At 65.0% G+C, this 57,065-nt stretch carries 52 protein-coding genes (2 of these 52 running past the window's edge); 44 read left to right on the top strand and 8 right to left on the bottom strand.

What is annotated here, in order from left to right; translation table 11 throughout:
• From bchC to ACTZWT_RS02990, 15 genes are all read left to right on the top strand, one after another.
• Positions 1-239, top strand: partial view of a chlorophyll synthesis pathway protein BchC gene (gene bchC, locus ACTZWT_RS03060; protein WP_444768237.1) — the 3' portion only. It extends 700 nt beyond the left edge of the window; the window shows 239 of its 939 coding nt (coding positions 701-939); the start codon falls outside the window, past its left edge; its stop codon occupies positions 237-239.
• The gene (locus ACTZWT_RS03055; protein WP_444768236.1) at positions 239-1,237 is read left to right on the top strand and encodes a chlorophyllide a reductase iron protein subunit X; all 999 of its coding nucleotides are present in this window, start codon (positions 239-241) and stop codon (positions 1,235-1,237) included. Before bchC ends, ACTZWT_RS03055 begins: the two co-directional genes overlap by 1 nt.
• 25 nt (positions 1,238-1,262) lie before the next feature.
• Positions 1,263-2,885 (top strand): chlorophyllide a reductase subunit Y, encoded by a 1,623-nt coding sequence (gene bchY, locus ACTZWT_RS03050; protein WP_444768235.1) that lies wholly within the window; start codon positions 1,263-1,265, stop codon positions 2,883-2,885.
• Positions 2,885-4,336, top strand: a complete 1,452-nt coding sequence (gene bchZ / locus ACTZWT_RS03045) for a chlorophyllide a reductase subunit Z (protein WP_444768234.1) — start codon at positions 2,885-2,887, stop codon at positions 4,334-4,336. The genes bchY and bchZ overlap by 1 nt, the downstream gene beginning before the upstream one ends.
• 77 nt (positions 4,337-4,413) lie before the next feature.
• Entirely contained in the window at positions 4,414-4,638 is a 225-nt protein-coding gene (locus ACTZWT_RS03040; RefSeq protein ID WP_444768233.1) for a hypothetical protein, read from the top strand.
• Positions 4,639-4,792: 154 nt separating this feature from the next.
• Complete coding sequence (gene pufB, locus ACTZWT_RS03035) at positions 4,793-4,996, top strand: light-harvesting antenna LH1, beta subunit (protein ID WP_444768232.1); 204 nt, start codon at positions 4,793-4,795, stop codon at positions 4,994-4,996.
• A gap of 12 nt (positions 4,997-5,008) precedes the next feature.
• Positions 5,009-5,188, top strand: a complete 180-nt coding sequence (gene pufA / locus ACTZWT_RS03030; RefSeq protein WP_444768231.1) for a light-harvesting antenna LH1, alpha subunit — start codon at positions 5,009-5,011, stop codon at positions 5,186-5,188.
• A gap of 131 nt (positions 5,189-5,319) precedes the next feature.
• Positions 5,320-6,153, top strand: coding sequence for a photosynthetic reaction center subunit L (pufL, locus tag ACTZWT_RS03025; protein WP_444768230.1), 834 nt, complete (start codon positions 5,320-5,322; stop codon positions 6,151-6,153).
• Between the two features lie 27 nt (positions 6,154-6,180).
• Positions 6,181-7,104: a photosynthetic reaction center subunit M gene (pufM, locus tag ACTZWT_RS03020; RefSeq protein WP_444768229.1), complete on the top strand. Its 924-nt coding sequence runs from the start codon at positions 6,181-6,183 to the stop codon at positions 7,102-7,104.
• Positions 7,105-7,408: 304 nt separating this feature from the next.
• Positions 7,409-8,842: a transcriptional regulator PpsR gene (gene ppsR, locus ACTZWT_RS03015; protein WP_444768228.1), complete on the top strand. Its 1,434-nt coding sequence runs from the start codon at positions 7,409-7,411 to the stop codon at positions 8,840-8,842.
• 30 nt (positions 8,843-8,872) lie between these two features.
• Positions 8,873-9,766: a chlorophyll synthase ChlG gene (chlG, locus tag ACTZWT_RS03010; protein WP_444768227.1), complete on the top strand. Its 894-nt coding sequence runs from the start codon at positions 8,873-8,875 to the stop codon at positions 9,764-9,766.
• Between the two features lie 2 nt (positions 9,767-9,768).
• Entirely contained in the window at positions 9,769-11,112 is a 1,344-nt protein-coding gene (locus ACTZWT_RS03005) for a BCD family MFS transporter (protein WP_444768458.1), read from the top strand.
• A gap of 1 nt (position 11,113) precedes the next feature.
• Positions 11,114-12,316, top strand: a complete 1,203-nt coding sequence (locus ACTZWT_RS03000; RefSeq protein ID WP_444768226.1) for a geranylgeranyl diphosphate reductase — start codon at positions 11,114-11,116, stop codon at positions 12,314-12,316.
• An 18-nt stretch (positions 12,317-12,334) separates the two neighbouring features.
• Positions 12,335-12,802: a TspO/MBR family protein gene (locus ACTZWT_RS02995; protein ID WP_444768225.1), complete on the top strand. Its 468-nt coding sequence runs from the start codon at positions 12,335-12,337 to the stop codon at positions 12,800-12,802.
• Positions 12,803-12,843: 41 nt separating this feature from the next.
• The gene (locus ACTZWT_RS02990) at positions 12,844-13,119 is read left to right on the top strand and encodes a hypothetical protein (RefSeq protein WP_444768224.1); all 276 of its coding nucleotides are present in this window, start codon (positions 12,844-12,846) and stop codon (positions 13,117-13,119) included.
• Positions 13,120-13,245: 126 nt separating this feature from the next.
• On the opposite strand, the gene ACTZWT_RS02985 is transcribed toward ACTZWT_RS02990, so the two are convergent.
• Positions 13,246-13,665, bottom strand: a complete 420-nt coding sequence (locus ACTZWT_RS02985) for a c-type cytochrome (protein ID WP_444768223.1) — start codon at positions 13,663-13,665, stop codon at positions 13,246-13,248.
• 315 nt (positions 13,666-13,980) lie between these two features.
• On the opposite strand from ACTZWT_RS02985, the gene ppsR (ACTZWT_RS02980) reads away from it, so the two are divergent.
• Together ppsR (ACTZWT_RS02980) and ACTZWT_RS02975 are read left to right on the top strand one after the other, a co-directional pair.
• Positions 13,981-15,342: a transcriptional regulator PpsR gene (gene ppsR, locus ACTZWT_RS02980; RefSeq protein ID WP_444768222.1), complete on the top strand. Its 1,362-nt coding sequence runs from the start codon at positions 13,981-13,983 to the stop codon at positions 15,340-15,342.
• Positions 15,343-17,541 (top strand): GAF domain-containing protein, encoded by a 2,199-nt coding sequence (locus ACTZWT_RS02975; protein ID WP_444768221.1) that lies wholly within the window; start codon positions 15,343-15,345, stop codon positions 17,539-17,541. It abuts the gene before it with no gap.
• Positions 17,542-17,550: 9 nt separating this feature from the next.
• On the opposite strand, the gene ACTZWT_RS02970 is transcribed toward ACTZWT_RS02975, so the two are convergent.
• Positions 17,551-18,246 carry a biliverdin-producing heme oxygenase gene (locus ACTZWT_RS02970; protein ID WP_444768220.1) on the bottom strand — a complete coding sequence of 232 codons (696 nt, stop codon included), beginning with the start codon at positions 18,244-18,246 and terminating at the stop codon, positions 17,551-17,553.
• 65 nt (positions 18,247-18,311) lie between these two features.
• Positions 18,312-19,196 carry a cobalamin B12-binding domain-containing protein gene (locus tag ACTZWT_RS02965; RefSeq protein WP_444768219.1) on the bottom strand — a complete coding sequence of 295 codons (885 nt, stop codon included), beginning with the start codon at positions 19,194-19,196 and terminating at the stop codon, positions 18,312-18,314.
• 180 nt (positions 19,197-19,376) lie between these two features.
• On the opposite strand from ACTZWT_RS02965, the gene bchF reads away from it, so the two are divergent.
• The 14 genes from bchF to hemA are packed head-to-tail and all read left to right on the top strand — an operon-like array spanning position 19,377 to position 35,343.
• Complete coding sequence (gene bchF / locus ACTZWT_RS02960) at positions 19,377-20,021, top strand: 2-vinyl bacteriochlorophyllide hydratase (RefSeq protein WP_444768457.1); 645 nt, start codon at positions 19,377-19,379, stop codon at positions 20,019-20,021.
• Positions 20,018-21,304 (top strand): ferredoxin:protochlorophyllide reductase (ATP-dependent) subunit N, encoded by a 1,287-nt coding sequence (locus ACTZWT_RS02955; protein ID WP_444768218.1) that lies wholly within the window; start codon positions 20,018-20,020, stop codon positions 21,302-21,304. Before bchF ends, ACTZWT_RS02955 begins: the two co-directional genes overlap by 4 nt.
• A gap of 2 nt (positions 21,305-21,306) precedes the next feature.
• Entirely contained in the window at positions 21,307-22,920 is a 1,614-nt protein-coding gene (gene bchB / locus ACTZWT_RS02950) for a ferredoxin:protochlorophyllide reductase (ATP-dependent) subunit B (protein WP_444768217.1), read from the top strand.
• On the top strand, positions 22,895-26,641 hold the full coding sequence (locus ACTZWT_RS02945) for a magnesium chelatase subunit H (protein ID WP_444768216.1): 3,747 nt from the start codon (positions 22,895-22,897) through the stop codon (positions 26,639-26,641). The genes bchB and ACTZWT_RS02945 overlap by 26 nt, the downstream gene beginning before the upstream one ends.
• On the top strand, positions 26,638-27,576 hold the full coding sequence (gene bchL / locus ACTZWT_RS02940; RefSeq protein WP_444768215.1) for a ferredoxin:protochlorophyllide reductase (ATP-dependent) iron-sulfur ATP-binding protein: 939 nt from the start codon (positions 26,638-26,640) through the stop codon (positions 27,574-27,576). Before ACTZWT_RS02945 ends, bchL begins: the two co-directional genes overlap by 4 nt.
• Positions 27,576-28,277 carry a magnesium protoporphyrin IX methyltransferase gene (gene bchM, locus ACTZWT_RS02935; RefSeq protein ID WP_444768214.1) on the top strand — a complete coding sequence of 234 codons (702 nt, stop codon included), beginning with the start codon at positions 27,576-27,578 and terminating at the stop codon, positions 28,275-28,277. Before bchL ends, bchM begins: the two co-directional genes overlap by 1 nt.
• Positions 28,274-29,707 (top strand): BCD family MFS transporter, encoded by a 1,434-nt coding sequence (locus tag ACTZWT_RS02930; protein WP_444768213.1) that lies wholly within the window; start codon positions 28,274-28,276, stop codon positions 29,705-29,707. Before bchM ends, ACTZWT_RS02930 begins: the two co-directional genes overlap by 4 nt.
• A gap of 22 nt (positions 29,708-29,729) precedes the next feature.
• Positions 29,730-30,494, top strand: coding sequence for a photosynthetic reaction center subunit H (gene puhA, locus ACTZWT_RS02925; RefSeq protein ID WP_444768212.1), 765 nt, complete (start codon positions 29,730-29,732; stop codon positions 30,492-30,494).
• Positions 30,491-31,153, top strand: a complete 663-nt coding sequence (gene puhB, locus ACTZWT_RS02920) for a photosynthetic complex putative assembly protein PuhB (protein WP_444768211.1) — start codon at positions 30,491-30,493, stop codon at positions 31,151-31,153. The genes puhA and puhB overlap by 4 nt, the downstream gene beginning before the upstream one ends.
• Before the next feature lie 13 nt (positions 31,154-31,166).
• Positions 31,167-31,658 carry a photosynthetic complex assembly protein PuhC gene (puhC, locus tag ACTZWT_RS02915; protein ID WP_444768210.1) on the top strand — a complete coding sequence of 164 codons (492 nt, stop codon included), beginning with the start codon at positions 31,167-31,169 and terminating at the stop codon, positions 31,656-31,658.
• Positions 31,655-31,960, top strand: a complete 306-nt coding sequence (locus tag ACTZWT_RS02910) for a hypothetical protein (RefSeq protein ID WP_444768209.1) — start codon at positions 31,655-31,657, stop codon at positions 31,958-31,960. The genes puhC and ACTZWT_RS02910 overlap by 4 nt, the downstream gene beginning before the upstream one ends.
• Positions 31,957-33,054 carry a magnesium-protoporphyrin IX monomethyl ester (oxidative) cyclase gene (gene acsF, locus ACTZWT_RS02905; protein ID WP_444768208.1) on the top strand — a complete coding sequence of 366 codons (1,098 nt, stop codon included), beginning with the start codon at positions 31,957-31,959 and terminating at the stop codon, positions 33,052-33,054. Before ACTZWT_RS02910 ends, acsF begins: the two co-directional genes overlap by 4 nt.
• Positions 33,055-33,064: 10 nt before the next feature.
• Positions 33,065-34,135: a putative photosynthetic complex assembly protein PuhE gene (gene puhE / locus ACTZWT_RS02900; protein WP_444768207.1), complete on the top strand. Its 1,071-nt coding sequence runs from the start codon at positions 33,065-33,067 to the stop codon at positions 34,133-34,135.
• The gene (gene hemA, locus ACTZWT_RS02895) at positions 34,132-35,343 is read left to right on the top strand and encodes a 5-aminolevulinate synthase (RefSeq protein ID WP_444768206.1); all 1,212 of its coding nucleotides are present in this window, start codon (positions 34,132-34,134) and stop codon (positions 35,341-35,343) included. Before puhE ends, hemA begins: the two co-directional genes overlap by 4 nt.
• 132 nt (positions 35,344-35,475) lie before the next feature.
• On the opposite strand, the gene ACTZWT_RS02890 is transcribed toward hemA, so the two are convergent.
• Positions 35,476-36,444 carry a LysR family transcriptional regulator gene (locus tag ACTZWT_RS02890; RefSeq protein ID WP_444768205.1) on the bottom strand — a complete coding sequence of 323 codons (969 nt, stop codon included), beginning with the start codon at positions 36,442-36,444 and terminating at the stop codon, positions 35,476-35,478.
• A gap of 381 nt (positions 36,445-36,825) precedes the next feature.
• Between ACTZWT_RS02890 and ACTZWT_RS02885 the strand changes: the two genes are divergently transcribed.
• Genes ACTZWT_RS02885 through cbbX form a run of 3 tightly spaced genes read left to right on the top strand, consistent with a single transcriptional unit; the run spans position 36,826 to position 39,635 of the window.
• Positions 36,826-38,283 carry a form I ribulose bisphosphate carboxylase large subunit gene (locus ACTZWT_RS02885; RefSeq protein WP_444768204.1) on the top strand — a complete coding sequence of 486 codons (1,458 nt, stop codon included), beginning with the start codon at positions 36,826-36,828 and terminating at the stop codon, positions 38,281-38,283.
• A 12-nt stretch (positions 38,284-38,295) separates the two neighbouring features.
• Positions 38,296-38,718, top strand: coding sequence for a ribulose bisphosphate carboxylase small subunit (locus tag ACTZWT_RS02880; RefSeq protein ID WP_444768203.1), 423 nt, complete (start codon positions 38,296-38,298; stop codon positions 38,716-38,718).
• A 2-nt stretch (positions 38,719-38,720) separates the two neighbouring features.
• Positions 38,721-39,635: a CbbX protein gene (gene cbbX / locus ACTZWT_RS02875; protein WP_322513993.1), complete on the top strand. Its 915-nt coding sequence runs from the start codon at positions 38,721-38,723 to the stop codon at positions 39,633-39,635.
• 348 nt (positions 39,636-39,983) lie between these two features.
• On the opposite strand, the gene ACTZWT_RS02870 is transcribed toward cbbX, so the two are convergent.
• Positions 39,984-40,955 carry a LysR family transcriptional regulator gene (locus ACTZWT_RS02870; RefSeq protein ID WP_444768202.1) on the bottom strand — a complete coding sequence of 324 codons (972 nt, stop codon included), beginning with the start codon at positions 40,953-40,955 and terminating at the stop codon, positions 39,984-39,986.
• A 136-nt stretch (positions 40,956-41,091) separates the two neighbouring features.
• Between ACTZWT_RS02870 and ACTZWT_RS02865 the strand changes: the two genes are divergently transcribed.
• The 5 genes from ACTZWT_RS02865 (at position 41,092) to ACTZWT_RS02845 (ending at position 46,965) form a co-directional block, all read left to right on the top strand.
• Positions 41,092-42,135 (top strand): carbon-nitrogen hydrolase family protein, encoded by a 1,044-nt coding sequence (locus ACTZWT_RS02865; RefSeq protein ID WP_444768201.1) that lies wholly within the window; start codon positions 41,092-41,094, stop codon positions 42,133-42,135.
• A 73-nt stretch (positions 42,136-42,208) separates the two neighbouring features.
• A complete protein-coding gene (locus ACTZWT_RS02860; protein WP_444768200.1) occupies positions 42,209-43,525 on the top strand; it encodes an ABC transporter substrate-binding protein in 1,317 nt (438 codons plus the stop codon).
• An 11-nt stretch (positions 43,526-43,536) separates the two neighbouring features.
• Positions 43,537-44,412, top strand: a complete 876-nt coding sequence (locus ACTZWT_RS02855; RefSeq protein ID WP_444768199.1) for a branched-chain amino acid ABC transporter permease — start codon at positions 43,537-43,539, stop codon at positions 44,410-44,412.
• The gene (locus ACTZWT_RS02850) at positions 44,412-46,274 is read left to right on the top strand and encodes a branched-chain amino acid ABC transporter ATP-binding protein/permease (RefSeq protein ID WP_444768198.1); all 1,863 of its coding nucleotides are present in this window, start codon (positions 44,412-44,414) and stop codon (positions 46,272-46,274) included. Before ACTZWT_RS02855 ends, ACTZWT_RS02850 begins: the two co-directional genes overlap by 1 nt.
• Entirely contained in the window at positions 46,261-46,965 is a 705-nt protein-coding gene (locus ACTZWT_RS02845) for an ABC transporter ATP-binding protein (protein WP_444768197.1), read from the top strand. The genes ACTZWT_RS02850 and ACTZWT_RS02845 overlap by 14 nt, the downstream gene beginning before the upstream one ends.
• Positions 46,966-46,996: 31 nt before the next feature.
• On the opposite strand, the gene ACTZWT_RS02840 is transcribed toward ACTZWT_RS02845, so the two are convergent.
• The 3 genes from ACTZWT_RS02840 to ACTZWT_RS02830 are packed head-to-tail and all read right to left on the bottom strand — an operon-like array spanning position 46,997 to position 51,236.
• Complete coding sequence (locus tag ACTZWT_RS02840) at positions 46,997-47,779, bottom strand: alpha/beta fold hydrolase (protein WP_444768196.1); 783 nt, start codon at positions 47,777-47,779, stop codon at positions 46,997-46,999.
• Between the two features lie 3 nt (positions 47,780-47,782).
• Positions 47,783-49,078 (bottom strand): O-acetylhomoserine aminocarboxypropyltransferase, encoded by a 1,296-nt coding sequence (locus ACTZWT_RS02835; protein WP_444768195.1) that lies wholly within the window; start codon positions 49,076-49,078, stop codon positions 47,783-47,785.
• A 49-nt stretch (positions 49,079-49,127) separates the two neighbouring features.
• Positions 49,128-51,236, bottom strand: a complete 2,109-nt coding sequence (locus ACTZWT_RS02830; protein ID WP_444768194.1) for a S9 family peptidase — start codon at positions 51,234-51,236, stop codon at positions 49,128-49,130.
• A gap of 128 nt (positions 51,237-51,364) precedes the next feature.
• On the opposite strand from ACTZWT_RS02830, the gene ACTZWT_RS02825 reads away from it, so the two are divergent.
• From ACTZWT_RS02825 to ACTZWT_RS02805, 5 genes are all read left to right on the top strand, one after another.
• Positions 51,365-52,240, top strand: coding sequence for a dihydrodipicolinate synthase family protein (locus ACTZWT_RS02825; protein WP_444768193.1), 876 nt, complete (start codon positions 51,365-51,367; stop codon positions 52,238-52,240).
• A gap of 411 nt (positions 52,241-52,651) precedes the next feature.
• Positions 52,652-54,982, top strand: a complete 2,331-nt coding sequence (locus ACTZWT_RS02820) for a xanthine dehydrogenase family protein molybdopterin-binding subunit (protein WP_444768192.1) — start codon at positions 52,652-52,654, stop codon at positions 54,980-54,982.
• Between the two features lie 197 nt (positions 54,983-55,179).
• Positions 55,180-55,794 carry a LemA family protein gene (locus tag ACTZWT_RS02815; RefSeq protein ID WP_444768191.1) on the top strand — a complete coding sequence of 205 codons (615 nt, stop codon included), beginning with the start codon at positions 55,180-55,182 and terminating at the stop codon, positions 55,792-55,794.
• A 30-nt stretch (positions 55,795-55,824) separates the two neighbouring features.
• Positions 55,825-56,727 carry a TPM domain-containing protein gene (locus ACTZWT_RS02810; RefSeq protein ID WP_444768190.1) on the top strand — a complete coding sequence of 301 codons (903 nt, stop codon included), beginning with the start codon at positions 55,825-55,827 and terminating at the stop codon, positions 56,725-56,727.
• A gap of 14 nt (positions 56,728-56,741) precedes the next feature.
• On the top strand, positions 56,742-57,065 hold the 5' portion of the coding sequence (locus tag ACTZWT_RS02805; protein ID WP_444768456.1) for a TPM domain-containing protein. 174 nt of this gene lie beyond the right edge of the window; the window shows 324 of its 498 coding nt (coding positions 1-324); the start codon lies at positions 56,742-56,744; its stop codon lies beyond the right edge, outside the window.

Below are 57,065 nucleotides of genomic sequence, written 5' to 3'. Positions count from 1 at the left end.
GCGAGCCGCTGTCGTTCGCGTTTCCCCCGGCTTTCATGCGCGAAGCCCGGATCCGGATCGCGGCAGAATGGCAACCGGCGGACATCGGCGCGACCAAGGCGCTGATCGATTCCGGCAAGCTCTCGCTCGACGGACTGATTACTCACCATCAGGAAGCGGCTTCCGCGCCTGATGCCTACCGCATCGCCTTCGAAGATCCCGCCTGCCTCAAGATGGTTTTGAACTGGAGATTGAGCTGATGAACGTCGTTCCGCAGATCAACCTGCAAGACGCACAACTCCGGACCGAGGCGTCGATCGAGCCCGACGCCCCGGTGACGACTCCCGTTACCAAGGAAACCCAGATCATCGCGATCTACGGCAAGGGCGGCATCGGCAAGAGCTTCACGCTCGCCAACCTGTCCTACATGATGGCGCAGCAGGGCAAGAAAGTGTTGCTGATCGGCTGCGATCCGAAGAGCGACACCACGTCTCTGCTGTTCGGCGGCAAGGCCTGCCCGACCATCATCGAGACCTCGTCGAAAAAGAAGCTCGCCGGCGAGGAAGTGAAGATCGGCGACGTCTGCTTCAAGCGAGACGGCGTGTTTGCGATGGAGCTCGGCGGCCCGGAAGTCGGGCGCGGCTGCGGCGGTCGCGGAATCATCCACGGCTTCGAGCTGCTCGAGAAGCTCGGCTTCCACGAGTGGGGCTTCGACTACGTGCTGCTCGACTTCCTTGGCGACGTGGTGTGCGGCGGCTTCGGCCTGCCGATCGCGCGCGACATGTGCCAGAAGGTGATCGTGGTTGGCTCCAACGACCTGCAGTCACTCTACGTCGCCAACAATGTCTGCTCCGCGGTGGAATATTTCCGCAAGCTCGGTGGCAATGTCGGCGTCGCCGGCATGGTGATCAACAAGGATGACGGCACCGGCGAGGCCCAGGCCTTCGCCAACGCGGCCGGCATTCCGGTGCTGTCGGCGATCCCGGCCGACGACGACATCCGCAAGAAGAGCGCCAATTACGAGATCATCGGCAAGCCCGATGGCGAGTGGGGCTCGCTGTTCGCGACGCTGGCCGCCAACGTTGCGACTGCGCCGCCGGTTCGTCCGACCCCGCTCAGCCAGGATGGTCTGCTCGGCCTGTTCACCAGCGACATCACCGGTCGGGACGTCGTGCTTCAGCCCGCCACGATCGAAGACATGTGCGGCGCCTCGGTGCTGAACAAGCCGTCGCTCGAAGTGATCTACGACGCGGTGTGAGGCACAGCGTGTTCGGGAGTTCGTCATGAACGTCATGCCCCGCTATTCCGGTCCGATCGGAGAATCGATCGTCAGCGATCCCGCTGATATCGACGTCGCAGCGGATGCTGCCGGCGCTGCCCCTGTTGCCGACGCGGCGAAGCCCGCGATCAACGCGGCGGCGACCAAGGCCGACGGCCTCGGCTGCCATGCCGGCGCCGCCGAGATGAAGGCGGCGGCCGAAGCCGCGGGCAAGAGCGAGATTCTCGATCGCTACGCCGAGGACTATCCGAAGGGGCCGCACGATCAGCCGCAGAGCATGTGCCCGGCATTCGGCAGCCTGCGCGTCGGCCTGCGGATGCGGCGCACCGCGACGATTCTGTCCGGCTCGGCCTGCTGCGTCTACGGCCTGACCTTCACGTCGCATTTCTACGGCGCGCGCCGCACCGTCGGCTACGTGCCGTTCAATTCCGAGACGCTGGTCACCGGCAAGCTGTTCGAGGACATCCGCGAAGCCGTGTTCAAGCTCGCCGATCCCGAGCATTACGACACCATCATCATCACCAATCTCTGCGTGCCGACCGCCTCCGGCGTGCCGCTCGATCTGCTGCCCAACGAGATCAACGGCGTCCGCATCATCGGCATCGACGTTCCCGGTTTCGGCGTGCCGACCCACGCGGAAGCCAAGGATGTGTTGTCCGCGGCGATGCTGGAATACGCCCGCAAGGAAGCGGAGCAGGGTCCTGTGCAGGCGCCGCGCGGCGGCCGCAGCGAGCGGCCGACGGTGACGCTGCTCGGCGAAATGTTTCCAGCCGATCCGGTCGGCATCAACATGATGCTGGAGCCGCTCGGCCTTGCCGCCGGACCGGTGGTGCCGACCCGCGAATGGCGTGAACTGTATGCCGCGCTGGACTGCCAGGTGGTTGCCGCCATTCATCCGTTCTACACCGCCTGCATCCGCCAGTTCGATCTCGCCGGCCGCAAGACCGTGGGCTCCGCGCCGGTCGGCCACGACGGCACCGAGGCCTGGCTGGAAGCGATCGGCACCGCCTGCAACGTCGAGCGCGCCAAGATCGACGCCGCCAAGAACCGCTTCCTGCCCGCCATCAAGGCGGCGCTGGCCGCCAAGCCGATCGACGCGCGCATCACCGTCTCGGGCTACGAGGGCTCCGAGCTGCTGGTTGCGCGGCTGCTGATCGAGAGCGGCGCGCGGGTGCCTTATGTCGGCACCGCAGCTCCGCGCACGCAATGGTCGGAGCCGGATCGCGAATGGCTCGAGGCCAAGGGCGTCAGGGTTCAGTACCGGGCGTCGCTGCAGCACGACTATGCGGCGATCGACGAATTCAAGCCGGATCTGGCGATCGGCACCACACCGGTGGTGCAGAAGGCCAAGACCATGGCGATCCCGGCCTTGTACTTCACCAACCTGATCTCGGCGCGGCCGCTGTTCGGCGTCGCCGGCGCCGGCTCGCTGGCGCAGGTGGTCAATGCCGCGCTCGCCAATCAGGCGCGCTTCGATGAGATGAAGGAATTCTTCGGCGAGGTCGGGCAGGGCTATGCGGCGGGGGTCTGGGAAGACACGCCGAAAGACAACCCCGCGTTCCGCGAGAAATACAGGAAGCAGATCGAGGCCGCAGCCAAGAAGCGCAAGGCGGAGGAGATGATCTGATGCTTGTCCTCGATCATGATCGCGCCGGCGGCTATTGGGGCGCCGTCTATGCCTTCACCGCGGTGAAGGGCCTGCAGGTGATCATCGACGGCCCGGTCGGCTGCGAGAACCTGCCGGTGACCTCGGTGCTGCATTACACCGACGCGCTGCCGCCGCACGAACTGCCGATCGTCGTCACCGGTCTCGGTGAAGACGAACTCGGCAAGCTCGGCACCGAAGGCGCCATGAAGCGCGCGCATCGCACGCTCGACCCGTTCATGCCCGCGGTGGTTGTGACCGGTTCGATCGCCGAGATGATAGGCGGCGGCGTGACGCCGGAAGGCACCGGCATCAAGCGCTTCCTGCCGCGCACGATCGACGAGGACCAGTGGCAGAGCGCCGATCGCGCGATCTCCTGGCTGTGGAAAGAATACGGCCCGAAGAAAATTCCGGAGCGCAAGCCGCTGTCGCCCGACGTCAAGCCGCGGGTCAACATCATCGGCCCGATCTACGGCACCTTCAACATGCCGTCCGACCTCGCGGAAATCCGCCGCCTGATCGAAGGCATCGGCGCCGACGTCAACATGGTGTTTCCGCTCGGAACGCACCTGTCCGACATTCCGAAACTGGTGAATGCCGACGTCAACGTCTGTATGTATCGCGAATTCGGCCGGCTGTTGTGCGAGGCGCTCGAGCGGCCCTATCTGCAGGCGCCGATCGGGCTGCATTCGACCACGCGCTTCCTGCGCAAGCTCGGCGAATTGCTCGGGCTCGATCCGGAGCCGTTCATCGAGCGCGAAAAGAACACCACGATCAAGCCGCTGTGGGACCTTTGGCGCTCGGTGACCCAGGATTTCTTCGGCACCGCCAGCTTCGCGATCGTCGCGACCGATACTTACACCCGCGGCGTGCAGAACTTTCTCGAAACCGAGATGGGACTGCCCTGCACCTTCGCTGTGTCGCGCAGGGCCGGCGTCAAGCCGGACAACGACGCGGTCCGCACCGCGATTCGGCAGACGCCGCCGCTGATCATGTTCGGCAGCTACAACGAAAGAATGTATCTGGCCGAATCCGGCTCGCGCGCGATCTACATCCCGGCGTCTTTCCCCGGAGCGGTGATTCGCCGCCACCTCGGTACGCCGTTCATGGGCTACTCCGGCGCGACCTATCTGGTGCAGGAAGTCTGCAACGCGCTGTTCGACGCGCTGTTCAACATCCTGCCGCTCGGCAGCGATCTCGATCGGGTCGATCCGACCCCGGCGCGCCGTCACGAAGAGCTGCTCTGGAGCGACGAGGCCAAGGCGCTGCTCGACGAGGTTCTCGAAGCTCATCCGGTGCTGGTGCGAATCTCAGCGGCGAAGCGCTTGCGCGATGCCGCCGAGAACAGCGCGCGCCGCGCCGGCCAAGAGCGTGTGACCGAAGAATTCGTCTCGAAAGCGCGTGCTGCTCTGATGGACGGCCAGACTGTGTAACGATGATTTGAGCTAGAACAATGCGCATCACAATGTCGCGACCAAATATGCGCAATCCAAGACTGAGGAGATGAACGATGTCCGACTACGTCCACACCGGCAGTCGCTCGAGGTTGCTCCAGGATAACGCCGCGATCGAATGCCGGCTGATGTTCGGCGGCTGCTACGTCTTGTTTCTGATCCGCGCGATTGTGACGCGCGCGATGCCGTGGCGCAGGAAGTCGGGACAGCATGAATCGGTTTTCGGTGAAGCCCACAGCGCCGCGAGTGTGATGGTCACCTCGTCGTTCATGGGAATGTAATTCGAATTTCGTCCGGCTTGCCGGACGGAACACTGCCGTCTCGGAAACGAAACGGTAACTCGCTGTCGTTTCGGAAACGATACGGCAATCGTTGGCCGCCCGCGATTTTGGGCGGCGTGTCGGCCGATAAGGCCATCACTAGGAGGTGTACCAAATGAGTGACGGTTCCATCTCGGGACTTTCCGAAGCGGAAGCCAAGGAATTCCACTCGATCTTCGTGACCAGCTTCTTCCTCTTCATTGTGGTCGCTGTTGTCGCTCACATCCTCGCCTGGATGTGGCGTCCGTGGCTCGCCCCGGTGGGCGGCTACAAGACTGCGCTCGATAGCGTCCAGCAACTCGCTTCGTATCTGTGCTAAGGGGAGACTACTATGTGGCGAATTTGGCTTCTTTTTGATCCGCGTCGCGCGCTGGTCCTGCTGTTCGTGTTCCTGTTCGGCCTGGGCATCATCATCCACTTCATCCTGCTGAGCACCGACCGGTTCAACTGGCTGGACGGCCCGAAGAAGACGGCTGAGATCTCTCAGACCTACACCAGCATGCCCGTCTAACGGCGTGATGAACTGCTTACCGGAACGGACGGGAAACGGAGCGAACTGCCGGGCTCGTCCGCTTCCGGGAAGCTATTTGAACTGGATCACTACGATGGATTATCCCTGGCGCGCTCGCGGAGGAACGATCGATGGCAATGCTCAGCTTTGAGAAAAAATACCGCGTTCGTGGCGGAACGCTAATCGGGGGCGACCTGTTCGATTTTTGGGTTGGCCCGTTCTATGTCGGGTTCTTCGGTGTCGCGACGGTTTTCTGCGCGCTCATGGGGACCGCGTTGATCATCTGGAATACTGCGATGGGCCCGACCTGGGTTCTTTGGCAGATCAGCGTCAACCCGCCGGATGCCAAATACGGCCTCGGCTTTGCGCCGCTCACTGAAGGCGGCATCTGGCAATGGGTCACGATCTTCGCAACCGGCGCGTTCGTCGCGTGGGCCCTGCGTGAAGTTGAAATCTGCCGCAAGCTCGGCATCGGCTATCATGTGCCGTTCGCTTTCAGCTTCGCGATCTTTGCATATCTCTCTCTTGTGGTGATCCGCCCGGTTCTGATGGGCTCCTGGAGCTACGGCTTTCCCTACGGCATCTTCACGCATCTCGATTGGGTGTCGAACACGGGCTACGCCTACGGCCAGTTCCACTACAATCCCGCACACATGATCGCGATCACCTTCTTCTTCACGACATGTCTGGCGCTGGCGCTGCATGGCGGCCTTGTTCTGTCGGCCCTGAATCCGGACCGTGGCGAGCCCGTCAAGTCGCCCGAGCACGAGAACACCATCTTCCGCGACCTCGTCGGCTATTCGATCGGTACCATCGGCATTCACCGCCTCGGCCTCTTCCTGGCGCTGGCGGCTGTGTTCTTCAGCGCGGTCTGCATGATCATCAGCGGCCCGGTGCTCGCCGAAGGTGGTTCGTGGCCGGATTGGTGGAACTGGTGGCGCACCCTGCCGATCTGGAATTCGTAATTCAACCGGTCACAAGAGAGTCTTGTCATGGCCCAATATCAGAACATCTTCACACAGGTCCAGGTTGAAGGACCTGCCTATGCGGGGGTGCCGCTAAGACCCGGCAGCTCCCCCCGCGAGACCAAGACCACCTTCAACTACTGGCTTGGTAAGCTCGGCGATGCGCAGGTGGGCCCGATCTATCTCGGGTTCACCGGGATCTGCTCGGTCCTGTGCGGCTTCGTCGCGATCGAGATCATCGGCCTCAACATGCTGGCGTCGGTGAACTGGAGTCCGATCGAGTTCCTGCGCCAGTTCTGCTGGCTCGCGCTCGAGCCGCCGAAGCCGGAATACGGTCTGTCGATCCCGCCGCTCAAGGAAGGTGGCTGGTGGCTGATGGCCGGCTTCTTCCTGACGGTGTCCATCTCGCTGTGGTGGGTTCGCACCTATCGCCGCGCACGGGCACTGGGCATGGGCACGCATGTGTCGTGGGCGTTCGCTTCGGCGATCCTGCTGTACCTCGCCATCGGCTTCATTCAGCCGCTGCTGATGGGCTCCTGGAGTGAAGCTCCGCCGTTCGGCGTCTTCCCGCACCTCGACTGGACCAACAACTTCTCGATCAAGTACGGCAACCTTTACTACAACCCCTTCCACTGCCTCTCGATCGCTTTCCTGTATGGCTCGGCCCTGCTGTTCGCTATGCATGGTGCGACCATTCTGGCCGTGAGCCGCTACGGCGGCGAGCGCGAAATCGAGCAGATGCTGGACCGCGGTACCGCACTTGAGCGCGCTGCCCTGTTCTGGCGCTGGACGATGGGCTTCAATGCGACGGCCGAATCGATCCATCGCTGGGCCTGGTGGTTTGCCGTGCTCACCCCGTTGACGGGCGCGATCGGCATCATCCTCACCGGTCCGGTGGTCGACAACTGGTTCGACTGGGGTGTGAAGCACGGCCTCGCTCCGCCGCGCTAAGCGACCCGACATCGAGACGACAAATCGCGCACGCCTGATTGCAAAAATCCGATCAGGCGTGCGCTGCTACTTTTCCGCCCCCCAACAGGTGTCACCCGAGAGAAGTTTTTCCTGCCGGTAATGACGTTTGCAACGATGTGCGGTAAGGGAAACCCTTCCCACCCGCGCCTGTCAGGCCAACAACAAGCTCGTCGACAACGAATCGGAACCACCCAGAGGGCTCCGGATCAGTCAGAAGACCCGACTTGATTGGACGCGGACGCCGGAGTGGGGGACGGGTTATTGCAGGAGGATATTTGCCCTGGTGCAAGTGTTCAAATCTCCGAAGGAGTCGCTGGGGGATCTCGGTGCCCAGTCTGCCGCGAAACTGATCGCCGCTGCGACCGACGTCGCGCTGGTGGTCGACGCGCAGGGCGTGATCCGGGATGTGGCGTTCAACAAGGACGAGTTGGCGCTGGAACTGGACGGTCAGGGCCGTTGGCTCGGATCCAGGCTGGTCGACATCGTGACCTCGGACACCCAGCCCAAAATTCGCGAATTACTGCTCGACGCCACCGTGCGTGACGCTTCGACCTGGCGTCAGGTCAATCATCCCTCGCCGGGCGGCGACGACGTCCCGGTGCTGTACTCCGCCGTAAATTTCGGTCGCGACGACCGCCTGCTGGTGGTCGGCCGTGATCTGCGTCAACTCGCGATGATGCAGCAGCGTCTAATCAACGCGCAGCAGTCGATGGAGCGGGACTACATCCGACTGCGACACGCCGAAACACGGTATCGGCTGCTGTTTCAGGTCTCTTCGGAAGCCGTCATGATCGTCGATGCGACCACCGAGCTCATTGTCGACGCCAACCCTGCGACGCTGGCGCTGTTCGACATGACCGCGGCGCAGGCGCTGAATTCTGCCGTCGCCGCTCATTTCGGGAGCGCCGACCAGCAGAGCGTGCTGAAACTGTTCGGCGAGGTTCGCTCCACCGGCCGCGACGGCCGGGCGAAGGTGCGGCTGGCCAGCAGCGGCCGTGAATGTGACTTGTCGGCGTCGCTGTTCAGGCAGGAGAACGCTTCGCTGTTTCTGGTCCGCCTGACCTCGCAATCGGCGATGCCGGAAAGCGGTGCGGCCAGGAATGCGTCGCTCCTGCTGAAATACTTCGAATCCGCCGCCGACGCGCTCGCTATTACCCAGTTCGACGGTCGCCTGGTGCGGGCCAATCTCGCCTTCCTGGAAATGGCGCAACTCGGTAGCGCCGAACAGGCGCGCGGCCAATTGCTCGATCGGTGGCTCGGCCGCACCGGCGTCGATCTCAGCGTGGCGCTGGCCAATCTGCGGCAGAGCGGCACGATCAAGCTGTTCGCGACGGTGCTGCGCGGCGAATACGGCGCCGCCGCCGAAGTCGAGGTTTCGGCGGTCGCGCTGAACGACATCGAGGACAAGCCGTGCTTCGGCTTCGCGATCCGCAACGTCGAGAAGCGGCTGCCGGCGTCGCCGAACTCGAAGCGCGAACTGCCGCGCTCGGTGGCGCAGCTCACCGAGTTGATCGGCCGGGTGCCGCTGCGCGATCTGGTGCGCGAAACCACGGATGTGATCGAAAAGCTGTCGATCGAGGCGGCACTCGAGCTGACCGGCGACAATCGGGCGTCGGCGGCCGACATGCTCGGCCTCAGCCGCCAAAGCCTGTATGTGAAACTGCGCCGCTACGGCCTCGCGGAACATGCGCCCGAAGGAGAGGCCGCCGATGAATAGCAACCACGAGCAACGATCATGAGTGAGCCGATGAGCAACGCAGTGGTCGCGCGCCCCGCTCCGGCCGATGTGCTCGAGCTGCTCAAGCCGATCACCTGGTTCCCGCCAATGTGGGCGTTCGGCTGCGGCGTGGTATCGTCCGGCGCGCCGTTGTCTGAGCGATGGCCGCTGGTGATGGCCGGCATTTTGCTCGCCGGCCCGATGCTGTGCGGCATGAGCCAGGCGGTGAACGACTGGTACGATCGCCACGTCGACGCCATCAACGAACCCAACCGGCCGATCCCGTCGGGCCGGATTCCCGGCAATTGGGGTCTGTATATCGCGATCTGCTGGTCGGTGCTCTCGATGTTGCTGGCCGCCGCACTCGGGCCGTGGGTGTTCGTCGCCGCGGCGCTCGGCCTGGTGATGGCCTGGGCCTACAGCATGCCGCCGATCCGGCTGAAGCAGAACGGCTGGCTCGGCAATGCCGCCTGCGGCCTCGCTTACGAGAGCCTGCCCTGGTTCACCGGCGCCGCCGTGATGTCGGCCGCGATCCCGGACTGGCGCGTCATCGTCGTCGCGTTGCTGTACGGTCTCGGCGCTCACGGCATCATGACGCTCAACGACTTCAAGGCGATCGACGGCGACAAGAAAATGGGCGTCAATTCGCTGCCGGTGCTGCTCGGCGCCGAGAATGCGGCCCGGCTTGCCTGCGTGGTGATGGCGGTTCCGCAACTCGTCGTCGTATCGCTGCTGTTCGCCTGGGACCGGCCGTATTTCGCGATCGCCGTCTCCGCGCTGCTTGTGCTGCAACTCGGCTTCATGGCGCACATGTTGAAGGCCCCGCGCGAGCGCGCGCCATGGTATAATGGCACGGGCGTCTCGAGCTATGTGCTCGGCATGTTGATCAGCGCCTTCGCGCTGTCATCCATCGGAGGGGCATGACCATGATGCGACCGCTGTCCTGGCTCGGCATTGTGCGGATGGGTCTGGTGCAGACCGGCCTCGGCGCCATCGTCGTGCTGACCACGTCGACCCTGAACCGCGTGATGGTGGTCGAACTGGCGCTGCCGGCGATGCTGCCCGGCGCGCTGGTCGCGATCCACTACGCGCTGCAGGTATTCCGCCCGGCCTGGGGCCACGGCTCCGACCGCGGCGCGCGGCGGACGCCGTGGATCATCGGCGGCATGGCGGTGCTCGCGCTCGGCGGCTTCCTTGCAGCGGTCGCCACCGCCTGGATGAGCACCCAGCCGCTGTTCGGCGTGGCCCTCGCGATCGTCGCGTTCTGCCTGATCGGCGGCGGTGTCGGCGCCGCCGGCACTTCGCTGCTGGTGCTGCTCGCCAAGCGCACCGACGAGCGCCGGCGCGCGGCGGCCGCGACCATCGTCTGGGTGATGATGATCGCAGGCTTCATCGTCACCACCGGCTTCGCCGGCCATCTGCTCGATCCGTTCTCGCCGGCGCGTCTGGTCGCGGTGTCGGGCGGCGTGTCGGTGATCGCGATGCTGCTCACTGTGGTCGGCGTCTGGGGCATTGAAGGCAAGGCCGCCACTGCCGCGGCGGTGGCAAAGCAGGCCGCCGACAAGGGCTCGTTCCGTGCCGCGTTCAAGGAAGTCTGGGCCGAGCCGCAGGCGCGACGGTTCGCGATCTTCGTGTTCGTGTCGATGCTCGCCTACAGCGCGCAGGACCTGATCCTGGAGCCGTTCGCCGGGGCGGTGTTCGGCTTTACGCCGGGCGAGACCACCAAGCTGTCGAGCGTGCAGCACGGCGGCACTTTGATCGGCATGGCGCTGGTGCCGCTGATCGGCGCGTTGCTGCCCCGCACACGCGGCAATCTCCAGGTCTGGACCGTCGGCGGCTGCATCGCCTCGGCGATCGCCTTGCTGGGCCTGTCGACCGCCGCAATGGTCGGGCCGTCGTGGCCGCTGCGCGAGACCGTGTTCCTGCTCGGCGTCACCAACGGCGCCTACGCCGTCGCCGCGATCGGCTCGATGATGGAACTGGTCACCGCCGGTGGCGAAAAGCGCGAAGGCGTCCGCATGGGTCTGTGGGGCGCGGCGCAGGCGATCGCCTTCGGCATCGGTGGATTCATCGGCACGCTGGCGAGCGACGTTGCACGCTTCATCCTGACGTCGCCGGCGCTGTCTTATGCTTCGGTGTTCGCTGCCGAAGCCGGGCTGTTCATTGCCTCTGCGGCGATGGCGGTGTGGGTGCATCGCGCCCAGATCCGCTCCGCCAAGAGTGGGGGCCAAGTCGTCGATCTGTCCAATGCTGCCGTTGCGGGAGGTTGAGATGAATGAGAATTCCGCGATCTACGACGTTGTCATTGTCGGCGGCGGTCCGTCCGGCGCCACTGCGGCCTGCGATCTCGCACGGGCCGGCAAGCGCGTCGTGCTGCTCGATCGCGCCGGCCGCATCAAGCCTTGCGGCGGCGCAATTCCGCCGCGGGCGATCCGCGATTTCGCGATCCCCGACGGCATGCTGGTCGCCAAGATCAACGCCGCGCGGATGATATCGCCGACCGACGTGGAGGTCGACATGCCGATCGACGGCGGTTTCGTCGGCATGGTCGATCGCGAGCATTTCGACGAATGGCTGCGCCAGCGCGCCGCAAGCGTCGGCGCCGAGCGTCGCACCGGTCTGTTCCGGCACTTCACCCGCGACGAGAGCGGCGTCAACATCGTGCACTACGAGGAGCGCCAGCCCGACGGCACCATGCAGGAGCAGACCGTGCGGGCGCGGGCGATCATCGGTGCCGACGGCGCGGTGTCGGCGGTGGCGCGGCAGTTCCTGCCGGATGCCGACCGAGCGCCGTTCGTGTTCGCCTATCATGAGATCATCAAGGCGCCGCAGCCGGGCCAGGCCGCTTACGAGAGCCGGCGCTGCGACGTCTACTATCAGGGCAAGGTGTCGCCGGACTTCTACGGCTGGGTTTTCCCGCATGGCGACACCGTCAGCGTCGGTACCGGCTCGATGCACAAGGGCTTCTCGCTGCGCGATTCGGTCGCCGAACTGCGCAAGGCGACCGGGCTCGACGAGGTCGAGACAATCCGCAAGGAAGGCGCTCCGATTCCGCTGCATCCGCTGCCGCGCTGGGACGACGGCCACAGCGTGCTGCTCGCCGGCGATGCCGCCGGCGTGGTCGCGCCGGCTTCCGGCGAGGGGATTTACTACGCACTGGTCGGCGGTCGTCTCGCCGCGGAGGCGGTTGGCGAATTCCTCGAGACCGCCGACGCCAAAGCGCTGAAGCTGGCGCGCAAGCGCTTCATGCGCGCGAACGGCTCGGTGTTCCGCATCCTCGGCCTGATGCAATGGTACTGGTACGCCAGCGACAAGCGCCGCGAGCAATTCGTCAGTATCTGCCGCGATCACGACGTCCAGAAGTTGACCTGGGACGCCTACATGAACAAGAAACTGGTCCGCGCCAAGCCGATTGCCCATGTCCGGATCTTCTTCAAGAATCTGGCTCACATGACCGGTCTGGCCTCGGTCTAATCATCCTGCAGGTTCGACTTGAATCCGATTTTCGTTGCCTTTGCCGTCGCGATCCTCGTCGGACTGCTCGGCGGATCCCTGACTGACACCGGCGTCTGGTATCAGAGCCTGATCAAGCCGTGGTGGCAGCCGCCGGACTGGGCATTCGGGCCGGCATGGACGGTGATCTTCGCACTGGCCGCGATGTCCGCGATCCACGCCTGGCGCGGCGCCCGCACCAGGGCGCAGCGCGAATGGGTGGTCGGCATCTTCGCCGCCAACGGTTTCTTCAACCTGTTGTGGAGCATGCTGTTCTTCACCGTGCAGCGGCCGGACTGGGCGTTGCTCGAAGTGCCGCTGCTCTGGCTGTCGGTGCTGGTCGGAATCGTGGTGTTCTGGCGCAGCGCCCGGATCGCGAGCTATTATCTGGTGCCGTATCTGCTCTGGGTCAGCTTCGCTGCGTATCTGAACTGGACCGTTGTGCAGCTCAACACGCCGTTTTCGTAATCGCCGGATTGCCCGATGGCTCTGGTTTGCCGGTATCCACCATGTCGATGATGTCGGATTTGTTCGCGAGCGGCGTCATCGTCGATGCCGTGCTGATCGTGCTGGCTCTCGAGGCCTTCGCTGTCGTCGGCTATTGGCTGTGGAAGAAGCGAGGCATCGCGCCGGCCGATTTCCTGCCCGGTATGTTCTCGGGCGCTCTGATGCTGCTGGCGCTACGCGCCGTGCTCACAGGTGCTGGGTGGTTTGTGCCGACGCTTTGCCTGATGGCGGCGGGATTGGCCCACCTGATCGACGTCCTCCGACGCTGGCGGAACTGAACGTCTTCGGCGCGGGGCCCCCTGAACGGTGGCGGTACAGGGGCTGAAAAGCAAAAGCTCCGGTTCTGAGGATCAGAACCAGAGCTTTCGCGTCAGCAACATTCAGTTCAGAGAGAACGGTCCGGCTTACTTGAGCGTGGCAAGATATGCAGCGACGTCCTTGCGCTGTTGCTCGTTGGCCAGCTTGAAAGTCATCTTGGTCGAACCGGTGGCCTTGTCGGCCTGGCCCTTGTCGGTCAGGAACTTTTTCAGATAGGCGTTCGGATCCGGGAGGTAGGCGATGATGTTCTCCTGGGTCCAGACCAGACCGGCCTCGCCGGAATTGTGGTTCAGAGGCGAGTAGGTGAAGCCGGCTGCGGTGCCCGCCTTGCGGCCGACGACGCCCCCAAGTGCCGGGCCGACCATGTTCTTGTCGGCGCGATGGCAGGTCATGCACTGCTTGAACACGGCTTCGCCCTTGGCGGCGTCCTGCGCCGAGGCGGTACCTGTCGACAGAGATCCTGCGGCAGCGGTGATGGTGACAATTGCGAGAAGTTTTCGGACCACGTCTCTCTCCTAGATCTCGTCGTTACGCCCAACGGAATCAGGCCCTCTACGGACCGGACAACAACCCTATCCAAACCCGTTCTAAAGTGGCCTGTAAAGCAATTCTGACAATGGGTGTGGCTCTCCGTACAGAGTTTTCGCCGGTTACCGCCTTGAATTTGCGTAATTTTATTGCGGAATAGGCAATTCGACGGAATTCTTGACGGTTGGTTGCCGCTTTCACTTGTCAATGGCACGCCGTCTGCATAATTGCTTAAGGGCGTGACCGTTCGACTGCGTCTCGGTGACGCCGGACCGCCGCTTGCGAGTGGATCGATGTCTGCAAAGCCCGTCCAACCCGACATTACCCTCCTGCTGGATATGGATGGCGTGATACGCGACGCTTCCGTTTCGCCGGCTCTCGCCGGGGAGAGCGTGCAGGCATGGCTCGGCCGGGCCTGGACCGATATCGCCGGCGATGACGGTGGCGACAAGGTCCGGCGCATGGTCGAGGACGCCAGGACCAGCGGCATTTCTGCGTTTCGGCAGGTCAATCAGAGGTTTCCTTCGGGAGCCGAGCTTCCGATCGAGTTCACCACCATGCTGCTCGGTGATCGTACCGGGCTGCTCGCAGTGGGCAAGAACCTGCAGGCGGTCACCGAACTGCATGCGCGGCTGATTGCGGCGCAGCAAACGATCGAGCGCGATTACTGGCGGCTGCGGGAAATGGAGACGCGCTACCGGCTCGTGTTCGATGCTGCGACGGAGGCGGTGATGATCGTCTCGGCGAGCGATCTGCGCATCGTCGAGGCCAACCGGGCCGCGGTGCAGGCTCTCAGCGGCGCCGACCGGGACAACGATGATGTCACCGGCCGCGAGATTCTGAACGAAATCCTGCAGATCGATCGCGATGCGGTGCGCGAGATGCTTGCTCGGGTCCGCGACCGCGGCAAGGCGCTGAGCATCCTCGTGCATGTCGGCCGCGATGCACGCCCCTGGATGCTGCGCGGGTCGCTGGTTTCGTCGGAGCAGGGCCAGGTGTTCCTGCTGCAATTCTCCCCGGTCGCCACGACGCTGCGTGACGACGAACGCGCCGAGCCGACTGTCCTCAAGACGCTGATCGACCGCGTGCCGGACGGCTTCGTCGCGCTCGACGCCGCTGGCGTGATCCGCCACGCCAATCAGGCCTTTCTGGATATTGTGCAGATCGGCTCCAAGGGATCGGCGATCGGCGAATCGCTCGGGCGCTGGCTCAACCAGCCCGGCGCCGATCTCGCCGCGCTGCTGTCGCATCTGCAGCGCTACAAAACTGTGCGGCTGTTCCAGACCACCATCCGCGGCGAACTCGGCAGCGAGACCGAGGTCGAGATTTCGGCGGTCGACGGCGACGACCACAACTATGTGGGCGTCTTGATCCGCAATGTTTCGCGCCGTCTCGGCGGCGGTGAAAGCGACGCGTTGCGCTCCGCGCTGGGTCCGATCAGCAAGCAACTCGGCCGCTCGTCGCTACGAAAGCTTGTCAAGAATACGGTCGGTATCGTCGAACGTCATTACGTCAAGGAAGCTCTGGAACTAACCAAGGGCAACCGCACGGCGACTGCGGAATTGCTGGGCTTGAGCCGACAGAGTCTCTATGCCAAGCTCGCGCGTTACGGGCTCGACGACAAGGGTGCAGTCTCCCAAGACGCTGAGGACTGAGTGACGGCTGAAGCGACAATCTCCCCCGCATTCGGAACCGCCGACCTTTCGAATTGCGAGCAGGAGCAGATCCATCTTGCGGGTTCGATTCAGCCCCACGGCGCTCTGCTGGTGATCAGCGAGCCGGATCACCGCATTGTTCAAGCCAGCGCCAACGCCACCGAATTCCTCAATGTGAGGCAGGTGCTCGGCCTGCCGCTCGCCGAGCTCGAAGGCGATCTGCTGATGCGCATCCTGCCGCATCTCGATCCGACCTCCGAAGGAACGCCGATCGCTGTACGCTGCCGGATCGGTAATCCGGGTGCGGATTTCGACGGCCTGATCCATCGGCCGGCGGAGGGAGGCCTGATCGTCGAACTGGAACGCGCCGGTCCGCCGGTCGATCTGCCACTGATGGTCGGGCGCGCGCTCGACAAGATCCGAACCGCGAATTCGGTCCGCGCGCTGTGCGAGGAAGCCGCGCTGCTGTTTCAGAATCGCACCGGCTACGATCGGGTGATGGTGTATCGCTTCGACGAGGAAGGTCATGGCGAGGTGTTCTCCGAGCGCCACGTCCCGGGGCTCGAATCCTATCTCAGCAACCGCTACCCGTCCTCGGACATCCCTCAGATGGCGCGACGCCTGTACGAGCGGATTCGCGTGCGCGTGCTGGTCGACGTCGGCTACGAGCCGGTGCCGTTGCAGCCGCGGCTGTCGCCGCTCACCGGGCGCGACCTCGATATGTCGAGCTGCTTCCTCCGCTCGATGTCGCCGATCCATCTGCAATATCTGAAGAACATGGGCGTCCGCGCCACGCTGGTGGTCTCGCTGGTGGTGGGCGGCAAGCTGTGGGGCCTGGTCGCCTGTCATCACTATCAGCCGCGCTTCATCCATTTCGAACTGCGCGCCGTCTGCGAGTTGCTCGCCGAAGCGGTCGCCACGCGTATCACCGCGCTGGAGAGCTTCGCGCAGAGCCAGTCCGAATTGTTCGTGCAGCGGCTCGAACAGCGCATGATCGAGGCGATCTCGCGCGAGGGCGACTGGCGCGCGGCGATCTTCGACACCACGCAGTCGATCCTTCCGCCCGTCGGCGCAGTCGGTGGCGCCCTGGTGTATGAAGGGCAGGTGACCACGATCGGCGAGGTGCCGGGCACCCAGGATATCAGGGGTATTGCCGCCTGGCTCAGCCGCCAGCCGCGCGCGTCGGTGATTGCGACGTCGTCGCTCGGCCTCGACGCGGCGGAATTCGCTCCGCTGACGCGCGTGGCGAGCGGCGTCGCCGCTGCGCCGATCTCCAATCATCCGGGTGAATTCCTGATCTGGTTCCGGCCGGAGCGCGTGCGCACGGTCACCTGGGGCGGCGATCCGAAAAAGCCTTTCGTGATCGGCGACACCCCGGCCGATCTGTCGCCGCGGCGCTCGTTCGCCAAATGGAATCAGGTGGTCGAGGGGACGTCCGATCCGTGGACGCCCGCCGACCTCGCAGCAGCGCGGACGATCGGCCAGTCGGTCGCCGACATCGTCCTGCAGTTTCGCGCCGTGCGAACGCTGATCGCGCAGGAGCAGCTCGACCAGTTCTCCCGTCAGGTGCTGACCTCCGATCATCCGGTCGTGATCGCCGACATCGAAGGCAAGATCCTTCTGATGAACGACGCTTTCACGTCGATGCTGCCGCAAGCGCATGCGCCGGTCCATCGGCTCGACGATCTGGCTTCTGCTTTCGTCGAACCCTACGATTTCATGCGCAATGTCGGCGAACTGATCAGTCGCCGCCGTGGCTGGCGGGGCGAATTGCTGTTGCGCGGTGCGGGAAACGAATCGCGACCGCTGATGGTGCGGGCCGATCCGGTGGTCCCGTCGCGCGATCGTGCGCTCGGCTTCGTGCTGATCTTCACCGACAACACCGACCGGCGCGCTGCGGAGGCGGCGCGTAGCCGCTTCCAGGAAGGCATCATCAAGAGCAGTCGCGTCGGCAGCATGCGGCTGGATTCGAAATCCGACCTTGTCTATCAGAACCTGCTGTCGTCGCTGGTCGAGAACGCCCAACTCGCGGCGCTGGAAATCACCTATGGCGTCGAGACCGGGCGGATCGCCGAAATGCTCGAAGGCGTTCGCGATTCGACATTACGCACCGCGGAAGTGCTCGAGTATCTGATGCTGCATGCGTCCCGCACCGGCGGGGACGACAGCACGCCCAGGAATCTGACCAGGAAGAAGTAGGCGCCGGAATCATTCGGTTCGATGCTCCTGCGATGGCGCCGGGCTCACGGCGAGATGCCGCTGGACTGCGACAGACAGCGCGATGTTGCATTCGAAGGCGACCGCCCCCTCTGTTACGATTGCGTCGGAATCGGAGGCCCCTGCGCCGGCCCGTTCCAGCGCCTGGCGATAGTCCGACTTCAGCACCGCAGGCTCCGCAATTGCCGAGAAATCGTAATGGGAGAGTTCGGACGCGCCGAGCCCCAGCGATTTTTCGAGAAGGCGGCGCACGATCAGGCCGCCATTGAGGTCGCCGAGATAGCGTGTGTAGGCGTGCGCGATCAGTCGACTGCCGTCGCCCTCGGCCGCAAGCGCGACCGTATTGGCATAGGCGTTACCCTCCGGCAGCAGCGGCCATTGCTGCGCCCAGTCCGGGCCGGCCAGAGCGGCAAGATCCGCTGCGATTGCGGCCGTCCGGGCCAGACGCCAGCTTGCCAGCGGAGCGAGGATCGGGCTGTTGCGATGGCGCTCGAGCCCGTCCTCGATCGCGCGATACGCCGGATGCAGATTGCGCATCAGCAATACATAGGCTTCGCGGCTCGCGGCTCCGCGCAAGATTTCGGCCACGACGCCGGTCCGTTCGGCCTCGAGGTGTAGAGCTTTGGTGCGAACATAAAGGGCGGTGACGACGCTCGGCGCGCGGTTGTCCGCGGTGACTGTGACCATTTCGGCTCCCGGCTTGACGCCGCCTTATAGCAGAGCGGAAGCCGGGTCGCGACTGCGGGGCAGAATCAAGCGCCGTTCAGGACGATCACCAATTCCCGCGCGAGCAGCGGCGCGCCCGCGCCGTCGATCGCCATGCTGTCGGCCCCGAGCGATCCCACCAGTTCCGGCCGACTCACCAGCATCGGTCCGCCGACGATGACGCCGATCCGGCGGTTGCGGGAATCGCGTCGAATGTCGATGATATTGCGCTTCAGCTCGTCCAGCCGACGATCGCTCGTCACCGAGAAGCCGATCACGTCGAACCAGCGCTCTGCGACCAGCGCCGACATCTCACGATGCGTGGCAAACGGGCCGGTGCAGATATCCCAGCCGTCGTTCCGGAAAAACTCCGCGACCATCGCGAGTCCGAAGCTGTGTTGTTCGCCGGGGAGGGTGGTCAGCAGCACAGCACCGCTGCGCTGAATGCCCTCGTTCGGGGCGTAGTTCTCGCCGATCTGGCGAAGGATACGCTGCAGGCGACTGACGCCGAGCGTGACGTTGGCGAAATCAGTTGTGTCGTCCTCCCACATCTCACCCAGCCGTCGCGCCGCGGGCGCCAGCAGGTTGAGGAAGATCAAATCAGTGGAGGCCCCTCGCGCGATAAGACATTCGACATAGGCGAAGGCCGCGCTCTCGTCGAGGCCGAGCACCAGAAGCGTGAACTGTTGCACTTCAAACGGCGCCGCTGAATCGGCCTGGACGGGAATATTCGGGAAGGACATGGAGCGTAGGGCGAAGCCGACCTGGGGAAGGATCTGGGTACGTAACGATCGAACGAGACCTTTGCCGGTGATCGGCGACCTGTATCGCCAGATCGGCTCGGGAGGCGAAAACACCAGGGACCCTGAGGGTATTTGGGTCCGGTCGGCGTCGGGGTCGTGCGGAAGCGAAAGCTCGTTCCGGTCGGTCATTGGGTACTCCCTCCTAACCAGATAACCCGAACGGCCTTCTGACCGTCAAGTTTAATTTACGTATGGTTTGGTTGACAGTCCTGTCGTCCGAGACTAGCCTTTGTCGATCAGCCGCACTTAGGGAGTGGCGCGGTGCACCGCAGAACAGCATCAGATCAAGAAAATGAAGTTCTCGGTGCGATGGTGACTGCCCCCACGCCGCGTTCGTCGGTATCGCATCACCGCGACCTCGATGTGTCAAATGTTCTTTACATAGAGACCGTCAAAACATCTTCCGCAGTGCCACATGGCACATCGGACGGCGGTCCGGAGGTTCGGCAGCCCTTGCAACCGCTTAAGACGCTTTACACCCCGGAAGAGCGGCTTCGCCGCGATGCAACAAAATGGACGCTGGTGCAGGGCATCCTGGCGCCGGTCCAGTTTCTTGTCTTCCTGATCAGCCTCGGGCTCGTGCTCCGATATCTCTCGACCGGCGACGGCTACACCGCCGCGACCGCATCGATCGTGATCAAGACGCTGGTGCTCTACACCATCATGATCACCGGCGCGATCTGGGAGCGCGAGGTGTTCGGCTGCTATCTGTTTGCGCCTGCATTCTTCTGGGAGGATGTGTTCAGCTTCCTCGTGCTCGCGCTTCACACCGCTTATCTGGTGATGCTGTTCGCCGGCATCGGCGATCCACGTCAGCAGATGCTTGTGGCGCTCGCCGCCTATGCGACCTACGTCGTCAACGCAGCGCAATTCCTGCTCAAGCTCCGCGCCGCGCGCCGTGACGAGCGGATCGCCGCGATGAGCGCTCCCGGCGTCTCGGGGAGCCGCGCATGACCGTTCACGTCCAACCTTGCGCCGCGCCAGCGGAAGACCCGGTTTCGCGGGAGGTTCGCACCGAGAGCGGCCAGCGCGAAGTGTTCTGCGGGCTGACCGGCATCGTCTGGCTGCACCGCAAGATTCAGGATGCATTCTTCCTCGTGGTCGGATCGCGCACCTGCGCGCATCTGATCCAGTCCGCCGCGGGCGTGATGATCTTCGCCGAACCACGGTTCGGCACGGCGATCATGGAAGAGAAGGATCTGGCCGGTCTCACCGACGCCAATGACGAACTCGACCGCATCGTCACGCAATTGCTGACGCGGCGCCCCGATATCAAGCTGCTGTTTCTGGTCGGCTCGTGCCCGTCGGAAGTGATCAAGCTCGATCTGTCGCGCGCGGCCCTGCGGCTGTCGCAGCGGTTCTCGCCCGGCGTCCGGATTCTCAACTACTCGGGCAGCGGCATCGAAACGACCTTCACCCAGGGTGAGGATGCCTGCCTGGCGTCGCTGGTGCCGGCGCTGCCCGCCGCGCAGGACGAAACCTCGTCGCTGCTGGTGGTCGGCTCGCTCGCCGATGTGGTCGAAGACCAGTTCATGCGGATGTTCGATGCGCTCGGCATCGGCCCGGTGCAGTTCTTTCCGCCGCGCAAATCGACCGCGCTGCCCAGCGTCGGGCCGAACACCAAGATCCTGATGGCGCAGCCGTTCCTGCCGGACACCGTACGCGCGCTGCAGGAGCGCGGCGCCAAGCGGCTCGCCGCGCCATTCCCGCTCGGCGTCGAAGGCACTACCGGCTGGCTGCGCGCCGCCGCCGATGCGTTCGGGATCGACGCTGCGAAATTCGACCGGGTGACCGAGCCGAACCGCGCCCGCGCCGAACGCGCGTTGTCGGTCTACAAAACCCAGCTCGCGGATCGCCGCATCTTCTTCTTCCCCGACTCCCAGCTCGAAATTCCGCTGGCGCGTTTTCTGGCGCGCGAACTGTCGATGAAGCTGGTCGAAGTCGGCACGCCGTATCTACATCGCGAGCATCTCGCGGAAGAGCTGAAGCTGCTGCCCGCCGGCGTCGCGCTGACCGAGGGCCAGGACGTCGACCTGCAGCTCGACCGCTGCCGCCTCGCGCGCCCCGACATCGCCGTCTGCGGCCTCGGCCTCGCCAATCCGCTCGAGGCCGAAGGCATCACCACGAAATGGTCGATCGAACTCGTGTTCACCCCGATCCAGGGCTACGAGCAGGCGGCCGATCTCGCTGAATTGTTCGCGCGCCCGCTCGTGCGTCGCGCCAAGCTGGTGGCCTGATCATGCAGCTCACCGTCTGGACTTATGAAGGACCTCCCCATGTCGGCGCGATGCGAGTCGCCACCGGCATGGAAGGGCTGCACTACGTGCTGCACGCGCCGCAGGGCGACACCTACGCCGATCTGCTGTTCACCATGATCGAGCGTCGCAACAAGCGGCCGCCGGTGACCTACACGACCTTCGCCGCGCGCGATCTCGGCCGCGACACCGCCGAACTGTTCATGACGGCCGCGCGCGACGCCTATGCACGGTTCCAGCCGCAGGCGATGATCGTCGGCGCGTCCTGCACCGGCTCGCTGATCCAGGATGATCCGGGCGGGCTGGCGAAATCGCTCGGCTTCCCGATTCCGGTGATCGCGATCGATCTGCCGGCCTATCAGCGCAAGGAAAACTGGGGCGCCGCCGAAACGTTCTACCAGCTGGTCCGCGCGCTCGCCGGTCCCAACGCGCCGCCGCCCGGCACCAAGCGCGCGGAGCGGGCCGCGGGCGTTCGCCCGAGCTGCAATCTGCTCGGGCCGACGGCGCTCGGCTTCCGCCATCGTGACGACATCACCGAGATCACCGGACTGCTCGGAAAGCTCGGCATCGACGTCAACGTCGTGGCGCCGATGGGGTCGACGCCGGCGGATATCGCGCGGCTCGGCGACGCCGATTTCAACGTGGTGATGTATCCGGAAATCGCCGGGCAGGCGGCGTCCTGGCTGCACCGCATCTTCCATCAGCCGTTCACCAAGACGGTGCCGATCGGCGTCTCCGCGACCCGCGATTTCATCAGGGAAGTGGCCGAACTCGCCGGTGTCGATCCCGCGGCCGTGCTGCAGGATGCTTCGAGCCGGCTGCCGTGGTACTCGCATTCAGTCGACAGTACCTACCTCACCAACAAGCGCGTGTTCATCTTCGGCGACGCCACCCACGCGATCGCCGCGGCCCGGATCGCGTCGGAAGAGCTCGGCTTCAAGGTGGTCGGACTCGGCAGCTACAGCCGCGAATTCGGCCGCGAACTGCGCGAGGCCGCCAAGCGCTACGATGTCGAGCCGCTGATCACCGACGACTATCTCGAGGTCGAGGCCAAGGTCGCCGAGCTGCACCCCGAGCTGGTGCTCGGCACCCAGATGGAGCGTCACATCGCCAAGCGCCTCGGCGTTCCCTGTGCCGTGATCTCGGCACCGGTGCACGTTCAGGACTTCCCGGCGCGCTACGCGCCGCAGATGGGCTTCGAAGGCGCCAATGTGATCTTCGACACCTGGGTCCATCCGCTGATGATGGGCCTCGAAGAGCATCTGCTGACGATGTTCAAGGACGATTTCGAGTTCAAGGACGGCGCGATGCCGTCGCATCTCGGCACCGGCCACGCCGCGCCCGTCGCGGAAGTCGTCGCCGAGCCGGCGGCCTCTGTGGCTGCTCCCGCTGCACCCGACGTCGCGCCAGCTCCCGGTCAAGCCGCAGCGGCAGCGGCAGCCGTGTGGGCGCCCGAAGCCGAGAAGGAACTGCAGAAGATACCGTTCTTCGTTCGCGGGAAAGCCCGCCGGAATACCGAGCGATTCGCCAACGAGAATGGCGTCGCAACCATCACTGTCGAGACCTTGTACGATGCAAAAGCGCACTTCGCACGCTGACAAGACGCCAGTTCGTGTCGTCATCGTTACTATGGACAGCCATCTGTCCGGCGCCGCCGCGCGCGCGCGGGATCTGCTGCGTCGCGACTATCCCGGGCTCGAGTTGACGGTCCACTCCGCCGACGAGTGGGGCACCGACGATACCGCGCTGTCGCGTTGCGTCGCCGACATCGGCACCGGCGACATCGTCATCGCCACCATGCTGTTCCTCGACGATCACGTCCGCGCGGTGATGCCCGCGCTGCAGGCGCGCCGCAACGATTGCGATGCGCTGGTGTGCTGCATGTCGGCGGGCGAGGTGGTCAAGCTGACCCGCGTCGGCAAGTTCGACATGAGCGCCGAAGCGCTCGGCATGATCAACTGGCTGAAGAAGCTGCGCGGCAAGAAGACCGAAGGCGGCGCCGGCAAGGGCGAGATGAAGATGCTGCGGCAGTTGCCGAAGCTGCTGCGCTTCATCCCCGGCACTGCGCAGGATATGCGCGCGTACTTCCTGACGCTGCAATACTGGCTGGCGGGTTCGGAGCAGAACATCGCCAACATGGTGCGCCTGCTGATCGATCGCTACGCCAGCGGTCCCCGCAAGGTTCTGCGCGGCGTCGCCAAGGTCGAGTCGCCGGTCGAATACGCCGACATCGGCGTGTATCACCCGAAGATGAAAGGGCGGATCGCGGAATCGGCCGACAAGCTTCCGGCCGGCCCTGCCGACGCCAAGGGCACGGTCGGCGTACTGCTGCTGCGCTCCTATCTGCTCGCCGGCAATTCCGGTCACTACGACGGCATGCTGGAAGCGTTCGAGGCCAAGGGCCTTCGCGTGATTCCGGCGTTCGCCTCGGGTCTCGACCAGCGCCCGGCGATCGAGCGCTTCTTCATGAAGAACGGCCGTCCGACGGTCGACGCGGTGGTTTCGCTCACCGGCTTCTCGCTGGTCGGCGGTCCCGCCTACAACGACTCCAAGGCGGCCGAGCACATCCTCGCCGAGCTCGACGTGCCGTATCTCTCGGCGCACCCGGTCGAATTCCAGACGCTCGAGCAATGGGCGGCGTCGGATCGCGGGCTGATGCCGGTGGAAAGCACCATCATGGTGGCGATCCCCGAACTCGACGGCTCGTCGGGCCCGATGGTCTATGGCGGCCGTTCCGACGGCGGCGACGTCGCCTGCCCGGGTTGCGACAGGTTCTGCAAGTTCGACCGCAACGAGACCGGCGGCGACATGAACATCTGCATCGAGCGGGCGCAGATGCTGGCATCGCGCACCGCGCGGCTGGTCGCGCTACGCCGCAGCGAGCGCAAGGAGCGCAAGGTCGCAGCCGTGCTGTTCAACTTCCCGCCGAACGCCGGCAACACCGGCACTGCGGCCTTCCTCGGCGTGTTCGAGTCGCTGCACAATACGCTGAAGGCGATGAAGGCCGAGGGCTACACAGTCGAGGTGCCGGACACCGTCGATGCGCTGCGCGAAGCCATCATCAACGGCAATGCGTCGCGGTTCGGGGCCCATGCCAACGTCCATGCCCGCGTCCCGGCCGGCGACCATGTGAAGAACGAGCGCTGGCTGCGCGAGATCGAAGGGCAGTGGGGACCGGCGCCGGGCAAGCATCAGAGCGACGGCAGCTCGATCTTCGTGCTCGGTGAGCGCTTCGGCAACGTCTTCGTCGGCGTTCAGCCGGCGTTCGGCTACGAAGGCGATCCGATGCGGCTGCTGTTCGAGAAGGGATTTGCGCCGACCCACGCCTTCTCGGCGTTCTATCGCTGGATCAGGCAGGATTTCGGCGCTCACGCCGTGCTGCATTTCGGCACCCACGGCGCGCTCGAATTCATGCCCGGCAAGCAGACCGGCCTGTCCGGCACCTGCTGGCCCGATCGCATGATCGGCGATCTGCCGAACATGTACATCTACGCCTCCAACAATCCCTCCGAAGGCGCGATCGCCAAGCGGCGCTCGGCGGCGACGCTGATCAGCTATCTGACTCCGCCGGTCGCCCATGCCGGTCTGTATCGCGGGCTTCTCGAACTGAAGTCCTCGATCGAGCGCTGGCGCGGCCTGACGCCGGAGGAAGAAACCGAGCGCACCAATCTCGCGGTGCTGGTACAGGCGCAGGCCTCGGCCCTCGACCTGACTCCGGCCGAACCGGCCTGGACCGAGGAAGAAGCCGGCACGACCATCGCCAAGCTCGCCGACGCGGTGCTTGAGATGGAATACGCGCTGATTCCGCACGGCCTGCATGTCGTCGGCAACGTCCCCTCCGAAGAGGAGCGGGTCGAAACGCTGGAAGCCGTCGCCGATGCGATGCACGGCAAGCGCCTGGATAAGTCGCTGCTCGAAGCGCTGGTGCGCGGCGGTCATCCAGAGCATCTGTCCGGCAATGGTCCGGAGGCGGAAGCCACTCTCGCGATGCTTCACGAACTCGCCGGCATCGACCGGATCCTCGCCGAGGACCACGAGATCCCGAGCATCCTGCGGGCGCTCGACGCCAAATTCATCCGGCCGGCGCCGGGCGGCGACCTGCTGCGCACGCCGGCGGTGCTGCCGACCGGCCGCAACCTGCACGGCTTCGACCCGTTCCGCATTCCCAGCACCTTCGCGCTGCAGGACGGCGCCAAGCAGGCGCAGCGGCTGATCGACAAGCACGTTGCCGAGGGCAATCCGCTGCCGGAGACGGTGGCGATCGTGCTGTGGGGCACCGACAATCTCAAGAACGAAGGCGCGCCGATCGGCCAGGCGCTGGCGCTGATGGGCGCCAGACCGCGGTTCGACAGCTACGGCCGTCTCGCCGGCGCCGACCTGATCCCGCTCGACGAACTGCAGCGGCCGCGGATCGACGTGATCATCACCATGTCGGGCATCTTCCGCGATCTGCTGCCGTTGCAGATCAAACTGCTCGCGGAAGCCGCATTCATGGCGGCGAGCGCCGACGAGCCGGCCGATCAGAATTTCGTCCGCAAACATTCGCTGGCCTATCAGGCCGAGCACAAATGCGACATGGAGACCGCGTCGCTGCGGGTGTTCGGCAATGCCGATGGCGCCTACGGCTCCAACGTCAATCATCTGGTCGAGAACAGCCGCTGGGAAGACGAAGACGAGCTCGCCGAGACCTATACGCGGCGCAAGAGCTTCGCCTACGGGCTGAAGGGCCAGCCGGTGCAGCGCGCCGACCTGCTCAAGAGCGCGCTCGCCGACGTCGACCTCGCCTATCAGAATCTCGACTCGGTGGAACTCGGCGTCACCACCGTCGATCACTATTTCGATACGCTCGGCGGCATCAGCCGCGCGGTGCGCAAGGCCAAGGGCGGGCAGGCGGCGCCGGTGTATATCGGCGACCAGACCCGCGGCGCCGGAACGGTGCGAACGCTGTCGGAGCAGGTCGCGCTCGAGACCCGGACCCGGATGCTCAATCCGAAATGGTACGAGGGCATGCTCAAGCACGGCTACGAAGGCGTGCGGCAGATCGAAGAGCACGTCACCAACACCATGGGCTGGTCGGCCACCACCGGTGAAGTCGCACCTTGGGTGTATCGCCAGCTCACCGAAACCTTCGTGCTCGATCCCGAAATGCGGGAACGCCTCGCCGCGCTCAATCCGGTGGCGTCCGCGAAGGTCGCCAACCGCCTGATCGAAGCGCACGAACGCAACTACTGGTCTCCGGACCCTGAAATGCTCGAGGTCCTGCGCAAGGCAGGCGAAGAGCTCGAGGATCGCCTGGAAGGCGTGGGAGTGGCCGCATGAACATTCTGACTGATCCCCTCAAGTTGAAGACCACGGGCTGCGCCGACGCCAACGCCTCGAAATGCGCCGAAGGCGACGGCGAGGGCAGCGTCCAGGTGCAGCTCGATCCGACCGTCAAGATCGGCAGCGCCAAGGTGTTCTCGATTTACGGCAAGGGCGGCATCGGCAAGAGCACGACGTCGTCGAACCTGTCGGTCGCGTTCTCCAAGCTCGGCAAGCGCGTGCTGCAGATCGGCTGCGATCCGAAGCATGACTCGACCTTCACCCTGACCAAGCGCCTGATCCCGACCGTGATCGACGTGCTGGAAGAGGTAAACTTCCACTCCGAGGAACTGCGGCCCGAGGACTTCGTGTTCGAAGGCTACAACGGCGTGATGTGCCTCGAGGCTGGCGGTCCGCCGGCCGGCACCGGCTGCGGCGGCTATGTCGTCGGCCAGACCGTGAAGCTGCTGAAGGAACATCATCTGCTCGAAGACACCGACGTGGTGATCTTCGACGTGCTCGGCGACGTGGTGTGCGGTGGCTTCGCCGCCCCGCTGCAGCATTCCGAGCGCGCGATGATCGTCGCCGCCAATGATTTCGACTCGATCTTTGCCGCCAACAGAATCGCCGCGGCGATCCAGGCGAAGTCGAAGAATTACGGCGTGCGACTGGCGGGAATCATTGCCAATCGCAGCCGTGAGACCGACCAGATCGACAAGTTCGGCGCGGCCACCGGTATCCAGCGTGTCGCGCATCTGCCGGATCTCGATGTCATCCGGAAGAGCCGTCTCAAAAAAATGACACTTTTTGAGATGGATCACACCGACGAAATCCTGGCTGTGCAACAAGAGTATCTTCGGCTCGCTACCGAGATGTGGGAGGCGAAGACGCCCCCCGTCCAGGGCAAGCCGCTGAAGGATCGCGACATCTTTGATCTCCTGGGATTTGATTGATGGCGTTGGGCAGCTACATCGAGCGACGCGGAGAGCTTGAGACCTATTTCGACCGCACCGCGGCCGATACCTGGGCCAAGCTCACGTCGGACGCGCCCGTGAGCGGCATCCGCGCAACCGTGCGGGCCGGTCGCGACGAGATGCGCAACACGCTGTTGTCGTGGCTGCCTGCCGACATGACCGGTACGCGGCTGCTTGATGCCGGCTGCGGCACCGGTGCGCTGTCGATCGCGGCGGCGCGGCGCGGCGCGAAGGTGCTCGCGATCGATCTGTCGCCGACGCTGGTCGGCGTCGCGCGCGAGCGCCTGCCGGAAGACATCGATCCGGCGGCGATCGATTTCCGCTCCGGCGACATGCTCGATCCCGAACTGGGCGAGTTCGACTTCGTCGTCGCGATGGACTCGCTGATCCACTATCTGCCGCACGACATCTGCCGGATCCTCGCGACGCTTTCGTCGCGCACCCGCCGGTCGATGGCGGTGACGTTCGCGCCGAAGACGCCGGCGCTGGCGCTGATGCATTTCGTCGGCGGGTTCTTCCCGCGCGCTGATCGTGCTCCCGCGATCGAGCCGGTGAGCGAGAAGAAGCTGCTGAAGCTGATTTCCGAAGATGCGCTGCTTGCGCAGTGGCAGCCTGGCCGCACCCATCGGGTGTCGTCCGGCTTCTACACATCGCAGGCGCTGGAGATGGTTCGACGATGAGCCAGTTGGCGGCGACATTGGCGAAAGGCTGGATGCGTCTCGGAACGCGTTTCCTGCCGTTCGCCGACGCGGCGACGAAAGAGCTTCCGCTCGGCCGTCTGCTGCGCCTGTCGCTGTTCCAGGTCTCGGTCGGCGCTTCGGTCGTGCTGCTCAACGGCACGCTGAACCGGGTGATGATCGTCGAGCTCGGCGTTTCCACCTTGCTGGTCTCGCTGATGGTATCGCTGCCGCTGGTGTTCGCGCCACTTCGGGTGCTGATCGGCTTCAAGTCGGACAATCACCGCTCGGTGCTGGGCTGGCGCCGTGTGCCTTACATCTGGATGGGCACGCTGCTTCAATTCGGCGGCTTCGCAATCATGCCGTTTGCGCTGCTGGTGCTGTCCGGCGGCGGGGAATATCCTGCTGACTACGGCAAGGTCGGCGCTGCTTTGGCGTTCCTGTTGGTCGGCGCCGGTTTGCACACCACCCAGACCGCCGGCCTCGCGCTCGCGACCGATCTGGCGCCGGAACAGTCGCGCCCCCGTGTGGTGGCGTTCCTCTACGTCATGCTGCTGGTCGGGATGACCGGCAGCGCGCTGCTGTTCAGCGAACTGCTCCGCAATTTCAGCGAGCTCCGCCTGATCCAGGTGATTCAGGGCGTGGCTGTCACCCAGTTGCTGCTCAACATCGTCGCGCTGTGGAAGCAGGAAGCACGCAATCCGAAACTCACATCCGTGAACCGCCCGCGGCCGCAGTTCAACCAGTCCTGGGCGCGCTTCCGCGCTGCCGGCGGTTCGAACCGGATGCTGATCGCGGTCGCGCTCGGCACCGCGGGTTTTTCGATGCAGGACATCCTGCTGGAGCCCTATGGCGCCGAGGTGCTCAAGCTCTCCGTGGGTCAGACGACGGCGCTGACCGCGTTTTTCGCGCTCGGTACGCTGGCCGGCTTCGGCATTGCGGCGCGCACGCTCGGCCGCGGCGGTGATCCGTATCGTCTGGCCGGCTTCGGCGCTTTGATCGGCATCTTCGCCTTCGCAGCCGTGGCGATGGCTGCGCCCGCGCAATCGGTGCTGCTGTTCAGGATCGGCACCGCGCTGATCGGGCTCGGCGGCGGCCTGTTCGCAGCCGGCACGCTGACCGCGGTGATGGCGATCGGCTCCGAAAGCGAGCCCGGGCTTGCGCTCGGCGCCTGGGGCGCGGTGCAGGCGACCGCTGCGGGCAGCGGCATTCTGCTCGGCGGCGGCCTGCGCGATCTGTTCGCCTCGCTCGCCGATAGCGGCACGCTGGGCGCCGTGCTGTCGGGTCCTGCGATCGGTTACGGTTTTGTCTACAACATCGAGATCGCGTTGCTGTTCGCAACGTTGGTTGCGGTAGGTCCTCTCGTGCGCGTTGCACGGCCGAACTATGCGCAGCCTTCATCCAAGTTCGGCCTAGCCGAATTTCCAGGCTAACAAAGAGGAAGGGGTCGGTCCCATGCAACCCGGAGCGTATTTGGACTTAGCGCAGGTTACCCTGTACGTATTTTGGATCTTCTTCGCGGGTTTGGTTTTCTACCTTCGTCGTGAAGACAAGCGCGAAGGATATCCGCTGATTGCCGACACCGGCTCGGGCCGGTTGCGGAAGATCGGCGTTCCGGCTCCGCCGGATCCGAAGACCTATCTGCTGCGCGGCGGTGCGACCAGCACCGTTCCGAGCACCAGCAACGATCGTCCCAACGTCGCGCTCGCCCCGGTCGCTCCGTGGCCGGGTGCTGCGTTCGCACCCACCGGTGATCCGTTCGCCGACGGCGTCGGTCCGGGCTCCTACGCCCAGCGTCAGGACGTTCCGGAGACCGGCCTCGACAATCTGCCGATCATTGCGCCGCTGCGCGCGGCCAAGGGCATGTTCCTCGATCCGCGCGATCCGAATCCGGTTGGTATGCCGGTGGTCGGCTGTGACGGCCAGGTCGGCGGCACGGTGACCGAGGTTTGGGTCGACCGGGCTGAAGTGCTCGCCCGCTACCTCGAAGTCGAGATCGCCAAGACCAAGAAGCGCGTGCTTCTCCCGGTTCCGTTCGCGCTGATCAACAGCCCGAGCGGCCGGGTATCCGTCGACGCCATTCGTGGCGACCAGTTCGCTGGCGTCCCGACCACGGCGAAGTCGGATCAGGTGACCAAGCTCGAAGAAGACAAGATCTGCGCCTACTACGGTGCTGGCACGCTCTACGCCACGCCGATGCGTCAGGAGTCGATCGTATGACGGACGTCCCCAGCCAGTTTCGTGAGCTTCCGTCGCCCTTGCCGGAGGGAGAGCGCGTTCTCTGGCAGGGGAAGCCGACCTACAAAGGTCTGGCCATCAGATCCTTCCACATGCGGGCTGTCGCGATCTATTTCGCGCTGCTGATCGTGTGGAAGGTCTGGTCGAACTGGTCGAACGGCCAGTCCATCGGGGAGGCAGCGGCGTCCGCGTCGCTGCTCCTGATCCCGGCGATCGGCGGTCTCGCACTGCTGGCGCTTCTCACTTATCTGTTCAGGCGCGCGAGCTGTTACACGATTACCAGCAAGCGCGTCCTGATACAGACCGGCGTTGCGCTGCCGATCACCCTGAACATTCCGCTCGGCAAGATCGCCAATGCCGATCTGAACAATCATCGCGACGGCAGCGGCGACATCCCGCTGAAGATCATCGACACCAAACGCACCTCTTACGTCCTGCTATGGCCGCATATCCGGCCGTGGCGCCTGCGCGAGCCCGAGCCGATGATGCTGTCGGTTCCCGAAGCCGACAAGGTCGCCGCCACGCTGACCGAGGCGGTCAAGGCTCAGCTCGATTCCTCCGCAGTGTCACTCGTTCAAACGGCTACCAGCGGACCCAAAGAAGGCCCGTTGTCGAATTCGACGGCAACCGCAGTAGCCTGAACCGGAGATTGACATGAGCGAGGCCGCGCACAACCTCTCCGTTCCCAAGGGCGCGTTGATCGGTGCCGCCGCGATCGTACTGTTTGCGATCGGGGCGGGAGCGACAGTTCGTCTGACAGGAGTCGGACACTCCCACATGACGCCGCCGGCGACCGTGGAGAGCATCGACCTCACTTTCGAAGACAGCCCCAGCGGCCAGGTCAATATCTATCGCGCCAGCGATCACAGCCTGGTTCGCACGATCAATCCGGGCGAGTCCGGCTTCATCCGCGTGGCGATGCGCGGTCTGGCGCGCGAGCGCCTGGTGGCGGGTGTCGGATCGGCCCCGCCGTTCCACCTCGCCCGCCATGTCAACGGCCAGTACACGCTGACCGACACCGCGACCAAGAAGGTGCTCGACCTGAACGCATTCGGAGCCGACAATCTCCGCGCGTTCACCCAACTGATGACCGGCGACAACGTCGCCGGCAAGCAAGACGAAGAGAACACGGGCGGCTCGAAATGAGCACGTTCCGGATCGGGAAACGCACAAGCTTCGATGTCCCCTGCACGGTCGAGATCGAGCAGACCTCGGAGACCCTTCATGCCCATGTGATTCTCGATGGCGACATCGAGATTGGGCCCGGCGACGAAGTGATGGTTCACGACGCGCCGACCCATGTCGATTTCGGCGAACGGCTGGTCGTTCGCCGCACTGCGACCGTGGTCCGGGCGGGTTTTCTCGACAAATTCCGCGCGCGGCTCGAAGGATATCGCGAACTGACCGAACTTTACGAAGTCAGCTTCTCAGATGGGAGGGTCTCATGATTCCGATGGAAGGCGGCGCCCAGGGCGCGCTGCGAAGCCGGCCGGAAATCAAGGGCAGCGTCGAAAGTCTGAACATCGCCAAAGAGGATACGATCCTCACGCCGCGGTTCTACACCACAGATTACGCCGCGATGGACAAGCTCGACGTCAGCCTGGTCCGTTCCGAATGGAACGCGATGATGAACGAGATGCGCGCCGACTACAACAAGTCGCATTTCAAGAAGAACGACGAGTTCCTGGAAAGCGATCTCGACAAGCTTCCGCCGGAGCTGCGCGCCGAGTTCAAGGACTTCCTGGTGTCGTCGCTGACCGCGGAATTTTCCGGCTGCGTGCTTTATGCCGAGATCAAGAAGCGGATCAAGAATCCCGAAATCCGCGAATTGTTCGGCCTGCTCAGCCGCGACGAGGCCCGCCACGCCGGCTTCATCAACGAGATCCTCAAGGATCACGGCATCGGCGTCGACCTGTCGTTCCTGACCAAGGTCAAGAAGTACACTTATTTCCGGCCGAAGTTCATCTTCTACGCGACCTACCTGTCGGAGAAGATCGGCTACGCCCGCTACATCACCATCTTTCGGCAGATGGAGCGCCACCCCGAGCGCCGCTTCCATCCGATCTTCAAGTGGTTCGAGCGCTGGTGCAACGACGAGTTCCGTCACGGCGAGGCTTTCGCGCTGCTGATGCGCGCTGATCCGTCGCTGCTTTCCGGTGTCAACAAGCTCTGGATCCGCTTCTTCCTGCTCGCCGTGTTCGCCACGATGTACGTCCGCGATCATATGCGGCCGGCATTCTACGAGGCGCTCGGCGTCGACGCGGCCGAGTACGGCATGCAGGTGTTCCGCATCACCACCGAGATTTCCAAGCAGGTCTTCCCGGTGACGATCAACCTCGACGATCCGCGCTTCCTGGCGGGCCTCGAGCGCCTTCGCGTGGCGTCCGAGAAGATCGCTGACAGCCGTAGCCAGGGCTTGGTCGGCAAGTTGAAGCGGCCGTTCTATGTGGCGTCGGCCGCGCTGGCCTTCGGTCGGTTGTTCCTGCTGCCGGCCAAGCGCAACGAACTGCCCCGCGTCATCGGCCTTCGGCCGGCGTGGTAGGGGCAACGCGATGGTCTCGTATATTGGTCCACCCATCTTCGCGGCTTTCGTCTGGTGGTTCTCCACGGGCGCTGTGATGCTGCTGGTCGGCAGCGTCGGCCGCTCGAGCATGCTGCGGGTGGTCTGTGCCGGCGGAATGATCACGATCGCGCTGTGCGGCCTGTCGGTGACGGCGAACGACACCAGCGTCGCGGCCGCCTATATGGCCTTCAGCTGCATCATCTTTCTGTGGGGCGCGCAGGAGATCGCGTTTCTGTCCGGCTGGCTGACCGGCCCGCGGGCCGAGCCGTGTCCGCCGGGCGCCAAGGGCTTTGCCCGCCTCAGCTTTGCGCTGCAGGCGATCATCTATCACGAGGTCTGCCTGCTGGCTTGCGGTGCAGTCGTGGTGCTGGTCACCCTCGGCGCCGAGAACGAGGTCGGACGCTGGACCTATCTGGCGCTGTGGGTGCTGCGTCAGAGCGCCAAGATCAATCTGTTTCTCGGCGTGCCCGTCACCAACGACGAACTGATGCCGGACGCCGTGCAGTTTCTCAAGACCTACTTCGCGCGCAAGCCTGTCAGCGCGTTCTTTCCGATCTCGGTGACTTTGGCGACCGTCGTTCTGATGCTGATGATTCAGCGCATCATTGAGGTTGCCGACACGCCGTCCGAAATCGTCGCCCTGACGCTGGTATCGACTTTATTCGCTCTTGGCGTCGTCGAGCATTGGTTCATGCTGCTACCGCTGCCTGCCATCACGTTGTGGAGCTGGGGTATCCGTCCAGGTTTCTCGCCGGAGAATGTCACCATGGAACAGAATCCATCCGCCAATATTGCTGCTGCGTCAGTGCATGCGACGCAGACTTCCGAATCATCGCCGGCCGGCCCGGAGCCGCGTAGCGCGGCGCCGCAGCTCGTCGTCGTGCCGAGCGCCCGCAACGACGCAGCGCAGCCGAAGGAGCGCTCGAATTGCGCCCGCCAGCGGCTCGAAGATCAATTCCGTCAGACTTTCCTCGAGCAGCATTCGCGCGGTGGTCTGGCGCCGGCCCGGGTCGGAATCGCAGCGGAACCGGCCGCAACCATCAACGGGAGGACGTCATGAACTACGAAGCCTATTTCCGCCGTCAGCTCGAAGGCCTCCATCGTGAGGGCCGGTATCGCGTGTTCGCCGATCTCGAACGCCACGCCGGCTCGTATCCGCGCGCCACGCATCACCGGCCGGACGGCGTCGGCGATGTCACGGTGTGGTGCTCCAACGACTATCTCGGCATGGGCCAGCACCCGGCGGTGCTGAAGGCGATGCACGAGGCGCTGGACAGTTGCGGCGCCGGCGCAGGCGGGACCCGCAACATCGCGGGCACCAACCACTACCACGTGCTGCTCGAGCAGGAGCTCGCCGCGCTGCACGGCAAGGAATCCGCGCTTCTGTTCACGTCCGGCTACGTTTCCAACTGGGCCTCGCTGTCGACGCTGGCGTCGCGCATGCCCGGTTGCGTGATTCTGTCGGACGAGCTCAATCACGCCTCGATGATCGAGGGCATTCGCCACAGCCGCAGTGAGACCCGGATCTTCGCGCATAACGACCCGCGCGACCTCGAGCGCAAGCTCGCCGATCTCGATCCGCACGCGCCCAAGCTCGTCGCCTTCGAGTCGGTGTATTCGATGGACGGCGACATCGCGCCGATCGCCGAGATCTGCGACGTCGCCGATGCGCACAACGCGATGACCTATCTCGATGAAGTTCACGGCGTCGGCCTGTACGGGCCGAACGGCGGCGGCATCGCCGATCGTGAAGGACTCAGTCACCGCCTGACCATCATCGAAGGCACGCTGGCGAAGGCGTTCGGCGTCGTGGGCGGCTATATCGCCGGCTCCGCCGCGGTCTGCGATTTCGTCCGAAGCTTCGCTTCGGGCTTCATCTTCAGCACCTCGCCGCCGCCCGCGGTCGCCGCCGGCGCGCTGGCGAGCATCAAGCATCTGCGCGCCAGTTCGGTGGAGCGCGAGCGCCACCAGGATCGCGTGGCGCGGCTGCGCGCCCGGCTGGACCAGGCCGGCGTCGCCCACATGCCGAACCCCAGCCATATCGTGCCGGTGATGGTCGGCGATGCGGCGCTGTGCAAGCAGATCAGCGACGAACTGATCGACCGCTACGGCGTCTACGTTCAACCGATCAACTATCCGACCGTTCCGCGCGGCACCGAGCGGCTGCGGATCACGCCGTCACCGCAGCACTCCGACGCCGACATCGAGCATCTGGTGCAGGCGCTCAGCGAGATCTGGGCCCGGGTCGGTCTCGCCAAAGCGGCCTGACCGGGACAGGGATCTGTTCCGCCCGATCGGAAGCAGGCGCGCGCCGCAAGGCGCGCGTTTTGCGTTTGAGAGGAATGAAGAGGCGAACGGCGAAGTAAACGGCGAGGCGGTCGATCGAGGCACCGCGCCGTTTCAGTCGCGCTTGCCGCGCGTCGACGGTCGCGTCAGCCTCATTCGCCGATCGGTGCGCGGCAGGAAATGCGACGCCTCGGCTTCGAGAAAGTCGAGCATCGCGCGGGCGGGAGGCAGCAGCACCTTGTCCTTGCGCGTCACCACGAACCATTGCCGCACCACCGGCAGCCCGACCACATCGAGGATCACCAGCCGTCGCTCGTCGAGCTCGGTCGCGACAGTGTGCGCGGAGAGAAGCGCCATACCGAGCCCGGCGATCACCGCCTGCTTGATGGTTTCGTTGCTGCCCATCTCCATGCCGATATTGGGCCGGATGCCGGCATCGCCGAACAATTGTTCCATCAGGCTGCGTGTCCCGGAGCCCGGTTCGCGGGTGAGGAAAGTCTCGCCGGCCAGTTCGGCCAGCGCGATGTTCTGTTTGCGCGCCAGGCGGTGCGCCGTCGGCGCGATGATGACGTGCGGATGGTCGCCGATCAGATGAGTCTCGACGTCGAGGTCGACCGGCGGGCGGCCCATGATCGCAATATCGAGTTCGTAGCCCCGCAGCGCGGCGCCGATCTCCTGACGGTTGCCGATCGACAGCCGCACGTCGATCTTCGGGTGGCGCTTGAGAAAGCCGGAGATCGCGAACGGTACAAAGTACTTTGCGGTCGACACCGCGCCGATCGAAATCCGCCCGGCGGTCTTGCCGGCGATCATATCCAGCGACGTTTCGCAGGCAGTGATCGCCGCCTCGATCCGGTCGCACAGCGCCAGCACCTCGAGGCCGGCATCGGTGAGCTGCATGCCGTCGCTCCTGCGCTGGATCAACGGGATGTCGGCCAGCGACTGAAGGTTGCGTAGTTGCAACGTGACTGCCGGTTGGGTCAGGTGCAACTTGTTTGCGGCCGCGGTAATGCTGCCGGTTTCGGCCAGCGCCGCGAGCGCGCGCAACTGCCGGATCGACACGGCCCTGAACTGACGACTCATAACGAATACTTTGCGCGCGATGACAATGACCAAGTTTCTATTATTCGCCCGGCGCGGTCAACATTGTTCGGTGGCGCTTCGGCGCGCGGTCTCGATCCGCGCGAGATGGCGCGGCACGACCGCGACCCGCCCTCGAATCGGAGCGGGTGTGATCGAGATCTTTGATGTTCGCAGCGCGTCGATCCGGCGCGGCGCGCGGTGATGACATAAGCAATACTTTTGCTCCTTCGAAGATTATAAAATTTCTCTTATTTCCATCCTTGTGGTCAAAGTCGCTCCAACGAACCCGCGACGCCGACTGATCGAGCCGCACGTCGCGCTCAAACGGCATCCAAGCATCCGGCCCGCCACGGCTGCCGGGCCATCTCAAGGAGGAGCGACATGAACGAGTCAGTCACCGTCCGCGGCAAGGATCGCTACAAATCCGGCGTGATGGAATACAAGAAAATGGGCTATTGGGAGCCCGACTACGAGCCCAAGGACACCGACGTCATCGCGCTGTTCCGTGTCACGCCGCAGGACGGCGTCGATCCGATCGAGGCATCGGCCGCAGTTGCCGGCGAATCCTCGACCGCGACCTGGACGGTGGTGTGGACCGATCGCCTGACCGCGGCCGAGAAGTATCGCGCCAAGTGCTATCGCGTCGATCCGGTGCCGAACTCGCCCGGTCAGTATTTCGCTTACATCGCTTACGATCTCGACCTGTTCGAGAACGGCTCGATCGCCAATCTGTCGGCGTCGATCATCGGCAATGTGTTCGGCTTCAAGCCGCTGAAGGCGCTGCGGCTGGAAGACATGCGACTGCCCGTCGCCTATGTGAAGACGTTCCAGGGCCCCGCCACCGGCATCGTCGTCGAGCGCGAGCGCATGGACAAGTTCGGCCGTCCGCTGCTCGGCGCCACCGTGAAGCCGAAGCTCGGCCTGTCGGGCCGCAACTACGGCCGCGTCGTCTACGAGGCGCTGAAGGGCGGGCTCGACTTCACCAAGGACGACGAGAACATCAACTCGCAGCCGTTCATGCATTGGCGCGAGCGTTTTCTCTACTGCATGGAGGCAGTCAACAAGGCGCAGGCGGCGTCGGGCGAGATCAAGGGCACCTACCTCAACGTCACCGCCGGCACCATGGAGGAGATGTACGAGCGCGCCGAATTCGCCAAGCAGCTCGGCTCGGTGATCATCATGATCGATCTGGTGATCGGCTACACCGCGATCCAGTCGATGGCGAAGTGGGCGCGCAGGAACGACATGATCCTGCATCTGCATCGCGCCGGCCACTCGACCTACACAAGGCAGCGCAATCACGGCGTGTCGTTCCGCGTCATCGCCAAATGGATGCGGCTCGCCGGCGTCGATCACATTCATGCCGGCACCGTGGTGGGCAAGCTCGAAGGCGATCCGGCGACCACCAAGGGCTATTACGACATCTGTCGTGAGGACTACAATCCGATGAATCTCGAGCACGGCCTGTTCTTCGACCAGCCCTGGGCGAGCCTGAACAAGCTGATGCCGGTGGCGTCCGGCGGCATTCATGCCGGCCAGATGCACCAGTTGCTCGATCTGCTCGGCGAAGACGTCGTGCTGCAGTTCGGCGGCGGCACCATCGGCCACCCGATGGGCATCGCGGCCGGCGCCACCGCCAACCGCGTCGCGCTGGAGGCGATGATCCTCGCCCGCAACGAGGGCCGCGATTACGTGCACGAAGGCCCGGAAATCCTCGCCAAGGCGGCGCAGACCTGCACGCCGCTGAAGGCGGCACTCGACACCTGGAAGAACGTCACCTTCAATTACGAATCCACCGACACCCCCGACTATGCGCCGACCCCCAGCGTCTCGGTCTAAGGAGCAGAACCCATGCGAATGACCCAAGGCTGTTTCTCGTATCTGCCCGATCTCACCGACGAGCAGATCTCCGCACAGGTGCAATACGCGCTCGGCAAGGGCTGGGCGGTGAACCTCGAATTCACCGACGATCCGCATCCCCGCAACACCTATTGGGATATGTGGGGCCTGCCGATGTTCGATCTGCAGGACGCCGCCGGCGTGATGCTGGAGCTCGCCGAATGCCGCAAGGTCTACGGCGACCGTTACATCCGGCTGTCGGCGTTTGACTCCTCGCACGGCTGGGAGTCGGTGCGGCTGTCCTTCATCGTCAACCGGCCGAAAGACGAGCCCGGCTTCCGGCTCGACCGGCAGGAAGTCGATGGCCGCAACATGCGCTACACCACAAAGCCCTATGCGGCTGACAAGCCCGAAGGCAGCCGCTACGGAGGGTGACCTTGGACACGACCACTGCCGACAACGAAGCAGCGCCGCCGGACCAGATCGATCTCCGCAAGGAATTCGAGGAGGTCGGCATCGGCGAGGTGCTCGATCAGCTCGATCGCGAGCTGATCGGGCTGCGTCCGGTCAAAACGCGGATCCGCGAGATCGCGGCGCTGCTGCTGGTCGAACGGCTGCGCAAGCGGATGGGGCTCGCCACCGGCAACCCCACGCTGCACATGTCGTTCACCGGCAATCCCGGCACCGGCAAGACCACCGTGGCGCTGCGCATCGCCTCGATCCTGCACAAGCTCGGATTCGTCCGTCGCGGCCACGTCGTCTCGGTGACCCGCGACGAGCTGGTCGGGCAGTATATCGGCCACACCGCGCCGAAGACCAAGGAGGTGCTGAAGAAGGCGATGGGCGGCGTGCTGTTCATCGACGAGGCCTACTACCTGTATCGCCCCGAGAACGAGCGCGACTACGGCCAGGAAGCGATCGAAATCCTGCTGCAGGTGATGGAGAACCAGCGCGACGACCTGGTGGTGATCCTCGCCGGCTATGCCGACCGGATGGAGAAGTTCTTCGCGTCCAATCCGGGGTTCCGCTCCCGGATCGCGCATCACATCGACTTCCCCGACTACACCGACGGCGAGTTGCTCGGAATCGCGGAAGGCATGCTGGTCGAACAGAACTATCATTTCGACGCCGAGGCACGGGCGGCGTTCGAGCGCTACATCGGCATCCGCAAAACCCAGCCTTTGTTCGCAAATGCCCGCTCGATCCGCAACGCGCTGGACCGCATCCGCCTGCGTCAGGCCAATCGCCTGATCGCCGACCTCGACCGCAAGCTGTCCGCAGACGATCTGATGACCATCGAGGCAAAGGACGTGCTTGCGAGCCGCGTGTTCGACCAGGGCGAGGGCGCCTGAGTTGTGATCATTCGACCGAACCTCTCGCCGTCTTTTGCGGGAGAGGTTCGGGCTCAGATGCCGCTTTCCGTCCGCGAGCCTGTATCCACTTTTCTCGGGATGTTCGAGAGCGCTTCATCGACTGATTGAAGCAATGCGGCCATCTCGCGTGCAGAGTCGTCATCCTGAGAGCCTGCCCCGGACTTGATCCGGGGTGCGCGCGTAGCGCGCCTCGATGGATGCGGCCCCGAGGTGCCTGCGGCCCATCCTTCGAGGCCCGCCGCGCCGCGCACAACGCGGCCCAGCGGGCACCTCAGGATGACGGCGGCAACCGGATCGCGGCTCTGATTCCTCAACAGAAGAACTATTCTAGCCGCGGGCTGCTGAAATCGCAGGTTCCGCTTCCAGCAGTGCGTTCAGCAGCTTCCCGCCCGAAGTATCGGCCTGCATGATATGGTCGGCCTTGAAGGTTGCCTTGAGGAAGCTGGATACGGCGCGGATGCGCGGCACGAATTGCAGGTCGGTGTGAACGTTGATCCACAATTCGCGCGCGGTCGACATCCGGTCGTGCAGCACCGGCACCAGATCGCTGCGGTCCTTGGTGGCGAAGCTCGGCAGCAGCACCAGGCCGAGGCCGCCGGCGGCGGCGTTCATCTGCGCGATCATGCTGTTGGAATGGAAGCTGACGGACGGATTCTTGATGATGTCGTCGAGCCAGCGCACCGAATCGAGCTGGATCAGGTCGTCGATATAGGTGACGAAGCTGTGCCGCATCAGATCGCCGGCGGAGCCGGGCGTGCCGTTCAGGTCGAGATAGTCCTGCGAGGCGTAGAGGCCCAGTTCGAAACAGCCCAGGCGTTCCGACACCATGCCCTGGCCGCGCGGCCGGAAGAAGCTGAGGAAGAGATCGGCTTCGCGGCGGTTGACCGAAACGGTCTGCGGCGACGTCAGCAACTCCACCGTCAGGTTGGGATGCTGTCGGTACAGGCGCGAGAAGCGCGATGCCAAATACAGCGACGCAATGCCTTCCATGGTCGCCAGCCGAACCCGGCCCGCCATCCGGCCGCTGCCGCATTGCACGTCCTCGCGCATCGCGATCACGGCGCTCTCGATCCGTTCGGTGTGGCAGAGCAGGCGGTCGCCGACCTCGGTGACGCGTAGTCCGGAGGGCAGCCGCTCGAACAGCGCGGTGCCCAGCGTGCACTCCAGATGCGCGATTTTGCGGCTGATGGTGGATTGATCGACCTTCAGGCGTCTGGCCGCGCTGCCCAGGCTGCCGCCGCGGGCCGCATGCAGGAACACTTTCAGGTCATCCCAGTCGAGCGAATTGAAGTCATTCATACCATGACACCGGCAAAAGCCGTGCCAGCCGGAGTGGCTGAGGCGAATTGTCGCCGCATGCAAGCCGGGTTGCAGGATTGCCTCTACCTGCCGTCGCCGGAAGCGACCTAGCCTGTTGGAAACAAAGGACGACGACATGCTCCCCCGCTTCAAGGCCGCTGCGATCCACGCTGCGCCTGTGTTCCTCGACAAGGCCGCGACTACAAAGAAGGCGATCTCGCTCATCCGTGAGGCAGCTGCCGCCGGGGCCGCTTTGGTTGCATTCCCCGAGACTTTCATCCCGGCATTTCCGGTCTGGGCGGCGCTGTGGGCGCCGATCGACAATCATGACTTGTTCGTGCGGATGGCGGATCAGTCGGTGCTGGTCGATGGGCCCGAGGTCAAGGCGATCCGGGACGAGGCGCGGGCGCTCGGCATCGTGGTGTCGCTCGGCATCAGCGAGAAGTCGCCGGCCAGCGTCGGCTGCATCTGGAATTCCAATCTGCTGATCGGCGAGGACGGGGCGATCCTCAATCACCACCGCAAGCTGGTGCCGACCTTCTACGAGAAGCTGATCTGGAGCGCCGGCGACGGCGCGGGTCTGCGCGTCGTCGACACCCGGCTCGGCAAGATCGGCCAACTGATCTGCGGCGAGAACACCAATCCGCTGGCGCGCTACGCGCTGATGGCGCAGGGCGAACAATTTCACATTTCGAGCTGGCCGCCGGTCTGGCCGACCCGGCGCCCCGCCGACGGGGTCAACTACCACATCGCGGCGGCGACCCGGATTCGTGCCAGCGCGCATTGTTTCGAGGCGAAGGTCTTTGGTCTCGTCACCGCCGGCGTGCTCGACAAGGCGGCGCGCGACATGCTGGTCGCGCGCGATCCATCTGCCGCCACCGTGCTCGACAACACGCCACGTGCAGCCTCTTTCTTTCTGGATCCGACCGGCGAGCAGATCGGTGAGGCGCTCTGCGAGGACGAGGGCATTCTCTACGCCGACATCGACCTCAACAGATGCGTCGAGCCGAAGCAGTTTCACGACGTCGTCGGGTACTACAACCGTTTCGATATTTTCGACCTCAGCATCAACCGCCGCCGGCTGACGCCTGCAACCTTCACCAACGATGCACCGGAGGTAGCAGTCTGGGGCGATGCTGGGGATGACAGCACGCCGCAGCCGGCGCCTCTCGGCCAGTAGTTTCGCCGGGGGTGTTCCCCAAACGCAGTTCACCGCCAATGGCGGCGGTGATTGAACTCATAGAGGTGGTTTCATGCAGTTTGACCGTCGGCAGCTTTTGCTCGGAGGAGTCGGCGCCGCAGCCGGCCTCGCGCTTCCAGGACGCGCTTTTGCGCAGTCGCCGGCCACCATCGGCACGTTCCCGGCAGGCGTGTCCGCCGACTCGGTCTTCGTCGGCCTGACCATCCCGCTCACCGGTGTGTTCTCCGGCGACGGCGGCGATCTCAAGCTCGGCTATGAGTTGGCGATCGCGCAGATCAATGCCGGCGGCGACATCCCGCAGAAATGGGGCCTCAAGGGCAAGGGCGTGCTCGACCGTCAGATCCGTTACAAGGTCTCCGACACCGAGGGTAAACCGAACCTCGACGTTCAGAGCGCCACGCAGTTCATCCAGCGCGACAAGGCCATCATGGTGTCCGGCTCGGTGTCCAGCGCCAGCGCGATCGCGCTGGAAGAGCTCGGCTCGCGCGAGAAGGTGCTGTACATGGTCGGTATCGCCGGCTCCAACGACATCACCGGCAAGAACTGCCAGCGTTACGGCTTCCGCTCGCAGCAGAACGCCTACATGGCCGCCAAGGGGCTGGCGCCGGTGGTGGCCAAGGCCCTCGGCAAGAACATCAAGATGGCCTTCCTGGTGCCGGACTACACTTACGGCCACAGCGTCTATGACAGCTTCGCCAAGTTCTCGACCGAGCAGGGCTGGAAGCAGGTCGCCAAGGAAGTGGTGCCGCTCGGGACCACCGATTATTCCTCGGCGCTGCTCAACATCGCCAACAGCGGCGCCGACGTGTTCGTCAACATCGCCTTCGGCGGCGATGCCGTCGCCTCCACCAAGCAGGCCGAGCAGTTCGGCGTACTCAAGCGCATGAAGCTCGTGGTACCCAACCTGTCGTCGTTCCAGGACAAGGAACTCGGCGCCGAGCTGATGCAGGGCGTCTACGGCAGCTGCGATTTCTGGTTCGGCATGCAGGATACGTTTCCGCTCGCCAAGACCTTCGTCGAGACCTTCGTCGCGCAGAACAAGTACTATCCGCGCTGGGGCGCGCATATCGGCTATATGCAGACCTATCTCTGGGCGATGTCGGTGGAGCGCGCCGGCACCTTCAACCCGGTCGATGTCATCAAGGTGATGGAGAATTCCAAGGCGCAGCCCTATGACACGACTATCGGCAAGGTCTACTTCCGCGCCGAGGATCACCAGATGGTGCGGCCGATCCCGATCCTGCGCGGCAAGAAGCCCGCGGAGATGAAGCACAAGGAAGACTTCTACGACATCGTCGAGATCGTCGACGGCGAGAGCGTGATGAATTCACCAGACTTCTTCGGCTGCAAGCTCGGCCCCTACACCTAAAGAGGATCGTCATGCCGAGTTGGCCCGTTCTCGTCTCGCAGGCCTTCAACGGCTTGGCACTCGGCACGCTGCTGGCGCTGGTCAGCAGCGGGCTGACGATCATCCTCGGCACGCTCGGCGTGCTCAATTTCGCCCACGGCGCGCTGTTCGCCGTGGGCGCCTACACCGTCTTCGTGCTGCTGCAATATACATCGTCGTTCGTGCTGGCGATCGTGGTCGGCTGCGGCTTCATGCTGGTGCTCGGCTTCCTGCTGGAGCGGGTCATCATTCGTTACTTCTACGACCGGCCCCACGAGGACCAGATCCTCGTCACCTACGGTATCGGCATCGTTCTGGTCGAGTGCATCCGCGCCGGCTTCGGCGGCAATGCGCAGCGCGTGCCGGTGCCGTCCTGGGGGCAGGGCGCGACGCAGCTCGGCTTCCTGATCTATCCGACCTACCGGCTGCAGCTGATCGCGATCATCGCCGGACTGCTGCTCGGCCTCTACCTCGTGCTGTATCGCACCTCGATGGGCCTGGTCGTGCGCGCCGGGATCGAGAATCCCGGCATGGTCGGCATCCTCGGCATCAATGTCCGCCGCGCCTTCCTGCTGGTGTTCGCCATCGGCATCGTCGCGGTCGGCCTCGCCGGAATGCTCTATGCCCCGGTGGTCGCGGTGTCGCCGGACATGGGGCACAACTTCATGGCGCAGTCCTTCGTCGTCATCGTGCTCGGCGGCCTCGGCTCGTTTCCGGGCGCCATCGTCGGCGGCCTGATTGCCGGCGAGATCATCAGCCTGACCAGCGCTTTCAACTCCTCTTATTCGGAAGTGATGCTGTATGCGCTGATGGCGCTGCTGCTGGTGATGCGGCCGCAGGGGCTGTTCGGCACGGAAGGCCGGGTCTGATGCGCGGAAGGACCTATCTTCCGGAGTTCGCCGTCCTGCTGACGCTGATTGCCGCTCCCGTGGCGCTCAATCCGCTCGGCTTCTCCACCGATCTGCTCACGCGCGTGCTGAACTGGGGGCTGATCGGCCTTGGCTTCGACATCCTGTTCGGCCTGACCGGCCTGCTGTCGTTTGGTCAGGCGGCGTTCTACGGCGTCGGCGGCTTCGTCACCGCCTATCTGCTGGTGTCCGGCGCGCTCGGCAGCGTCTGGCTGGCGTTGCTGGCGGGCACGGCCGCGGCCGGCCTGTTCGGTCTGGTGGTCGGCTGGTTCGCGGTGCGCCGGATCGGCATCTATTTCACGATGATCACGCTCGCCTTCGGGCAGATGGCGTATTTCATCGAGAACTCGCCGCTGTCGGACTACACCGGCGGCGAGAACGGCATTCCCGGCGTGCCGGTGCCGGTGCTCGGCTTCGGTGCGAATGCGATCCACATCAGCGCCGGCCTGCCGATGTATGTGCTGTTCGCGGTGATCTTCTTCCTCGGCTATGTGCTGGCGCGACGCATCGTGCGCTCGCCGGTCGGTGCGATCCTGCTGGCGATCAAGGAGAACACCGGTCGCGTCGCGATGCTCGGCCACAACGTGCCGGCCTACAAGCTGACCGCATTCGTCATCGCCGCGCTCTATGCAGGTCTCGCCGGCGGATTGCTCGGCTCGTTCCAGAGCTACATGCCGCCCGACGCGTTTTCGCTGGAGACCTCCGGACAATTGGTGGTGCAGACCATCGTCGGCGGCGCCGGCACGCTGATCGGGCCGCTGGTCGGCGCCGCGGTGTGGCTCTGGCTGCGCGACAATCTGCAACTGATCCCGGGCCTGGCGATGCTGTGGAAGCTGGTGCTCGGCATCGCCTTCATCGTGCTGGTGATCGGGCTACGCCGCGGCATCTGCGGCGAGATCGTGCATTGGTGGAACGAGCGCCGAAACCTCGCCGCGCTGCGCGCCGCCGAGGCGAAGACCGAGGCGATCGAGGCGCACAATATCGACGCCGCGACCGGCGATGTGGCGAAGCTCGGGGATGTCACCCTGCCGCTCGCCGAACCTGCGACCGGCGACGGCGAGATCGCGATGGAGGCGCGATCGCTGGCGCGGCACTATGGCGGTCTGAAAGCTGTCGACGGCGTTTCCTTCAAGGTGCGCCGCGGATCGATCCATGCGGTGATCGGCCCGAACGGCGCCGGCAAGACGACGTTGTTCAAGATGCTGCTCGATGAGGTGCGTCCGTCGTCCGGCGAGGTGCTGCTGTTCGGCGAGAAGGTCACCGGCGCCGGTGTCAGTCGGGCCGCGCAGCTCGGCATCGCCAAGAGCAATCAGCTCAACCAGTTGTTTCCCAACCTCTCGGTGCGCAAGAACCTGCGCATCGCCGCATTGGCCCGCAGCCGCGGCCCGCTGCGCTTCGATCTGCTGCGGCCGGCCGACAGCCTCCCGGAGGTCGAAGCGCAGATCGCCTCCATCCTGGATCTGCTCAACCTGGTCGAGCGTGCCGATACACCGGCGCATGTTCTCGCTTACGGTGAGAAGCGCCGTCTGGAGATCGGCATGGCGCTGGCGACCAGCCCGAACGTGCTGCTGCTCGACGAGCCGCTGGCGGGCATGAGTCCGGCGGAGCGCGCCGCCACCTGCGCCTTTATCCGCGACATCGCCCGCGTCCGCACCGTGGTGATCGTCGAGCATGATCTCGACGCCATCTTCGGCCTCGCCGAGCGCATCACCGTTCTCTACGAGGGCCGGCTGCTGGCGGACGGCACCGCCGACGAGATCCGTCGCAACCCGGCGGTCCAGGACGCCTATCTCGGAGGGTTGCACGCACATGAGCCTGCTTGAAGTCGACCGCATCAACACGCTGTATGGCGATTCCCACGTGCTGTTCGACCTCTCGATCCGGGTCGAGCAGGGAGAGGTGGTGGCCCTGCTGGGCCGCAACGGCGCCGGCAAGACGACCACGCTGCGTTCGATCATGGGCGTGCTGTCGCCGCGCAGCGGCGCCATCCGCCTCGACGGCAAGCCGATCGCCGGCCTGCCGCCGTCGGCGATCGCCGGCATGGGCGTGCAGCTCGTGCCGGAGGAGCGCGCCATCTTCGGCGGCCTGACGGTCGAGGAAAATCTGCGGATCGCGGCGCTGACCGCGCCGAACGCCTGGAGCTTCGAGCGCATCTACGAGGTGTTTCCGCGGCTCAAGGAGCGGCGCAAATCGGCGGGCCGTTCCTTGTCCGGCGGCGAGCAGCAGATGCTGGCGATCGCCCGCGCGTTGATCCGCGACGCGCGCATCATCCTGCTCGACGAACCGTTCGAAGGCCTCGCCCCCTTGATCGTCCGCGACCTGGTCGCGGTGGCGCGGAATCTCGCGGCGGAAGGCCGCACCATGATCGTGGTCGAGCAGAACGTCGCCGCTGCGCTCAGCTTCGCCAACCGCGTCTATGGCCTCAACAACGGCCACGTCGTGTTCGAGGGCACGCCGGCGGATCTGAACGCCAATCCGGGCATGGCGCGCGACTTTCTCGGCGTTGCGTCCTGACGCGCGCGTTACCCCGCGACGCGCCCGAAGTTCATTGCTGCAACGCCTTCAACACCTCGTCCGGCCGCTCGACCATCATGGTGTGGCCGGCGCCCTTCAGCACGATCGTGCGCGCGCCGTTCACCGCGGCGGCCAGCGTCTTGCCGTTGCGCGCTGGCGTCATCATGTCGCGTTCGCCAAGGATGAAAACGGTCGGCACGGTGATCTTCGCGGCGGACCCGAGCGCATCCTTGTAGTCGTTGCAGGCCGCCAGATCGTTGAAGATCACGCCGGGCTTGTTGGCTTCGAGTACGCGCACCGAGCCGCCGTGCATCCATAGCCCCGGCGCGAGGTTGCCGCCGATCTCGGCGTCATTGCCGAGGCCCCAGATCGTCATCATGTCGATCGCGGCGGGATTGTTCGCTTCCGCGGCCTTGAGCAGATCCGGACCGACCGTCATCGTCGAGGTGGTGCCGATCAGCGCCAATGACGCCACCTTCGCCGGGTGCCGCGCGGCTGTTTCCAGCGCGATCAGCGAGCCCATCGAATGGCCGATCAGCTTGGCCGGCTGCGCGCCGGCGGCATCGAGCAGCGCCGCGGTCCAGTCGGCCATCTCCGCGATGGTCTTCAGCGGGGCGCCGCCGGAGCGGCCGTGCCCCGGAAGGTCGGGCGCCAGCACCGCGTAGCCGTGATGCGCAAACCAGCGCGTCTGCAGTGCCCACACCGAATGATCGAAGCCGGCGCCGTGGATGAATATGGCGGCGGGAAGTGAATTGTCGAACGGCTTGCCGCCGGTGGCAATGAAGGTCTCGTGTCCGTTTACATCGAGTTGCATGGCTCAGCCCTTCTGCGAAATGCGCAGCGCCTGCGCCAGGTCAGCGATGATGTCGTCGGCGGTCTCGATGCCCACAGACAGGCGGATCAATTCTTCGCCGATGCCGGCCGCGGTCAACTGATCGGCGCTCATCTGCTGATGCGTGGTCGAGGCCGGATGGATCACCAGCGTCTTGGCGTCGCCGACATTGGCGAGGTGGCTGGTCAGCTTGAGCGCCTCGATGAACTTGCGTCCGGCGGCGCGGCCGCCCTTGATGCCGAACGAGACGATCGAGCCGGCGCCCTTCGGCAGCAGCTCTTTCGCGAGCGCGTAGTCCGGATGACCCTGCAGCGTCGGATGCAGCACCCATTCGACGGCCTTGTTACTGCCGAGAAAGTCGAGCACCGCTGCGGTGTTGGCGACGTGCCGATCCATCCGCACCGACAGCGTTTCCACGCCCTGCAGCAGCTGGAACGCATTGGTCGGCGACAGACAAGCACCAAAGTCGCGCAGCCCTTCCATCCGCGCGCGGATGATGAAAGCCGGCGGCCCGAACTGTTCGTCGAAGACGATGTCGTGATAGCCCGCATAGGGCTCGGTCAGCGTCGGGAATTTGCCGGAGCCGCGCCAGTCGAACCGGCCGCCGTCGACCAGCACGCCGCCAATCGCGATGCCGTGGCCGCCGAGCCATTTGGTCGCCGAGTGCATCACGATATCGGCGCCGAGTTCGATCGGCTTGCTCAGATAGGGCGTCGCAAAGGTGTTGTCGATCAACAGCGGGATCTTCGCGTCATGCGCGATCGCCGCGACCTTCGGGATGTCGAGGACCTCGAGCCCGGGATTGCCGATGGTCTCGCCGATCATCAGCCGTGTATTGGGTTTGAGGGCAGCCCTGAGGCCGTCGTGATCGCGCGGCTTCACGAAGCTCGTGGTGATGCCGAAGCGCGGCAGCGTGTGCGCGAGAAGATTGATCGTGCCGCCGTACAGCGACGACGACGCGACGATGTGATCGCCGGCGTTGAGCAACGTCGCGATCGCCAGATGCAGCGCCGCCATGCCGCTCGCGGTCGCCACTGCGCCGACGCCGCTTTCCAGTGCTGCGATGCGCTCTTCCAGCACCGCGGTGGTCGGGTTGGAGATGCGCGTGTAGAGATGACCGGGCCGCTCCATATTGAACAAAGCGGCGGCGTGATCGGTGTCTTGAAACACGTAGGATGTGGTCTGATAGATCGGGACCGCGCGCGATCCGGTCAGCGGGTCGGGGTGTTGCCCGGCGTGCAGGCTAAGTGTCTCGAATCCGGGCGGTTTTGGTGCGGCCATGGGCGATCTCTGCGGATGAAGGAGGGTTGCGTCAAACTGGTGGCAAAGTTCAGGCAGCGGAATCCGCGAGCCCGACCGCCCACAGCGCGAAGGCGTAGACGATCGCGACCTCGTCGAGCCGGCTGAATCGACCCGACGCGCCGCCGTGGCCGGCGCCCATGTTGATGCGCAGCAGCACGGGGCCGCCGCCGGTCATGGTCGCGCGCAGCCGCGCCACCCATTTCGCCGGCTCCCAATAGGTGACGCGCGGATCGGTGAGGCCGCCCATCGCGAGGATCGCCGGATAGTTCGTCGCCGCGACGTTGTCGTAGGGCGAGTAGGACAGGATGGTGTTGAAGTCGGCTTCGCTGCTGATCGGATTTCCCCATTCGGGCCATTCCGGCGGCGTCAGCGGAAGCGTATCATCGAGCATGGTGTTGAGCACGTCGACGAACGGCACTTCGGCGACGATGCCGGCGAACAACTCGCCGGAGCGGTTGGCGACCGCGCCCATCAGCATGCCGCCGGCGCTGCCGCCATGGGCGACGATCCGCTTCGCCGACGTGTAGTTCGCCGATATCAGCGCGCGGGCGCAGGCGGCGAAATCGTCGAACGAGTTGGTCTTCTTCTCGCGCTTGCCGTCGAGATACCAGCCCCAGCCTTTGTCGGCGCCGCCGCGGATGTGCGCGATGGCGTAGACGAAGCCGCGATCGACCAGCGACAGCGCGTTGGCCGAGAAGCCGGCCGGCATCGCGTGGCCGTAGGAGCCGTAGCCGTACAGCAACAGCGGCGCGGCGCCGTCGAGCGCGAGCCCCTTGCGATGCAGCAGCGACACCGGAACCTCGGCGCCGTCGTCGGCCTTCGCCATGATCCGCGTGGTGACGTAGTCCGCCGGGTTGTGGCCGGACGGAATTTCCTGGCGCTTGCGCAACACGCGTTCGCGCGTCGCCATGTCGTAGTCGTAGACTTCGGACGGCGTCGTCATCGACGAGTAGGAGAAACGCATCATCGTGGTGTCGAATTCCCAGCCGCCGGAGGCCGAGAGCGAGTAGGCCGCCTCATCGAAGGCGATGGCGTGCTCATTGCCGGTGGCGAGATCGCGGATCGTCACCGATGGCAGCGCGTTGGCGCGCTCCAGCCGCATCATGTGCCCGGAGAACAGGTCGAAGTCGATGATGTAGATGCCTTCGCGGTGCGGGATCAGATCGCGCCAATTGTCGCGGGTCGGCGCGGCCAGCGGCGCGGTGACGATCTTGAAGTCGATCGCGTCGTCCGCATTGGTGAGGATGAACAGTTCGTCGCCGCGATCGGCGATCGAATATTGCACGCCGAGTTCGCGCGCCGCGACCAGCCGCGGCGGCGCGGTCGGATCGGAGACGTCGATCAGCCGCTGCTCGGAGGTCTCGTGGTCGCCGCCGGCGATCACGCAGAAACGCCCGCTGCTGCTCTCGTGGATGTGGGTGAACCAGCCGGCATCCTGCTCCTCGTAGATCAGCAGGTCGTCGGCCTGCCGGGTGCCGAGCTTGTGCAGCCAGATCTGCATCGGGCGATGATTGTCGTCGAGCTTGACGTAGAAGAACGCGCTCGAATCCGAGGTCCACACCACGCCGCCGTCGGTCTCCTCGACGACGTCGGGCAGGTCCTGCCTGGTCGTCCAGTCGCGCACGCGGATGGTGTAGTATTCCGAGCCCTTGGTGTCGGCGCTCCAGGCTTCCAGCTTGTGGTCGAGCGAATGCCGCCGTCCGCCGAACTCGAAATACTCAGTGCCCTTCGCCAGTTCGTCGCCGTCGAGGATGATGTCGGCCTCGCCGCCGTCGCGCGGCTCGCGGCCGTACAGCGGGTGCTGTCCGCCCTCGCGATATTTGCGCAAGTAAGCGTAGGGCCCGTCCGGCTGCGGCACGCTGGAATCGTCTTCCTTGATCCGCCCGCGCATTTCCGCGACCAGCGTCTTCTGCAGCGCGTCGGTGTGGCCGAGCACGCTTTCGGTGTAGCCGTTCTCGGCTTCGAGATAGGCGCGAATGTCGGGATCGAGCAGCGCCGGATCGCGCAGCACCTCCTGCCAGTTCGGGTCCTTCAGCCACGCATAGTCGTCATTGATGGTGATGCCGTGGGTGGTGAAGGCGTGCGGGCGGCGCGGCGCGACCGGAGGCGTGGCGTCGCGGGGCGGGGACTGGGTCATGGACGGGTCTCGTTGCATGCGGGTGCGGTTGGCTTAGCAGAGTTTGGCGCTTGCGGCGCGCGCCGGATTGATGTCGATAGGCCGCGGCCGGTTCCGGTGTCACCGTCGCACAGCAAGTGGTTCTGCAAATGACTGAATTCCGAGGCGTTTTTCCCTATCTGGTGTCTCCCCTCGAGTCCGACGGCCGGGTCCGCGGCGATGTGCTCGGCCGGCTCTGCGACGATCTGATCAACGCCGGGGTGCACGGGCTGACGCCGCTCGGCTCGACCGGCGAATTCGCCTATCTGGATGCGGCGCAGCGCAAGGCCGTGGTGCAGGCGACGATCGAAGCCGCCGCCGGCCGCGTGCCGGTGGTCGCCGGTGTCGCCTCGACCTCGACGGCGGATGCTGTGGCGCAGGCCAGGGCCTATCAGAAGCAGGGCGCCGATGGCATCCTGGCGATTCTCGAAGCGTATTTTCCGCTGAAGGACGCGCAGATCGAGAGTTACTTCCGGGCGATCGCGGATTCGGTTGATATTCCGGTGGTGATCTACACCAATCCGCAATTCCAGCGCTCGGATCTCACGCTCGACGTGATCGCGCGGCTCGCCGAGCATCCGCGCATCCGCTACATCAAGGACGCCTCGACCAACACCGGCCGGCTGCTGTCGATCATCAATCGTTGCGGCGATTCGTTGCGGGTGTTCTCGGCCTCGGCGCATATTCCGGCCGCGGTGATGCTGATCGGCGGCGTCGGCTGGATGGCCGGCCCCGCCTGCATCGCGCCGCGCCAGAGCGTGCAGCTTTACGAGTTGTGCAAGGCGCAGCGCTGGGACGAAGCGCTGACGCTGCAGCGCAGGCTGTGGCGCGTCAACGAAGCCTTCGCCAAATTCAACCTCGCCGCCTGCATCAAGGCCGGCCTCGCGCTGCAGGGCTACGACGTCGGCGACCCGGTGCCGCCGCAGGCCGCGCTGACGCCGGAGGAACGCAAGGCGGTCGAGGCGGTGCTGGCAGAGATTGCGTAAGGTCTCTCGCCCCGTCATTCCGGGGCGCGCGGAGCGCGAACCCGGAATCTGGAGATGTTCTGCGTTGAATGCGGGTGACCTGAACGTCGAGATTCCGGGTTCGCTCGCCTCCGCGAGCGCCCCGGAATGACGAACGAGAGGGTATGCAGTGACCCTGCAATCAGCCGCGGCCTGCTCCCTCGCCCCGCTCTTGCGGGGAGAGGGGTGGGGTGAGGGGCAGGCAACGAGTCGCTGAGTCTCGGCCGCGTCGCGACGCCCCCTCACCCGGATCATCGCTGCGCGACGATCCGACCTCTCCCCGCAGGCGGGGAGAGGTTCGGCTTCGGTTCGGGGGAGGGGCTTTGCCCCTCTTGGCTTACCGCCGCCTTCTCCGCTAAAACCGCTCCCAAGCAACCAACACAAGGAAGCGGCATGAACATTCTTCCCGGCACCATGCGGTTCGGCGCGGGTCAGCCCGTCAAGCGTCTCGAGGATCAGCGGCTCGTCACCGGACACGGGCGCTATCTCGACGACAAGCCCGCCGACGGCGCGTTGTGGCTGGTGGTGTTGCGCTCGCCGCATGCGCACGCGAAGATCATTTCCATTGATGCCGAGGCGGCGCGGGCGATGCCGGGGGTCGAAAGCGTTCTGACCGGCGCGGATCTGGTCGCCGACGAGGTCGGCACGATCCCGACCCTGCCGATCTTCAAGCGTCCCGACGGCTCGCCGATGGCGCTGCCGCCGCGGCGGCTCTTGGCGCACGAGATCGTCCGCTTCGTCGGCGAGCCGGTCGCTGCCGTGATCGCCAATTCGCAGGCTGCGGCGCAGGCGGCGGCCGAGGCGGTCGCTGTCGACTACGAAGAGCTTGCTGCGGTGACCGACCCGACCGCCGCGATCCAGCCCGGCGCGCCGGTGGTGTACGACACCGCGCCCGACAACATCGTCGCGGCGATGAGCTATGGCGACGCCGTCAAGGTCGACGAGGCCTTCGCCAGCGCCGCCCACACCGTCTCGCTCGACATCGTCAGCCAGCGGCTGGTGCCGTCGGCGATGGAGCCGCGCGCGACCATTGCGGAGATCGAGAAGAAGACCGGCCGGTTGATCCTGCACGTGCAGTCGCAGACCCCGGCGACCACCCGCGATACGCTGGCCGATGCGATCCTGAAGCGGCCGAAGGACTCGATCCAGGTGCTGGTCGGCGACATCGGCGGTGGCTTCGGCCAGAAGACCGGGCTGTTTCCGGAGGACGGACTGGTCGCCTATGCGGCGGTGAAGCTGAACCGCAAGGTGCGCTGGCGCGGCGACCGCACCGACGAATTCGTCGGCGGCACCCATGGCCGCGACCTGACCTCGACGGCGTCGATCGCGCTCGACGCCAAGGGCAAGGTGCTGGCCTATCGGGTCTCCTCGCTCGGCGGCACCGGGGCCTATCTGGCCGGTGCCGGCGTGATCATCCCGCTGGTGCTGGGCCCGTTCGTGCAGACCGGCGTCTACGATCTGCCGCTGGTGCATTTCGACATCAAGGCGGTGATGACCCACACCGCGCCGGTCGGCGCCTATCGCGGCGCGGGCCGCCCGGAGGCCGTGTACATCATCGAGCGCTTGATGGACGCCGCCGCGCGACAGCTCAAGATGGACCCGCGCGCAATCCGCAAGGTCAACTACATCAGGCCGACGCAATTGCCCTACACCAATGCGGTCGGGCAGGTGTACGACAGCGGCGCCTTCGCGCATCTGATGGAGCGCGCAACCGAACTGTCCGACTGGGACGGCTTCAAGGCGCGCAAGAAGGAGGCGCAGAAGAAGGGCCTGCTCTACGGCCGCGGCGTCACCAGCTACATCGAATGGACCGGCGGCCGCGCCCATGTCGAGAAGGTCAGCCTGCACGCCACCGCCGAGGGGCGCATCGTGCTGCATTCGGCGACGCAGGCGATGGGGCAGGGGCTGGAGACCGCCTATTCGCAGATGATCGCCGCGGCGCTGGAGATCCCGATCGACGCCATCGACGTGGTCCAGGGCAACACCGATCTCGGACACGGCATCGGCAGCGTCGGCTCGCGCTCGCTGTTCGTCGGCGGCACCGCGGTCGCGGTGTCGACCGTCGACATGATCGCCAAGGCGCGCGAGAAGGCCGCCAACATTCTCGAAGCCTCGGTCGAGGACATCGAATATGCCGGCGGCACGCTGACCATCGCCGGCACCGATCGCAAGATCAGCCTGTTCGAGATCGCCGCCAAAGAGAAGGGCACCAGGCTCAGCGTCGACAGCAGCGGTGAAGTCGATGGTCCGAGCTGGCCGAACGGCGCGCATATCTGCGAGGTCGAAATCGATCCCGACACCGGCGTCGCCCGCGTGGTGCGCTACACCACGGTCGACGACGTCGGCAATGCGGTCAACCCGATGCTGGTCGCAGGGCAGATTCACGGCGGCGTCGCGCAGGGCGTCGGCCAGGCGCTGTACGAAGTCGCGGCCTACAACGACGACGGCCAGTTGCTGACCGCGAGCTATCAGGATTATTGCATCCCGCGCGCCGACAATCTGCCGCCGATCGACGTCACGCTCGATCCGTCGGCGCCGTGCCGGACCAATCCGCTCGGCGCCAAGGGCTGCGGCGAATCCGGCGCGATCGGCGGGCCGCCTTGCGTCGTCCACGGCGTGCTCGACGCGCTGGCCCCGCTCGGCGTCACCTCGCTGAACACGCCGCTGACCCCGGAGAAGGTGTGGCGGGCGATTCAGGACGCCAGGGCCGCGCAGGCGGCCTGACGATCATCGTCATTGCGAGCCGAAGGCGAAGCAATCCAGGCCGAGAGGTAAGACTGGATTGCTTCGTCGCTTCGCTCCTCGCAACGACGCCTCGCAATGACGGGCATAGGCGCTGATCTGAACCAATTCCGGCGAACAACCGACCATTTGTCGCCCGGCGCATGCTATGTTGCGCCGGTTCGTCCGGGGAGAGATCGATGCGGAAGTTTCTGACGGTGCTGGCAGCGCTCGCCACGCTCAGCCTGACCAATTGCGGCTACAACGCCATCCAGAGCGAAGACCAGGAGGTCAAGTCGACCTGGTCGGAGGTGGTCAACCAGTATCAGCGCCGCGCCGATCTGGTGCCCAATCTGGTGAATTCGGTGAAGGGCTTCGCGCAGCAGGAGAAGGACGTGCTGCTCGGCGTCACCAACGCCCGCGCCAAGGTCGGCAGCGTGCAGGCGACGCCCGAGGTGCTGAACGATCCGGCCGCCTTCCAGAAGTTCCAGCAGGCGCAGGGGGAACTCTCCAGCGCGCTGTCGCGCCTCCTGGTGGTCACCGAGAACTATCCGCAGCTCAAATCCGACGCGCTGTTCACCAATCTGATGGCGCAGCTCGAAGGCACCGAAAACCGCATCACCGTGGCGCGCAATCGCTACATCAAGGCGGTGCAGGCCTACAACGTCACGGTGCGGTCGGTGCCGACCAATTTCACCGCGATGCTGTTCGGCTACAAGGAGAAGCCGAACTTCACCGTCGAGAACGAGGGCGCGATCTCGACTGCGCCCAAGGTGGACTTCAATCCGGCGCCGGCCCCGGCCCCGGCGAAGTAAATGCACCAGGGAGGCGCGGCGGTGAGGCGCATGGCGCGGGCCTCGATGCTCGCGGCGCTGCTGTGCTGGGCGGTCGTGGCGTTCGCCACGATCGCGCAGGCGCAGCTCGCGGTGCCGCCGCTCACCGGCCGCGTCGTCGACCAGACCGGCACGCTCGACAGCGACGCGATCGCGCGGCTCGACCAGAAGCTGAAGGCGTTCGAGGCGCGGAAGGGCAGTCAGATCGCGGTGCTGATCGTGCCGACGACGCAGCCGGAAGCGATCGAGCCATTCTCCATCCGCGTCGCCGAAGCCTGGAAGATCGGCCGCAAGAAGGTCGACGACGGCGCGATCCTGCTGGTCGCCAAGAACGACCGCAAGCTGCGGATCGAGGTCGGCTACGGCCTCGAAGGCGCGCTGCCCGACGTCACCGCCAAGCGCATCATCGACGAGATCATCACGCCGCGATTCAGGACCGGCGACTTCGCCGGCGGCATCGAGGCCGGCGTCGACCGCATGATCAGCGTGATCGACGGCGAGAAGCTGCCTGCGCCTGAGCCGCAACATGAGTGGTCGCCGGAATCGTTCGATCAGGTGAGCGGCTGGGCGATCCCGCTGATCTTCGGCACGCTGGTGGTGAACGGCTTCCTGCAGAGCCTGCTCGGCCGGATGGCCGCCTCGGCGCTGACCGGCAGCATCATCGGCGGCGTCGCATGGATGTTCGGGCTCGGCTTTCCGATCGCGATGATCGCCGGCTTCGCGGCGTTCCTGTTCGCGATGTTCATCGATCTGTTCAGCGGGGGCGGGCCCGGCTTCGGTTCCGGTTCGGGGCGACGCGGCGGCGGCATCTATCCCGGCGGCGCGTGGTCGGGCGGCTCGCGCGGCTCGAGCAGCGGCGGCTTCAGCGGCGGTGGCGGCAGCTTCGGTGGCGGCGGCGCTTCGGGGAGTTGGTGAGTGGGGAGATGGCGATGGGCATCCGGCGGATCGGCAAGCATCTGATCACCAGCCGCTGGCGCGTGCAGAAGGCGTTTCCGCCTTCCGCGCTCGATGCCATCGAGCGCGCGATCGGCAGAAGCGAAGCGCAGCACGCCGGACAGATCCGTTTCGTGGTGGAGGGCGCGCTCGACGGCGCGCCGCTGTTCCGCGACCAGCCGGCGCGCGAGCGCGCGCTCGACGTGTTCTCGCAATTGCGGATCTGGGACACCGAGCACAATAACGGCGTGCTGATCTATCTGCTGCTCGCCGACCGCGACGTCGAGATCGTCGCCGACCGCGGCATCGATGGCCGGGTC

It is taken from the genome of Rhodopseudomonas sp. NSM, assembly GCF_052445935.1.
GTDB lineage: Bacteria > Pseudomonadota > Alphaproteobacteria > Rhizobiales > Xanthobacteraceae > Rhodopseudomonas.
This window is presented reverse-complemented; position numbering and strand designations above follow the sequence as displayed.

Coding starts and splice junctions, on each gene's coding strand:
- pufA (WP_444768231.1), top strand. CDS start 5,009: ATGTGGCGAATTTGGCTTCTTTTTGATCCGCGTCGCGCGCTGGTCCTG.
- ACTZWT_RS02890 (WP_444768205.1), bottom strand. CDS start 36,444: ATGAGTCGTCAGTTCAGGGCCGTGTCGATCCGGCAGTTGCGCGCGCTC.
- ACTZWT_RS02930 (WP_444768213.1), top strand. CDS start 28,274: ATGAGCCAGTTGGCGGCGACATTGGCGAAAGGCTGGATGCGTCTCGGA.
- ACTZWT_RS02910 (WP_444768209.1), top strand. CDS start 31,655: ATGAGCACGTTCCGGATCGGGAAACGCACAAGCTTCGATGTCCCCTGC.
- ACTZWT_RS02835 (WP_444768195.1), bottom strand. CDS start 49,078: ATGGCCGCACCAAAACCGCCCGGATTCGAGACACTTAGCCTGCACGCC.
- acsF (WP_444768208.1), top strand. CDS start 31,957: ATGATTCCGATGGAAGGCGGCGCCCAGGGCGCGCTGCGAAGCCGGCCG.
- ACTZWT_RS03040 (WP_444768233.1), top strand. CDS start 4,414: ATGTCCGACTACGTCCACACCGGCAGTCGCTCGAGGTTGCTCCAGGAT.
- bchB (WP_444768217.1), top strand. CDS start 21,307: ATGCAGCTCACCGTCTGGACTTATGAAGGACCTCCCCATGTCGGCGCG.
- ACTZWT_RS02970 (WP_444768220.1), bottom strand. CDS start 18,246: ATGGTCACAGTCACCGCGGACAACCGCGCGCCGAGCGTCGTCACCGCC.
- ACTZWT_RS03000 (WP_444768226.1), top strand. CDS start 11,114: ATGAATGAGAATTCCGCGATCTACGACGTTGTCATTGTCGGCGGCGGT.
- ACTZWT_RS02885 (WP_444768204.1), top strand. CDS start 36,826: ATGAACGAGTCAGTCACCGTCCGCGGCAAGGATCGCTACAAATCCGGC.
- pufL (WP_444768230.1), top strand. CDS start 5,320: ATGGCAATGCTCAGCTTTGAGAAAAAATACCGCGTTCGTGGCGGAACG.
- ACTZWT_RS02825 (WP_444768193.1), top strand. CDS start 51,365: ATGACTGAATTCCGAGGCGTTTTTCCCTATCTGGTGTCTCCCCTCGAG.
- ACTZWT_RS02880 (WP_444768203.1), top strand. CDS start 38,296: ATGCGAATGACCCAAGGCTGTTTCTCGTATCTGCCCGATCTCACCGAC.
- ACTZWT_RS02945 (WP_444768216.1), top strand. CDS start 22,895: ATGCAAAAGCGCACTTCGCACGCTGACAAGACGCCAGTTCGTGTCGTC.
- ACTZWT_RS02990 (WP_444768224.1), top strand. CDS start 12,844: ATGTCGATGATGTCGGATTTGTTCGCGAGCGGCGTCATCGTCGATGCC.
- ACTZWT_RS02870 (WP_444768202.1), bottom strand. CDS start 40,955: ATGAATGACTTCAATTCGCTCGACTGGGATGACCTGAAAGTGTTCCTG.
- ppsR (WP_444768222.1), top strand. CDS start 13,981: ATGTCTGCAAAGCCCGTCCAACCCGACATTACCCTCCTGCTGGATATG.
- ACTZWT_RS02815 (WP_444768191.1), top strand. CDS start 55,180: ATGCGGAAGTTTCTGACGGTGCTGGCAGCGCTCGCCACGCTCAGCCTG.
- ACTZWT_RS02840 (WP_444768196.1), bottom strand. CDS start 47,779: ATGCAACTCGATGTAAACGGACACGAGACCTTCATTGCCACCGGCGGC.
- bchY (WP_444768235.1), top strand. CDS start 1,263: ATGAACGTCATGCCCCGCTATTCCGGTCCGATCGGAGAATCGATCGTC.
- puhE (WP_444768207.1), top strand. CDS start 33,065: ATGGTCTCGTATATTGGTCCACCCATCTTCGCGGCTTTCGTCTGGTGG.
- ACTZWT_RS02850 (WP_444768198.1), top strand. CDS start 44,412: ATGCGCGGAAGGACCTATCTTCCGGAGTTCGCCGTCCTGCTGACGCTG.
- pufB (WP_444768232.1), top strand. CDS start 4,793: ATGAGTGACGGTTCCATCTCGGGACTTTCCGAAGCGGAAGCCAAGGAA.
- bchL (WP_444768215.1), top strand. CDS start 26,638: ATGAACATTCTGACTGATCCCCTCAAGTTGAAGACCACGGGCTGCGCC.
- ACTZWT_RS02865 (WP_444768201.1), top strand. CDS start 41,092: ATGCTCCCCCGCTTCAAGGCCGCTGCGATCCACGCTGCGCCTGTGTTC.
- ACTZWT_RS02810 (WP_444768190.1), top strand. CDS start 55,825: ATGGCGCGGGCCTCGATGCTCGCGGCGCTGCTGTGCTGGGCGGTCGTG.
- puhC (WP_444768210.1), top strand. CDS start 31,167: ATGAGCGAGGCCGCGCACAACCTCTCCGTTCCCAAGGGCGCGTTGATC.
- ACTZWT_RS03055 (WP_444768236.1), top strand. CDS start 239: ATGAACGTCGTTCCGCAGATCAACCTGCAAGACGCACAACTCCGGACC.
- bchZ (WP_444768234.1), top strand. CDS start 2,885: ATGCTTGTCCTCGATCATGATCGCGCCGGCGGCTATTGGGGCGCCGTC.
- ACTZWT_RS02820 (WP_444768192.1), top strand. CDS start 52,652: ATGAACATTCTTCCCGGCACCATGCGGTTCGGCGCGGGTCAGCCCGTC.
- ACTZWT_RS02830 (WP_444768194.1), bottom strand. CDS start 51,236: ATGACCCAGTCCCCGCCCCGCGACGCCACGCCTCCGGTCGCGCCGCGC.
- ACTZWT_RS03005 (WP_444768458.1), top strand. CDS start 9,769: ATGATGCGACCGCTGTCCTGGCTCGGCATTGTGCGGATGGGTCTGGTG.
- ACTZWT_RS02965 (WP_444768219.1), bottom strand. CDS start 19,196: ATGACCGACCGGAACGAGCTTTCGCTTCCGCACGACCCCGACGCCGAC.
- ACTZWT_RS02955 (WP_444768218.1), top strand. CDS start 20,018: ATGACCGTTCACGTCCAACCTTGCGCCGCGCCAGCGGAAGACCCGGTT.
- hemA (WP_444768206.1), top strand. CDS start 34,132: ATGAACTACGAAGCCTATTTCCGCCGTCAGCTCGAAGGCCTCCATCGT.
- puhA (WP_444768212.1), top strand. CDS start 29,730: ATGCAACCCGGAGCGTATTTGGACTTAGCGCAGGTTACCCTGTACGTA.
- ACTZWT_RS02845 (WP_444768197.1), top strand. CDS start 46,261: ATGAGCCTGCTTGAAGTCGACCGCATCAACACGCTGTATGGCGATTCC.
- ACTZWT_RS02855 (WP_444768199.1), top strand. CDS start 43,537: ATGCCGAGTTGGCCCGTTCTCGTCTCGCAGGCCTTCAACGGCTTGGCA.
- chlG (WP_444768227.1), top strand. CDS start 8,873: ATGAGCAACGCAGTGGTCGCGCGCCCCGCTCCGGCCGATGTGCTCGAG.
- pufM (WP_444768229.1), top strand. CDS start 6,181: ATGGCCCAATATCAGAACATCTTCACACAGGTCCAGGTTGAAGGACCT.
- bchF (WP_444768457.1), top strand. CDS start 19,377: ATGGTGACTGCCCCCACGCCGCGTTCGTCGGTATCGCATCACCGCGAC.
- ACTZWT_RS02860 (WP_444768200.1), top strand. CDS start 42,209: ATGCAGTTTGACCGTCGGCAGCTTTTGCTCGGAGGAGTCGGCGCCGCA.
- puhB (WP_444768211.1), top strand. CDS start 30,491: ATGACGGACGTCCCCAGCCAGTTTCGTGAGCTTCCGTCGCCCTTGCCG.
- bchM (WP_444768214.1), top strand. CDS start 27,576: ATGGCGTTGGGCAGCTACATCGAGCGACGCGGAGAGCTTGAGACCTAT.